The organism is Hydrogenovibrio sp. JE_KL2 (assembly GCF_009296185.1).
Taxonomy (GTDB): domain Bacteria; phylum Pseudomonadota; class Gammaproteobacteria; order Thiomicrospirales; family Thiomicrospiraceae; genus Hydrogenovibrio.
This window is the reverse complement of the sequence record NZ_WBJR01000002.1, coordinates 345,164-390,514: the sequence shown is the minus strand read 5'-3', so window position 1 is coordinate 390,514 and position 45,351 is coordinate 345,164. Positions and strand designations below refer to the sequence as shown.

Annotated in this window: 38 protein-coding genes (1 of these 38 running past the window's edge); 22 read left to right on the top strand and 16 right to left on the bottom strand. The window is 45.9% G+C overall.

What is annotated here, in order from left to right; translation table 11 throughout:
• The coding region (locus tag F8R13_RS06080) for a retention module-containing protein (protein WP_172967712.1) at positions 1-1,946 on the bottom strand (1,946 nt) is incomplete at its 3' end.
• 235 nt (positions 1,947-2,181) lie between these two features.
• Here F8R13_RS06080 and F8R13_RS06075 point away from each other — a divergent pair.
• The 4 genes from F8R13_RS06075 (at position 2,182) to F8R13_RS06060 (ending at position 4,089) form a co-directional block, all read left to right on the top strand.
• Positions 2,182-2,517 carry a hypothetical protein gene (locus F8R13_RS06075; RefSeq protein WP_152832610.1) on the top strand — a complete coding sequence of 112 codons (336 nt, stop codon included), beginning with the start codon at positions 2,182-2,184 and terminating at the stop codon, positions 2,515-2,517.
• A gap of 338 nt (positions 2,518-2,855) precedes the next feature.
• Positions 2,856-3,311 (top strand): hypothetical protein, encoded by a 456-nt coding sequence (locus F8R13_RS06070; protein ID WP_152832608.1) that lies wholly within the window; start codon positions 2,856-2,858, stop codon positions 3,309-3,311.
• An 88-nt stretch (positions 3,312-3,399) separates the two neighbouring features.
• Positions 3,400-3,822 carry a thioredoxin TrxC gene (gene trxC / locus F8R13_RS06065; RefSeq protein ID WP_152832606.1) on the top strand — a complete coding sequence of 141 codons (423 nt, stop codon included), beginning with the start codon at positions 3,400-3,402 and terminating at the stop codon, positions 3,820-3,822.
• A 27-nt stretch (positions 3,823-3,849) separates the two neighbouring features.
• On the top strand, positions 3,850-4,089 hold the full coding sequence (locus tag F8R13_RS06060) for a hypothetical protein (RefSeq protein WP_152832604.1): 240 nt from the start codon (positions 3,850-3,852) through the stop codon (positions 4,087-4,089).
• Between the two features lie 21 nt (positions 4,090-4,110).
• Here the strand turns inward: F8R13_RS06060 and F8R13_RS06055 are convergent, their stop codons facing one another.
• The 7 genes from F8R13_RS06055 to F8R13_RS06025 form a co-directional block, all read right to left on the bottom strand.
• The gene (locus F8R13_RS06055; protein ID WP_152832602.1) at positions 4,111-5,583 is read right to left on the bottom strand and encodes a BatD family protein; all 1,473 of its coding nucleotides are present in this window, start codon (positions 5,581-5,583) and stop codon (positions 4,111-4,113) included.
• Positions 5,577-7,709 (bottom strand): VWA domain-containing protein, encoded by a 2,133-nt coding sequence (locus F8R13_RS06050; RefSeq protein ID WP_152832600.1) that lies wholly within the window; start codon positions 7,707-7,709, stop codon positions 5,577-5,579. Before F8R13_RS06050 ends, F8R13_RS06055 begins: the two co-directional genes overlap by 7 nt.
• Entirely contained in the window at positions 7,709-8,839 is a 1,131-nt protein-coding gene (locus tag F8R13_RS06045) for a VWA domain-containing protein (RefSeq protein WP_152832598.1), read from the bottom strand. Before F8R13_RS06045 ends, F8R13_RS06050 begins: the two co-directional genes overlap by 1 nt.
• The gene (locus F8R13_RS06040; protein WP_152832596.1) at positions 8,829-9,509 is read right to left on the bottom strand and encodes a hypothetical protein; all 681 of its coding nucleotides are present in this window, start codon (positions 9,507-9,509) and stop codon (positions 8,829-8,831) included. Before F8R13_RS06040 ends, F8R13_RS06045 begins: the two co-directional genes overlap by 11 nt.
• Positions 9,509-10,507: a DUF58 domain-containing protein gene (locus F8R13_RS06035; RefSeq protein WP_152832594.1), complete on the bottom strand. Its 999-nt coding sequence runs from the start codon at positions 10,505-10,507 to the stop codon at positions 9,509-9,511. The genes F8R13_RS06040 and F8R13_RS06035 overlap by 1 nt, the downstream gene beginning before the upstream one ends.
• 21 nt (positions 10,508-10,528) lie before the next feature.
• Positions 10,529-11,521 (bottom strand): MoxR family ATPase, encoded by a 993-nt coding sequence (locus F8R13_RS06030; protein WP_152832592.1) that lies wholly within the window; start codon positions 11,519-11,521, stop codon positions 10,529-10,531.
• Positions 11,522-11,675: 154 nt separating this feature from the next.
• The gene (locus tag F8R13_RS06025) at positions 11,676-12,179 is read right to left on the bottom strand and encodes a hypothetical protein (RefSeq protein WP_152832590.1); all 504 of its coding nucleotides are present in this window, start codon (positions 12,177-12,179) and stop codon (positions 11,676-11,678) included.
• A gap of 155 nt (positions 12,180-12,334) precedes the next feature.
• Between F8R13_RS06025 and F8R13_RS06020 the strand changes: the two genes are divergently transcribed.
• Genes F8R13_RS06020 through F8R13_RS06010 form a run of 3 tightly spaced genes read left to right on the top strand, consistent with a single transcriptional unit; the run spans position 12,335 to position 15,236 of the window.
• Complete coding sequence (locus F8R13_RS06020; protein WP_152832588.1) at positions 12,335-13,099, top strand: methyltransferase domain-containing protein; 765 nt, start codon at positions 12,335-12,337, stop codon at positions 13,097-13,099.
• A 48-nt stretch (positions 13,100-13,147) separates the two neighbouring features.
• A complete protein-coding gene (locus F8R13_RS06015; RefSeq protein WP_152832586.1) occupies positions 13,148-14,047 on the top strand; it encodes a DNA/RNA non-specific endonuclease in 900 nt (299 codons plus the stop codon).
• A 7-nt stretch (positions 14,048-14,054) separates the two neighbouring features.
• On the top strand, positions 14,055-15,236 hold the full coding sequence (locus F8R13_RS06010; RefSeq protein ID WP_152832584.1) for a murein transglycosylase domain-containing protein: 1,182 nt from the start codon (positions 14,055-14,057) through the stop codon (positions 15,234-15,236).
• A gap of 284 nt (positions 15,237-15,520) precedes the next feature.
• Here F8R13_RS06010 and F8R13_RS06005 read toward each other — a convergent pair whose 3' ends face one another.
• Positions 15,521-16,069, bottom strand: coding sequence for a hypothetical protein (locus F8R13_RS06005; protein WP_152832582.1), 549 nt, complete (start codon positions 16,067-16,069; stop codon positions 15,521-15,523).
• Between the two features lie 160 nt (positions 16,070-16,229).
• Between F8R13_RS06005 and cmoA the strand changes: the two genes are divergently transcribed.
• The 10 genes from cmoA (at position 16,230) to F8R13_RS05955 (ending at position 28,665) form a co-directional block, all read left to right on the top strand.
• The gene (cmoA, locus tag F8R13_RS06000; RefSeq protein ID WP_371414911.1) at positions 16,230-16,955 is read left to right on the top strand and encodes a carboxy-S-adenosyl-L-methionine synthase CmoA; all 726 of its coding nucleotides are present in this window, start codon (positions 16,230-16,232) and stop codon (positions 16,953-16,955) included.
• Positions 16,956-16,962: 7 nt separating this feature from the next.
• Complete coding sequence (gene cmoB / locus F8R13_RS05995; RefSeq protein WP_371414910.1) at positions 16,963-17,955, top strand: tRNA 5-methoxyuridine(34)/uridine 5-oxyacetic acid(34) synthase CmoB; 993 nt, start codon at positions 16,963-16,965, stop codon at positions 17,953-17,955.
• Positions 17,956-18,066: 111 nt separating this feature from the next.
• Complete coding sequence (gene modA, locus F8R13_RS05990) at positions 18,067-18,921, top strand: molybdate ABC transporter substrate-binding protein (protein WP_152832580.1); 855 nt, start codon at positions 18,067-18,069, stop codon at positions 18,919-18,921.
• Positions 18,918-21,233: an ATP-binding protein gene (locus F8R13_RS05985; RefSeq protein WP_152832578.1), complete on the top strand. Its 2,316-nt coding sequence runs from the start codon at positions 18,918-18,920 to the stop codon at positions 21,231-21,233. Before modA ends, F8R13_RS05985 begins: the two co-directional genes overlap by 4 nt.
• Before the next feature lie 121 nt (positions 21,234-21,354).
• Positions 21,355-22,326, top strand: coding sequence for a MoxR family ATPase (locus tag F8R13_RS05980; RefSeq protein WP_152832576.1), 972 nt, complete (start codon positions 21,355-21,357; stop codon positions 22,324-22,326).
• Positions 22,327-22,337: 11 nt separating this feature from the next.
• A complete protein-coding gene (locus tag F8R13_RS05975; protein ID WP_253806362.1) occupies positions 22,338-23,291 on the top strand; it encodes a DUF58 domain-containing protein in 954 nt (317 codons plus the stop codon).
• Position 23,292: 1 nt separating this feature from the next.
• A complete protein-coding gene (locus tag F8R13_RS05970; protein ID WP_152832574.1) occupies positions 23,293-23,793 on the top strand; it encodes a DUF4381 domain-containing protein in 501 nt (166 codons plus the stop codon).
• Positions 23,790-24,848 (top strand): VWA domain-containing protein, encoded by a 1,059-nt coding sequence (locus F8R13_RS05965; protein WP_152832572.1) that lies wholly within the window; start codon positions 23,790-23,792, stop codon positions 24,846-24,848. Before F8R13_RS05970 ends, F8R13_RS05965 begins: the two co-directional genes overlap by 4 nt.
• Positions 24,845-26,935: a VWA domain-containing protein gene (locus F8R13_RS05960; protein ID WP_152832570.1), complete on the top strand. Its 2,091-nt coding sequence runs from the start codon at positions 24,845-24,847 to the stop codon at positions 26,933-26,935. The genes F8R13_RS05965 and F8R13_RS05960 overlap by 4 nt, the downstream gene beginning before the upstream one ends.
• A 29-nt stretch (positions 26,936-26,964) precedes the next feature.
• A complete protein-coding gene (locus tag F8R13_RS05955; protein ID WP_172967711.1) occupies positions 26,965-28,665 on the top strand; it encodes a BatD family protein in 1,701 nt (566 codons plus the stop codon).
• An 89-nt stretch (positions 28,666-28,754) separates the two neighbouring features.
• Here F8R13_RS05955 and F8R13_RS05950 read toward each other — a convergent pair whose 3' ends face one another.
• From F8R13_RS05950 to F8R13_RS05940, 3 genes are read right to left on the bottom strand one after another with little or no spacing between them, the layout of a single operon-like run.
• Positions 28,755-29,339 (bottom strand): CPBP family intramembrane glutamic endopeptidase, encoded by a 585-nt coding sequence (locus tag F8R13_RS05950; RefSeq protein ID WP_172967710.1) that lies wholly within the window; start codon positions 29,337-29,339, stop codon positions 28,755-28,757.
• Between the two features lie 33 nt (positions 29,340-29,372).
• Positions 29,373-31,538, bottom strand: coding sequence for an AMP-binding protein (locus tag F8R13_RS05945; RefSeq protein ID WP_152832563.1), 2,166 nt, complete (start codon positions 31,536-31,538; stop codon positions 29,373-29,375).
• Positions 31,539-31,593: 55 nt separating this feature from the next.
• A complete protein-coding gene (locus F8R13_RS05940) occupies positions 31,594-32,886 on the bottom strand; it encodes an MFS transporter (protein WP_172967709.1) in 1,293 nt (430 codons plus the stop codon).
• 321 nt (positions 32,887-33,207) lie between these two features.
• Here F8R13_RS05940 and F8R13_RS05935 point away from each other — a divergent pair, with 321 nt between their 5' ends.
• Positions 33,208-34,137, top strand: coding sequence for a lipid A-modifier LpxR family protein (locus F8R13_RS05935; RefSeq protein ID WP_172967708.1), 930 nt, complete (start codon positions 33,208-33,210; stop codon positions 34,135-34,137).
• Positions 34,138-34,148: 11 nt separating this feature from the next.
• On the opposite strand, the gene F8R13_RS05930 is transcribed toward F8R13_RS05935, so the two are convergent.
• On the bottom strand, positions 34,149-36,236 hold the full coding sequence (locus F8R13_RS05930; RefSeq protein WP_152832558.1) for a M3 family metallopeptidase: 2,088 nt from the start codon (positions 36,234-36,236) through the stop codon (positions 34,149-34,151).
• Positions 36,237-36,428: 192 nt separating this feature from the next.
• The gene (locus F8R13_RS05925; RefSeq protein ID WP_152832556.1) at positions 36,429-39,143 is read right to left on the bottom strand and encodes a methyl-accepting chemotaxis protein; all 2,715 of its coding nucleotides are present in this window, start codon (positions 39,141-39,143) and stop codon (positions 36,429-36,431) included.
• A 199-nt stretch (positions 39,144-39,342) separates the two neighbouring features.
• On the opposite strand from F8R13_RS05925, the gene F8R13_RS05920 reads away from it, so the two are divergent.
• Entirely contained in the window at positions 39,343-39,762 is a 420-nt protein-coding gene (locus F8R13_RS05920) for a secondary thiamine-phosphate synthase enzyme YjbQ (RefSeq protein ID WP_152832554.1), read from the top strand.
• 2 nt (positions 39,763-39,764) lie between these two features.
• Positions 39,765-40,004: a hypothetical protein gene (locus F8R13_RS05915; protein ID WP_152832552.1), complete on the top strand. Its 240-nt coding sequence runs from the start codon at positions 39,765-39,767 to the stop codon at positions 40,002-40,004.
• A 45-nt stretch (positions 40,005-40,049) separates the two neighbouring features.
• On the opposite strand, the gene nhaA is transcribed toward F8R13_RS05915, so the two are convergent.
• On the bottom strand, positions 40,050-41,423 hold the full coding sequence (nhaA, locus tag F8R13_RS05910; protein ID WP_152832550.1) for a Na+/H+ antiporter NhaA: 1,374 nt from the start codon (positions 41,421-41,423) through the stop codon (positions 40,050-40,052).
• 74 nt (positions 41,424-41,497) lie between these two features.
• Between nhaA and nhaD the strand changes: the two genes are divergently transcribed.
• On the top strand, positions 41,498-42,916 hold the full coding sequence (gene nhaD, locus F8R13_RS05905; protein WP_152832548.1) for a sodium:proton antiporter NhaD: 1,419 nt from the start codon (positions 41,498-41,500) through the stop codon (positions 42,914-42,916).
• A gap of 3 nt (positions 42,917-42,919) precedes the next feature.
• On the opposite strand, the gene F8R13_RS05900 is transcribed toward nhaD, so the two are convergent.
• The gene (locus F8R13_RS05900) at positions 42,920-44,185 is read right to left on the bottom strand and encodes a GGDEF domain-containing protein (RefSeq protein WP_152832546.1); all 1,266 of its coding nucleotides are present in this window, start codon (positions 44,183-44,185) and stop codon (positions 42,920-42,922) included.
• Between the two features lie 180 nt (positions 44,186-44,365).
• Here F8R13_RS05900 and F8R13_RS05895 point away from each other — a divergent pair, with 180 nt between their 5' ends.
• Positions 44,366-45,351 carry the 5' portion of a Na/Pi cotransporter family protein gene (locus tag F8R13_RS05895; protein WP_152832544.1) on the top strand. 799 nt of this gene lie beyond the right edge of the window, so the window shows 986 of its 1,785 coding nt (coding positions 1-986); it begins with the start codon at positions 44,366-44,368; the stop codon falls past the right edge of the window.

Genomic DNA, 45,351 nt, shown 5'->3' with positions numbered 1-45,351 from the left:
TTGAAGCTCACCGTTAGGGTGTCTCCTGTCTCTAGGTAGGCTTTACCACTGACTGACAAGGTCTGATCACTTGTCTTGAAGTCGCTTGTGTTGCTGCCGGTGTCTTGCGTGATGCTGTCTATGCTCACCGCATCGCTACCCGTATGGCCTGGTGTACCAATTTGAGTATCAACACTGTAGGTATGATCTGCATTACTAATAACTGTAGCGCCGGAAGAATCTTTTGAGGTAACGGTTGCCGTGAACGTTTTATCTGAATCTGCTTCCAAATCAGAACCTTTAACACTTGCACTCCATTTATTGTCAGTACCAACCGTGCCAGTATATGTCGTACCATTGATAACCATAGTAACCGTATCACCAGACTTGATTTCACCGCCCGATGCTGTACCTGTTACTGTGATATTGTTACCAGCTTCAGATGCGTTAACAACATTGTCCTGAGTAACAGGATCAATCGTGACCGTACCAACATGGACACTACCCGCCGGCTCAACTTTTATGTCAAGCTTACTGCTATCATCGGAGTTCGTGGTGTAAGTAATTTGAGGAACGGTGCCATCCCAATCATGCACAGGCGTAAAGGTATAACTACCATCTGCATTTAGGGTCATCTGCCCTACACCTGAAATGGTGACGGAATCACCCGCATTATGCGTTGTGGAATCTCCAGAAATAGTGAAACTAGCGACTTTCAACGTATTATTGGGGTTGCTGTCATTCGCCAATACATTTCCATTGGCAACGGTGTTTTCTTGAATAATGATAGAGTCATCTTGCGTCACGCGCGTTGTGAAGTCTTCTTCACCTTTAATGGCTGGGTTACCAGAAGAATCAACTGAATTGGCAATGACTTTGTAGTTTGCATCATCCGGCCAACTACTCATATCAACGCCAGTAATAGACCATTTACCATCAACCCCTACGGTTGGCTGTTGACTAGACGGCAAGGTTGTTGAGTCAAAAAGAACATTGCCACTTGAGTCTTGTACTTCAATCGTAACGGTTTGCCCGGCAGCAATGGAGCGTGTACTACCACTAATGGTGACACTCTTGTCTTCGTTACCGGCAACGATATTGTCTCCAGTAATCGGATCTATATAAACACGGCCCGCACTGGTATCAATCAAATAGAATTCTGTCGAAGTACTGGTTGCTTGCTCACCCTGCTGATTAAATCCGGTTGTCGTAGCCTGTACAATTTGGTCGGAATCATTGACAAAATCGGTTCCAGGAACGGCAATAGAATATTTCCCATCCGAACCGTAAGTTCCTGAATAATTTTTCCCATTAACTGTAAGCGTGACTGTACCGTGATCTAGATTCAACCCAGTAACCGTACCGGTAACATTAATCGTGCCATTGGCTTCTTGCGCATTAACCAAGCTATCTGAGGTAATTCTGTCAATATCAAGAGAAACCGAGAAAACAGCTTGCTGAGTCGTAAAAAAGCTGTTTTGACTGTTTCCGGTTTGATCATCAGGCTGTCCATTGCCTTGCCCATCAGGAGTTCCAGTATCAAATCCACTGGTGACGTTCCCTTGTGCTCTATCAGCTTGAACAGCATCTGGCGTCTGAGAAGAAGAAGATAGTGGCTGTCCGTTTTCACCGGCAGCGGTCGCACTCAAGTCGTCGGCATGACCAGAAAGAACCTTCTGAGCCAGGTCTTTAACGTCATCCTGGTTCTGAGCTTGCAATTCTTCAGCCGTTGCTCTTGGCATAACATCGTCGTCTAGACGGGCAACAGAATTTTGCCCCAGAGTGAAAACTGTACCATCAGCCAAATAGATTAAAATGGATCCACCATCAGCCGTCACAATAACGTCGTCAGCGTGGACAACCATCCCTTCTTTAAGTTGTACCAACTCCCCAGAAGGAAGTTTGATGTAAACTACCCCGGTAATTTCTCCAACTCGACCGATTACAACAGAATTACTTGCAGCCATTAGACTTCTCCAGCTCATGCTTTTTTACTCAGTAAAAGCACTATAAAATCTTCGTCAACCAAAATCTATTGTACTCAGGGACAATATTCCCCCTTTTTTCTGCCGTTTGCTTTCTAAAAACTACTAACTAATTGAAGCAACTAGACTTTTTTTATTTTTTTCTTATAATTGAAATTGATACTCAAAGGAAATGTGCGAGATATGCACAATTCTGATATGCAAAAGGAATGCTGTTATGAACAATGTTAATCCTGTTTTAGCAAGTGCGACCCAAGCCACTTATATGCAGTCTAATGGGTTATCTGATACGGCGGCAAAAGAACCTAAAGTCACAGAAAAATCGACTACAACTTCCTCTTCTGCAGGTAATTCAACCGTTACACTTTCGGATAAAAATCAGTCGTTGCAATCAGACTACCTCAATTTGGCGAAAAACCGTAGAGTGAACGAAAAAGATTCTGCCAGCACTGAAGCAGCAGAAAAAGGCGAGACAACCAATGGGTTGACCTATTCTGCTAATTTTCAGGCGCAAGCTAATTACAACGTACTAAATTCAACTAATCAAAAATAAAAACAACAATCCTCCTATTCCATCGCCTTGGCGCTGATTTATTCAGCGTTAGGCGAAGGCTTTTAGCATCTAGTCAGCTTTCTTCAATACAATTTCACACTCCCTCAAATCTCTTTTATTAAATTTAAGCGTAAACTTTATTTCAGGTTAACGAATATGGATTGTCGTTAACTGGGTTTCTCCGAAACCTAATTTCATTAACTCAAATAATATTCAATTAAGACCTCCTAAGCTTATTTGAATATGCTCCTCAGTTGAAAATCGCGCCGATTTATTCGGCGCTTTTTTTTGAAAAATCTCTTAAAATACTCCTTCATTTCGCAACACAAGGACTTTCTATGGAAACCGTTCATGGTAAACCTTATCGTCATGGTCATGGCACCGACGAACAACACAAACAAGACCAGGCACTTTTTTCAAAATTACTTGAACACCACAGTCAGCTAGAGCGCCACACGCAAAAAATCGACAATGGCATTATCGCCACGACCACTTCTCAAAATTCAGAGCTGGCAAAAGTACTGCAAGATCACGTAGTCGGTATGGAAAAGCGCTTTGGCATGGGCAGAGCCATTCGCTCTTGGGACCCATTGTTTGCAGCATTATTTGAATACAAAGACCAAATCAACATGCATTACGAAGCTATTGAAAACGGCGTGCAAGCAACACTCACCGCAGAAGACCCTAAACTCATTGAGTTGATTCATTGCCATGACCTTACGCTGCATGGTTTTGTCAACGAAGGGTTTGAAGCCGGCAGACGTGAAAGCCCCAAACCTGACTGGCTGGATTAAAACCTATCAGACCTTTTCCGTGACACTTGAATAATGAAAGCAACGCCCTTATAAATTTGCCAAACGAAGTCACTTGAAAGGAAAAAACATGATTATTATGTGCCCACATTGCGGTGGATTGAATCGCATTCCTGATGAAAAGTTGAGTCAATCCCCTTCTTGCGGAAAATGCAAACAACCTTTATTTACCGGAACACCCGTGGAAATGACGGGTGAACAATTAATGCGAGCCATCGACAAAACCGATCAGCCGATTGTGGTAGATTTCTGGGCGCCATGGTGTGGGCCTTGTAAGATGTTTGCCCCTACTTTTTCCCAGGCCGCACAACAGCTAGAACCTTATGCCAAGCTTGTCAAAATCAATACAGAAGTCGAGCAGCAAATTGCCGGGAAATTTAATATTCGATCAATCCCGACACTCGCCATTTTCAAAAACGGAAAAGAGATCGCTCGACAATCAGGTGCGATGCCTCTGCAAAACTTTGTACAATGGGTCAAACAGTCCATTTAATATTCACCGCCACCAAGGAAACGCTTTATGGAAATCGGCTCAACCGAACATAAAAGACTCTTAACGAAAAGCATCGTCAAAATTGCAGTAAAAACGATTTCGATAGGATTAGTGATTGGGTTATTTCTGATGTTTCCAAGCTTGATTCGTGAAAATGCATTTTCTAATGGCTTGGCCATTGCTGGACAAGTCATTATCATCGTTGCTTTGATTTATGCGCTTAGCATAGCCTTCTCAAAGTACTGGAAAACCTTAAGAAACCTATAAATAGGTATGATCTAAAGGTGTTTAAGCGCGCTTTAGCTTAAAAGCCAGAACTCGGTCACGAACGCGTTGCCACTTAAACACCGGCAACGACTTCGCCCATCCCAATGCCAGACTCCTTACATCTTCATCATCCAGACTAAAATGGTTTTTATCCAAAGCACGAACTAGCTCAAACAGCGATGATGCGTCTCCATAATGCGTACGAATTTTCTTCTCCCACTGCCCAAAGCTCAAGTTTTTCACTTCCGAGCCAAACTGCGACACCGTCCAGGTTACAAGAGCTTGCCAGATCTCATCTCGGTTTTTTGCCTGTTTAATGGCCACAACCAAACGCCATTTATGCCACGCATCCATAAACATCCACAGCAGCAACAATAATAGAAAAACAACAAGCCCATAGAACAACGCATTCATCAGCCAATAGACGACTCTAGGAACAGAAAACACCCATTGACCGGATATAAATTGATCAACGAGCTTACCAGAAGCAGGGTCGAAATAAGTGACTCTGATATCTGGTAATCGAATCAATCCTAATGAAACAAAGCGCAACGGCTGCTTAATCAATCTCTTCGATATCAATCCGCTTTCCGTCCACTGCTCATGTTTGTTCTGATCTGGCATCAACCATTCAACCGCATGATTATAGGCAAACTGACTGGTAGGATCCGGCAAGGTGTTTGGATCCAAATTTTCACCTTTTACCGTTAACTCCCAATCCAGCTGTTGGTTTTCTACCTGCCAGAAACTTAGCTTGCTAGGCATCAATGAGACCTTTCCTATCGGCATGGCAACCGGCAGATAACTTGGCAAAGGTTTCACGTGAATCCACTGGGTGTCATCAAAAAATAACCAAGGGCGTCCGTTACCCGTATTTTGCACCTCAACGATAGGTGTGCGTACCTTCACCTTACCAGGCTGCTCGCTTCCCACCAGCATTTGAAACATACGCTGATTTCCCAACCAACGTTGATTACCGCCAACCGGTTGTTCAGTGAAAATATGCGTCACCTTGTCATTGGCATGTGGATGCAAAAGCATACGCGCACCCAAACTCGGATCAGAAGTTTTGACTAGCGCTTTCCAGCTTTGCAACTGATTCATATAAGCTACGTTTTTAGGAGGCTGCCATTCAATGGTCACATCACTATTCGGGTCAACTCGAACCACTGCGCCATCGAACTGCAAGCTACCGATATGGATAGCAGGGAAATGCGCGTCCCCTGCTTGGCGTGGATAAAGCACCAACCGCATGTAATCCGAGTCCCCATCCACATCATAGATTTCAAACTGCTTGCGAATCCTTTCTTTATCGAATTTTGTAAAGTCACTTTCTATGTTGTGCCCTTTCAAAATAAGGGTTACCGGCTCGCCCAATGTAATTTGCAACGGCGACAGGTTCACACTGTCAGCGTTTGCTGACATCACCACTAGCGATAATGCTAACCCAAGCCATAAATGAGGTTTCAACACACTTGTCCATTTCATTACCATGGCTTCACTCCCGGCAGATCATGCGCCTGCTCTTGCTCAGCCTGAAAGCCTTCTTCACGCTCAAAAAGGTGTTGTAATAACAAAGACTGTTTATCTTGTACCTGTTGCATTTTTTGCTCGAATTTCTCAATGGTTCTTCTGCGTTTTTGCTGGTCCAAAATCGCATTCGCAGTCTCTTCAGCCTTATCAGTAGCCTGTAGCTTTTCAGATGGTTTTAAACGGAAATCAGTACGATCTTCTTCGTCCGGCAAAACAAAGTCTTTTGCCTGTTTTTCTCCCTTCTGTGAATCCCCTGAAACGCCTTTGCCTGGGTCATTATTTGGCTTTTGCCCGCCATAAAAGCTGCCTTCCGCATCACGGGACTGATCCCCTCTACCGCTTCCATTACCCTTTTCATCGTTTTGCTGCTTGCCTTTCCTTTGCTGGCGCTGCATCTTTTTCGCCAACTCAAGGTTGTGTTTGGCTTTATCGTAATCAGGTAGATAAACCAAGGCTTGTTCATAAGCTTCTATTGCCTGCGGAAATAAGTTGGACTTGAAAAAAGTATTCCCCAAATTAAACAATGCCTGAGCGCGTTCCTGATCATTTCGACCGCCAACAGCAGCCTGCGTAAAATACAGCACCGCCGATTCATAGTCTGCTGCCCTATAGGCGGCGTCTCCAGCACCAAACCACCCATCATATTGATTCAAGCCATCATAAAGCTGCTCGGACAAATCAAACTCATTCGATTGGAAGGCCTGGTATGCCCGCTGTTGTTTGGAGATTTGTTGGCTGGCACTTAAATCCGCTGATGGAGACGCCACATCATCTTGCGCCTGTGAAGGGGTTGGTAAACCCAATAAACTTACGGAAATCAACCCAACCGCCAGTACGCCAACCGAGCTGGAAACCTCTGACCTCAATTTGATCGGATAAAACGCCAGCACCAGTAAAATAAAGGCGGCCAACTCAAATGGCCAAGCATGATCTTGCCAAATCGGCGTTGAAGACACGATGGTACGTTTTTGCGCTTGCTCCGTTACCGCACCCAATAACTGCTGCAAAAAGGCACCTTGATTGGTTGCTTGCAGATACTCGCCACCCACTTGTCCGGCAAGTTTTTTCAAGAAGTCCGCTTCCAAACGAGACGTCACCAATTTGCCAAAAGCATGCAAATAGCCGGTTGGGTCGGTAAACTCAGGAATACGGCTGGCAGCGTTTTTACCAACGCCGACCAAAATCACTTTCGTGTCTGACGCGCCCTTGTCTGATGTCTTGTCACTTCTTTTCGCCAAATCTTCCGGTAGCGTTTGCGGCTCGTACTCGACAGGTTCACCATTGGTTAACATCACCAATACCTGTGCCTTGCCGGCGGTTTGCTTAAGATGTTTCAAACCAAAATCCAATGCCGGATAAATCTGCGACCCTCTGGTCGGTAGCATCCCCGGGCGCACTAAACTCAGATAATGTTTGAATAACGCTCTATCAAACGTTAGCGGCGACACCAAGTGCGGTTTTCCGGCATATACCATCAGGCCAACACGATCATTCGGTTCTAAACGGTTCAATAAAGATTCAATCAAAGCGCGGCTAAAAATAAAACGATTCCCGCCCATGTCCTGCACCAACATAGAACGGGAGACATCCAGACCTATCAAGATATCCACGCCCGCACGAGACGATTCATTTGGCGCAGGAATCGCACTTCTTGGCCCCGCCAGGGCAATAATCATGGCAATCCAGGCGAAGGATAGGAATGTCATTGGCGATACCAATCTACCAAAGCCGTGCTGGATAAAATGCCATAAACCAAGAACTCGCCGCCCGAAGGGGTAAGGCGAGAAAAATCTGCCAGGTTGGGGGGTAGCACTCTCACCCTCGCCATCACTCAAATTAGCAGAAGCGTTTAATCCATTGCGTGCCGCAGCGTCAGCTTTCACCCAGGGCAATAAATCGGCATCTGCGTAGTGCGCCGTTTGACGTTTTTTAATTACATAAGCAATCAACCACCAAACGACGGGTACCAGCATAAACCACAAGGTTTGTGCGTCGCGCCATTCCCACCCTTCCGGCCAGATCAACGCCCAAACATCATTGAATAACAACACCAGATGGTTTTCTGCGGAGGTTAACCAACTCAACATTAAGCCACCTCCTCAATCTGCAAGCGTTTCGCCAACAGTTGCACCAACGCAAAATAAAACACAAACACCATCAAAGCCAAAGCCACAAAATAAGGATAGAGTTCAATTTTCGCGGTTTTCTTCTGCGGGGTTTCCAGTTGTGCACCTTCGGTTTGGTCAATGGCCTGCAATACTTTCTGTAAGCTGGCTTCACCATTTACCTGATAGTAGCGCCCACCGGTTTCAGCCGCTAAATGTTTCAACATGCCACTTTTCAAGGGTTGATAAAGCAAGCCGGTAAACGCGCGTTTGTCGGCTTTTGCGCTGCCCGCACCGATTCCGATAGTGTAAATAGGCACATTCAAGCCCTGCGCATAAGTGATGGCGTCGTCCAGAGGAATCCGGCTGGCACGGGATTGCCCATCCGAGATAAAAATCACGACGCGTTTTTGTGTGGTTTTCGTCGAGTTTTCAGTTTGCTGAAGCCCTAACCCCAAAGCTTCACCAGCGCCTTCATCGGTGCGACCGGCAAGGTAAGGTCTCAGACGTTTGAGCATCAACCTCGCCGTGACGGCATCGGTGGTCAATGGCATTAAAGTGAATGCTTGCTCAGCATAAACGATGAAGCTGAAACGATTACCCTGCAATCCGGACACAAACTGATCCAATACTGATTTCACCACCGCCATGCGCGTGGTCGGTTGACCATTCATTTCATAGTCAGGCAACAGAAAGCTCGCGGAAGACTCAATCACAAACACCAAATCCCGCACCGTTTTGGTTTGCGGCTCGGGTGGCAAAGGCACTTCTTTCACGGGGCTTGCCAAAGCAATCGCCAATAGCGCTAAGATGACCCAGCGTAGCGCTTGCAGTGCCCAGCGCCAAAAACTCGACTTGGCTTGCGGTTGTACAATCCAATGCATACGGTCAATCAAAGGGTGACGGAAAGACATGGATTTCATTTCCGCGGCTTTATCCCAATCACTTTGTCCTGATAGGCACGCCTTGCCTTTTGAGGCAACCCAGAAAATCAATGTCAAAACCGGTGCCAGCCCAACCAAAACCAAGGCCATTGGGTGTTGAAAAATCCAACTCGACCACTGTGGAATCTCCTGCCAAAATGCCGCCCAAGTCATGCCATCACTGACCATGATGCTCTCCTTGGTTAGTCTCGATTTTCGCAGTTTTCCGCTGAACCCGTGACACTATGAACGTCACCACCGTACGCCCTTTGTATGCCACCACACTGGGCAAGGTTTTCAACTGATGTTTTTCATGCGCATTCAAAGCTTGTTTCAAAGCCTGCAAAGTAGCAACCAATGTTTCACGTGAAGCATGACTACGACTGAAACATAATGGCTCTAACGCTTGCTTTAAATTCAACACATCCTCCGCCAATAAAAGCTGATGGCGTCTGGCATCATCGAAAATTTGGAATAGTTTTAGGGCTTCTTCACGACCTTCATCTTGGTCATCAATCGTTGATTGTTTAACCCAATGACCGCTCAAATCTTTCAACTGCCAGCGAAGATGAAAGCGTCTCCAGTAACGATTACGCAGCCAGTAAAGCACGCCCAGCAAGACCAACGCCCCGAATGCAATCAAGCCGATTTCCAGCCACAACCACCAGTTCGTTCCCGGCTGGCTCGGCAACTCGATATCAATCAATTGTGCAGCCAAGCCCTGAGCCGGGCTGGCTAAATCCGTAGTTGCAGGCGCATCTTGCGCGGCAACGCTATTGGAAAAGAAAAATACCGGCAGGCTTGCTGCCGCAAAAGGGATTTGAGACCAAAGGCGTTTCACTGAGCGTTGAGTATGCATCACGCCGCCCCCGCAAAACCGACATGACGGTGTAGGTTCAACAAGTCATCTTGTGTCGAAATCTCAATCAATGTCACGCCCACGCGAGACAACTTTTGACGCAAGGTTTCAAAATATTGGCTTGCCCAGGCTTCATAGGCGACATAATCCTGATGCGTCAGACTATGCGCCTGAGTTTGGCCATTCAACCCTTGCAACTTAAGCCCGGAAATCGCCGGCAGTTGCTTTTCAACCGCATCATAGACCAACACCGCTTTAAGCATAACTTTCTGCTGTAACGCCGCCATCACATTGAGGGTAGCGTCATCCAAATCTTGAAAATCACTGATAATGATAAGGCGTGAACCGACTTGCAGGCGTTTCTGACACTCCAACAATTCATCATGCAGACGCGGTTCTTTTGTCACGGTCATCGGCGGCTGAGGCACCGATAAGAACTCCATCAACTGTTCATAGCTGCTACGTCCTTCAAAAATCGGCGTGGATTTCACCGTTTCCGCCAAACGAATGGCATCTACCGGCAACCCTGCCATTTGTGCTTGCCATGCATAATATCCGGCAACACGCACCGCTTGCGTCACCTTTAATCGCTGCTGGGTACCGAAGCGCATCGACTGACGTTGATCGACGAGCAACGTCCAACTCTCCTGGCGCTCTTCCTGAAAGAGTTTGGTATAGGCTTGCCCTGTGCGCGCCATCAAACGCCAGTTGATTCGGCGGACTTCATCACCCGGTTGATAGAGACGGCTTTCTTCATATTCCATGCCGGACCCTAGAAAACGACTGCCCTGCTCGCCCTGCTTCAGGGACTCACTGGCTTTTGGATTCGGTGTGGCTTTCGGCACCATTTGCGATAACATTTCACCCAGTTGATGAATGTCTTTTTGCGATAAAATCGGTTGCCTAACGGCCACCGTATCAGGCTGCACAGGCTTGAATAACTGACGCAACCAATCCGACAGACGATTAAAATTGAACAACACCGACTTTGATGACATGAGGAACCTAACGTAAACGGTTTATTGAGCAGCAGTTTGTGCGGTCTGAGCCATCGGCACGGGAACGCGTTTGATGATTTCGGCAATCACCGAATCTTCCGTCCATTGTTGTGCACGACCCGAAAAACTGACACGGATACGATGTCTTAGAATATCCGGTAACATCGCAATCGCATCGTCCGGCGTGACAAAATCACGACCTTGCAGCCAAGCATAAGCGCTGGCACTATGCAGCAATGACAGCGTCGCACGAGGCGAAGCACCGATTTCGACAATGCCCGCCAAAGAAGCATCATAGGTTTCAAGTTTACGCGTCGCGGCAGTCAAATCGACCATGTATCTTTCCACTTCAGGCGAGACATATTGCTCGGAAATTTTATGGCGTGCGGTCAAGACCATCTCCGGCGTCAAGAAAGCATTTAACTGTTCCTTATCTTCACCAAAGTGATGCGAACGGTCACGACGAAGGATTTCCAGCTCTTCTTCATCAGTCGGATAATCCAACACCACATGCAGCATAAAACGGTCAAGTTGTGCTTCCGGAAGCGGATAAGTGCCGCTCTGTTCAAGCGGGTTTTGCGTTGCCATAACAATAAATAAATCCGGTAGCATGCGCGTTTTACCACCTGCAGTTACCTGCTTCTCAGCCATGGCTTCGAGCAATGCAGACTGCACCTTTGGCGGCGCACGGTTGATTTCATCCGCTAATACGATTTCATTGAAAATAGGGCCTTTAACGAAATTGAGCTGCCCGGATTGCGGATCAAGAATATCCGATCCCATCACATCACCCGGCATCAAATCCGGGGTGAACTGAATACGTTGAAAGCTCGCCTTAACCGCTTCAGCCAAAGTTTTAACCGCAGTGGTTTTTGCCAAACCCGGCGGTCCTTCCAACAGCAAATGTCCCCCTGTCAGCATCGCAATCATCAAACGCTCCAACAGAGACTCCTGACCTACGATTACTTTTTGTAAATGGGTTTTAAGTTGTTTAAATTCCGCTTGGCTAGCCATAAATTTCCTATTCGTTAACTTAGGTATAAGTAACTTCTTATTTTCACACAAATATGAATGTTGCCGGATAAAATTATTTTGTGCAAACCGTTTGCTACTCTATCGTAAATGCACTAAAAATCTGCCAGGTTGGGGGGTTAAGGCGTCAGCAGAATCAGAAAAGCGATGCCGTCATTTGCTGGCTAGCATTGGATTTTTGATCGGCAACATCATCCATGGCCTTTTCTTCTTCCGACAAAAATTGGGAAAAAGGCTGGTCTGGAAAATCCTGTTCATACTCAGCGACTGCTTGCTCCGCCAACACTGAGACGGATTTGTGGGACGAGTGCAACGCGTTATGAATAAAATGAACCAGCGCGGCCTGTTGCTGCTTGGGGTAAGGATGCAAGAAAGGTAAACACGCCAACAGGTTTTCCTGGGTTTGCCAGCTTTGCGTCACGCACAGACTTTTTAAAATACTGATGGTTGAGCCTTCAGGTAGCTGACCTTGATTACCAAGGTAGATTTTCAACAGCTCACTCGCGCCCCGTTGCTGTTTTTGTTTCAACAAGGGCAACAGCTGCATGACAAAATCCGGCTGGATTTTAAATTGACGGTAAATGGACTTAAGATCGTCCGGATGACCATTCCAAGTGTTCAAAGTACTTTCTAAATTCATCGTTGCAGACTCATTTTGCTAAACTTTAAACTCCTGATAACACAAGAAAAAGGATAAGGCTTAATCTAACTTCACCTCTATTGAACCCATTTCAATTGCAGATTGCAAATTTGTTTTCTGTAAAATAGCGAGACCTAAAAATAACTGATTCAAAAATGAAAAAACCAGCCGACCGTAACTTCGACAACCTCGTCCACAAATTTGAAAAACGGGTTTATGACACCGTTAAGGGCGAATGGCGTCTGAAACTGCTCAAAGAAGACCTCGACCACCTATCTCAACAATCCCATCTGAACGTATGGGATGCAGGTTGTGGTTTTGCTCAGGTATCACAATGGCTGGCGGAAGCCGGGCATCAAGTCACGCTATGTGACCTCTCAAAAAAGATGCTGCACAAGGCAGAACAAAATTTTTCGGAAGCCAAGCTAAACGCTGACTTCTTACATGGGGCGGCGCAAGATTTGGCGCCCGAATTACCAGAGTTTGATTTGGTGTTGTTCCACGCCGTACTGGAATGGTTGGCTACGCCTCTAGAAACATTGAAAACCGTTGCTAACAAAGTCAAAACGGGCGGCACGCTATCGCTACTGTTTTATAACCGCAACGCTTTTGTGTACACCAATGTCCTGAAAGGCGAATGGCGCTGGCAGTTTATTCTTGAAGACGCTTATATTGGCAAAGGCAAAAACCTTACGCCGCCGAACCCACAATTTCCGCATGAAGTGATTGCCACTCTTGAAAGCTGGGGGTTTGAAATCGAGATGCAAACCGGTATCCGCGTATTTCATGATTACCTCAATCCCCAGGTACTGGAAAAATCTGATTCCGAAGAGCTCTTCGCCCTAGAATATCAATATTGCCGAATGCCGACTTATCGCGATATGGGGCGTTATATCCATTTGGTTGCTAAAAAAGACTAAAAAGTTAGTGCGGTAAATCCTTTTGCTTTTAATTTAGAAACTACAACCATGCAACATAAGTATCAGAAACAATTACTCAAAGAAGCTTTTAGACAACTCAAACTGCAACCGAAGATTTTGCAGATCAGTTTTTTCTGGTGGCCGACGATTTTAGGGTTCGCGCTGCTGATTGGTGGCTTGAAATATGTTTATGAAACCGAATATGCTCGCCCCCAAATGGCCTATATGGGCGTACCGAAAACACAGAACAATTGGCAAAACCTCACTCACACCTTGAGAAACGATGGCTACATGGTTGGTTACTCGGAAAAGTACGGCAATCCGCTTTGGGTCACCTACAAAGTCACGCAAAACCAGAAAAAGCTCGGCAAGCGCGGCGAGTTTCATGCTGACTGGCGCAGCCTGCGTCATGTCACCAGTGACGACTATCGCCGAACAGGTTATGACAGAGGTCACATGGCGCCCAACTATCTCATCGGCAGCCGTTATGGTCGTGAAGCTCAGCTACAGACCTTTCTCATGACCAATATCACGCCGCAAAAACATAACTTCAACGCCAAAATCTGGCAACGACTGGAAGAAGTCAGTGCGGATGTCTTTTCCAAACAATTCCCGTCATTTTGGGTGGTGACCGGGCCTATTTTCAGTCAAAACCCGAAAATGCTGAAAGGCACGGACATCGCCATTCCAACCGCGTTCTACAAAATTTTCGTGCGTCCTTCAGTAGATGGAAACCCCCCGATCGCCTTGGCGTTTATCATGCCTCAGACAGCAAAACCGGATGATTCTTTGATGAAATATGTGGTAACAATTGACGAGGTTGAGCAACGGACAGGTATCGACTTTTTCTGGAAACTGAACGATACTGTTGAAAACAAGCTGGAAGCTCACTCAAACATCAATGCTTGGGGATTACCAGCCGTAGCGAACCGACCTAGCCGTTATTGAAATGGAAATGCCTGAAAAACAGACCGACAATCCACTTGCACTCAACCGCAGACAATTCCTTAAAAATGGCGTGGCTTTAGGCGTGCTCGGCGCACTTGCCGGCTGTACGCCAACACAAGTCCGCAGAAGCTTCACCTCCGCAGAACAGCTGTACAACGGTGATGTGCCTAGTGCATTGACCTCTCAGATTCCGGTCACGGGCATTCCGCAAATCGACTCCCTGGTTCGCAAACAAATCAACAAAATGGTGAAAGAGCTGGCAAAAACTTGGGGCGACAAAAAAATCGCGTCGCAAAAGGAATATGTCAAGTACACCGATAAATACCAAAGCCGAGCCATCATCAATTTCACCACCGGGCATATCCGCGTGGAAACGGTTGTCGATAAAAACGAAAAGGCGGCACTTAAAGCCGCCATCATCAGCACCTTGTTAACACCTGATGACCCGAGTACCGTTGATTTACTATCCGCCAAATCGGTGAAAACCGGCAAAAAGCCCTTTTTATATGGCTTGGTTGTCGACCAGGATCAAAAGTCCGTCACCACGCAGTGGCGAGCTAATCGCTATGCCGATTACCTGATGGCGCACGCTTACCAAAGTGATACTTATAACGGCAAACCACGCCATTACGTCACTTTCGAAATGGTTAAAGACCATGACGCCAATCAGCAGAAAAAATATGCCACTCAAGTCGGTCGTCAAAGCAAACGCTTCGACATCGAGCCGGCTTTGGTGTATGCGATTATCGAAACCGAAAGTGCTTTCAACCCTTACGCTATGAGCCATATCCCAGCTTATGGCTTGATGCAAATCGTGCCGCAAACCGCCGGTCGTGACGCTTACCGATTGATTCACAACAAAGACATCGCTCCGAGCAAAAACTATCTGTTCAAGCCGGATAACAATATCGAAATGGGTACGGCGTATTTGCATATTCTCGACACCAAATATTTAGGTGCGGTCAAACAAGAAAAATCTCGTGAATACTGCGTAATTGCCGCCTATAACACCGGGAGCGGAAATGTACTGGCGGCCTTCGACCGTGATCGTGGGCGCGCGGTGGAGAAAATCAACCAACTCTCCAGCCAACAGGTTTACCGGCACTTGGTGAAAAACCTCAAGTACGAAGAAGCCAGACGCTACATACAAAAAGTCACGCGCAACAAAAGCAAATACCTAAAAGCATAATTTTCTGGTAAATGCATAAAATCTATCAGTTTGTGTTGTACACATCCCATTGAAAATTCGTCGCGCTACTTCTTAATGAAGTGAGCGCGTTAAAAATGGCGCTGTTTGAGCGCAGCGAGTTCGCCATTTTGCGTGAATGAGTTTAGAAGTATCGGGGGAATTTTCAGGGTTGCCTTCTTTGGTTACTTTCTTGGCAACGCAAGAAAGTAACAAGACGCCCAAGATGAAAAAAACATACTATAAGGTTATTGTAAGGCGTCTTAACTCTCACAACATTAATGTGTTTAACAGCTTAAAATAGCCTGTTTTAATGGTTGAGTTTCTAAAAGATTATCTGAAAGAAAGACCACCTTTCCACCTAAATCCGTTACATTTTTAATTGGCCCTTTCTTCCTATCACAAGTGAGTACTACGCTATTTAAAGAACTTACTGCTACCGATGCATCGGCTAAATTCGCAGTCAATCCAGAACCCTTTTTCGGTTTATTTACTATCTGTTTTTTTGTTTCTTCTAATCCGTAAAACTCGCGCTCATCATCTGATTGAAATGTACCATGACCAAAGCCTGCACCAGTTTTTAAAGAATTTGCTTCTGCAAAGCAAAAGATTGCCTTTTTTCTTACATTACGGCTTGCTATAGTGTTTTTTATATATCGAATTAGGAGCTGCTTATCACTAGCATCCTTCGCATCTTCTATTGCACCTATTTCAATTTCAACTTCACGTGTTATGAAAAGTGAAAATTCTTGCGGAGGCAATTCTTTATAAAGATCTATTTGGTGGTCAAATAGGAAATTCCAAGCATTACTGTCAATAGTCACTGAGATAGTCAAAGTTTCTCCCTTCAATTAACTTTATACATAAAAATGATACTCCCAACCTGACAGATTTTTCATCACCAATCGTCAAAATTGCGAATCCGTTTTGCCGAACAGACGAATCCTTTATAATAAGCGGCAATATTGATTTCGTTTAACTTCAGAAGAAAGACTAGTGAAAGACACCATTTACGCTCAACCACATGAAGCCCTCGCCGCATTTCAGTTCGACGAATCGGTGGTTGCCGTTTTTCCGGATATGATTCAACGCTCGGTACCAGGTTATCAAACAATTTTGACCGGTATTGGCGAGCTGACGGATGCTTTTTGCCAGCCGAATACCAAACTCTATGATTTGGGCTGTTCGCTGGGCGCGGCAACCATCACCATGCGCCGTAAGGCAAAGCACGGTTGCGAGATTATTGCCGTAGATAACTCCAAGGCGATGATTGAACGTGCGAAAGAACATATCCTAGGCTTTCATTCGGATGTTGCGGTGAATCTGGTTTGTGACGATATGCAGGCCATTGATATTGAAAATGCGTCGGTCGTGGTCATCAACTTCACGCTGCAGTTCATCGCCCCCGAAGATCGCCAAGCGTTGATTAACGAGATTTACCAAGGCTTGAAGCCGGGCGGCATTTTGATTTTGTCGGAAAAAATCCACTTTGACCAAGCGGAAATCCAAGCGACCATTGAACACCTGCATTTACAATTCAAGAGAGCCAATGGTTATTCGGAACTGGAAATCGGGCAAAAGCGCGCCTCTCTGGAAAACGTGTTGATTAGCGATACCGAAGCAACCCACCTTGAACGCTTGAAAGCCGCGGGTTTCAGCTCGGCTTCCATTTGGTTTCAAGCCTATAACTTTGTCTCCTTTTTAGCGATCAAATCTAAATAAGTGCCACGTGAAACATTACTTTGAACATTACGAGCCTCTTTGGCAAGAACTGACCGGTTCCAGACTGGAAGAGTGGAAAAATGTCCTGCCACCGCTTCTGGAAGAAGCACTGACGCCAGAAAACAACGGTAATCTGCCTCGTTGGCAACCCGCGTTAGAAGCCATATTTAAATTGCCGAAATCTGATGCCTACACCCTGAATACCTCGGCGATATCTGTGCACTCGGACAGCACCGACGAGCGTATACGTGAACAACTCAAGACGCACCTCAAAGATTTGATGCCTTGGCGCAAAGGACCTTTTGACATCGAAGGCGTGTTTATCGACACCGAATGGCACTCGGACTGGAAATGGGATCGTGTACAACCACACCTAAGCAGCCTGGAAGGTAAAAAAGTACTGGATATCGGCTGTGGTAGTGGTTATCACATCTGGCGAATGATGGGAGAGGGTGCGCGCTTCGCGGTGGGCGTTGATCCGAGTTTGCTTTTCATGAGCCAGTTCTTGGTGTTAAAGCATTTTATCGGCGACTCGGTTCCCGCTTATTTTCTGCCGTTGACGCTGGAGCAACTGCCCGTTATCAATAAAGCGGAAGAATTCGATACCGTCTTTTCCATGGGCGTTTTATATCACCGTCGTTCCCCTATCGACCATCTTCTGGATTTACGCAAACATATGAAACCCGGTGGCGAGCTGGTGCTAGAAACCTTGGTGGTACCTGAACCCTACGGGCAGTTGTTGGTACCGGCTGAACGCTATGCACAAATGAACAATGTCTGGTTCCTACCCTCAGTGCCGGAATTGATGCGTTGGATGGAAAAATGCGGTTATAAAAATGTACGCTGCGTCGATTTGGACCAAACCTCCATTGAGGAGCAGCGCGCTACCGAGTGGATGGAATGGAAATCATTGGAAGACTTTTTAGATCCGAATGATCCCTCCCTTACCGTCGAAGGCTACCCCGCACCTTTAAGGGCTGTTGTTTTAGCGAACAAATAAGCTAAAATACAAAAGACTTCTTTGGCTGAGGGACCATACCTCGGTTATATGCGGTTTGTTATCACCCTATAATGCCAATACAAGTCATAACCGCCTTGAGGATAACAAAGCATGAATCGTCGCAATGTTGCCATCGTCAGTATTTCCACCTTAGTGCTGCTTATCCTGTCTATTTTCGAGATGGTCACCCATCAAGCCCCCCATGCCTCAACCCACAATAAATCACCGGATTTAGTGATTTATGCCGGCATCACCATGGTCAAGCCGCTTAAGGTCTTAGTAGATGCTTTCGAAAAACAGCACCACGTCAATATTGAAATCAATCAGGGCGCATCCGGTTTCCTCTACCAAACCATTCAAAAAGAAAAGAAAGGCGACATCTATTTTCCGGGAAGCGATTCCTATCGCAAAATCGGTGAAAAAGAAGGGCTAATCCTTGATCATGTATTAGTAGGCTATAACCGCGTCGCACTGGTCGTTGCAAAAGGCAATCCAAAGCATTTGACTAACGACCTCAATCAACTGACAAATTCCAAACTCTCGGTTGTCTTGTCTTCACCAACGTCCGGTGCTATCGGTAAGGCAGGAGATGCCATGTTAAAAAAAGCGGGCATCGCCGAAAAGGTCTACAAAAACGTCACTTACTTCACCACAGATTCACATCGCCTGTTCCATGCCATTAAATCCGGAGATGCCGATATTGTCATCAACTGGTATGCCGTCACCAAATGGCCGCAAACCAAAGATTACCTCACCGTCATTCCCATTGATCCCAAGTGGTCGAAACCAAAAAAGCTGGAGTTGGATTTATTGAGCTACTCCAAGAACCCGACACTTGCCAAAGCATTCATGGCTTATGCCGCCTCCAAAACAGGTGTCCAAGTGTTCTATGACTATGGCTTTTTCACCCAACAAGAGTATGAACAGCGCATGAAAGAACTCGATGCTGGAGATCAGGCAAAATGAATCCTTTTGCACTCTTCTCACACACGGCTAAGAACCGACTCTTAGCGTTGCTGATATTGTTTGTGGTTGGGTTTTCTGCTCAGGCCATCATCAATTACAGTATCGAAAACTTCATCAACGCGCTGGATAAAGACATCCAAAATGCTGAAGTACAACGTGTTGTCACCTCTGATATCAGCTTGGAAATCCGCAATATCGAATCCTTGTTCTACCAGATGGCGGCCTTTCCGAACAAACATATGCGCAACATTATCTTGCGTAAAATCGGTGAAAAAGAAGCCAAGGTTTACGAGTCTTTTCACATACTGAATAATGGCGGCAACTTTTATCACAGCTATGACTTAAACCTACCGGATGCCGATAAGTTGGAAAGCTTTCAAACTTACCAACCTGAGCGTTTCAATCACTTTTCATTTGCGGCGGCAGACATTTTGCCTAAGTTTCGTCTCATCAACGAAAAACTGGTCGAGTTAAACGCCGAACTAAACGAAATCGACAAACTTCAACAGCAAAAATCACCACTTCTCTCACATAAAATCACAGAATTTCAACTCAACATGAAGTTCTTCACACCGATCTTTCACCGCCTGAAAGAAAGTGCAAACCGCGTCTTTTTGACCAATGCCTTGGACTACAAAAAGCTAAAACAACGTGTAGAGAGAGATAAAGAAAGGTATCGAAACTATCAGCTACTGCTGACCATCAGCTTAATCGTTATTGGACTTTGGATTTTTTGGCATCTCAGCCGAAGCATCAACCAATCCATTTCTGAACTCACAGAGTCCCGCGATTACTCACGCAATATTCTGGAATCCCAATCGAACATCATCGTCATTAACGATGGCGAAAAGCTAATCGATGCCAGTGGCGGTTTCTTTGCCTTCTTTGAAGATTACGGCTCTTTGGACGCCTTTCAGCATGAGCACAATTGTGTGTGCGACTTTTTTGTGAAAGAAGAGGGCTTCATCTACAAGTTTGACGATAAAAACTGGATTGAATACCTCGTCAATCACCCGCATAAAATCCATAAGGCAAAAGTACTGCATAAGGGTGAAATATCACTTTTCCAGATTTCCGCTATAAAATCGAAGCTCTATGACCGTTTCGTTATCTCCATGTTCGACATTTCTGAAAATGAGCGCATCAATGAGCGCTTAATGATTGAAAAAGACCGTGCTTTGGCAGCCACTAAAGCCAAAGGGGAGTTCCTCGCAAATATGTCGCATGAAATCCGCACACCGCTCAACGCGATTCTCGGTTTCATCGCGCTATTAAAAGAAAAAAATCAGGATAAAGAATCCAGAGAGTATCTGGATATCATCGATACTTCCAGCCAGGCGCTGACAAGCATTATCAACGACATCCTTGACTTAAGCAAAATCGAAAGTGGCAAACTGGAAATTGACCCCGTGGTCTTTGACCCGCAAAAATCCATTAGCCAAGTTGCCGACCTGTTCCTAGCAAGATGCAGTGAAAAAAATATCGACTTGATTATCAATATTGATCGTATGCCGCCAAGACTTGAAGCCGATGTAATGCGAATCAATCAAATATTGAGCAACTTCCTATCCAATGCCGTTAAATTCTCCGACCCAGGGCAATCCATCACACTTTCTGCAAGCTATGACTGGGAAAAAGAACAGCTTCTCTGCAAAGTCATGGACGAAGGCATTGGTATTCCTCTGGAAAAGCAAGCTGATATTTTTGAGTCCTTTTCCCAAGCAGAAAGCTCCACCACCCGTAAATACGGCGGTACAGGTCTTGGTTTGACCATTAGCGCAAAATTGATCCAACTACTAAGTGGAGAACTCCAGCTTAAGAGCGAAGAGTCCAGAGGAAGCTGTTTTGGGTTCACGGTACCGGCAAAAATAGTGAAAATGGCAACGGAAATTGAGCGTAAACAAACCCTACAAGACAACTTCGTAGGGCATATTTTGCTGGTTGAGGACAATGTCACCAACCAAATGCTAATGTCCGCTATTCTGAAAAAGCTTGGATTGACCTTCGATATTGCACAAGATGGTCTGGAAGCCGTCGACAAGGTTCAAGAACAACACTATGACCTGATTCTGATGGATGAAAATATGCCAAAACTCAATGGCATCAAAGCCACCAAGCAGATTCGAATGCTGGAAAAAAGCAATCTGATTCAACCTCAAGTGATTGTTGCACTTACCGCTAATGCCATGAAAGGAGACAAAGAACGCTTTCTGATGGCGGGTATGGATAACTACTTGCCAAAACCGATTAATATTGACGACCTGAAGTCAGTATTAATGGAATATCTTCCTGCCAATCGCAGCGAAGTATGACGCCATAACCCAATAAATACGCACAAAATCCAAATTCTTTTAAGTATCTTGAAAGACTTGCTGCAATTGAAGTCGATATAATGACCCCCTTGTCATTGGCGAACTAATAAAAGGCGTATTTATGTCCGCAACCACTTTGTCCGAAAAATTTTCTGCATTATTGACGAGACTGAATCAACACATTCTCGGTCAACCCCACTTAACAGAACGCATGCTGGTCGCCTTACTGGCAGATGGTCATTTGTTGGTGGAGGGCCCTCCAGGTTTGGCAAAAACCAAAGCCATCAAAACCCTGTCTGAGTTGATTGAGGGGGATTACCATCGCATCCAATTCACGCCAGATTTATTACCGTCCGACATCACCGGGACAGAAGTTTTACAACCCAATGGTGAGTTTGGACTGCAAAAGGGGCCTATTTTCCATAACCTGATTTTGGCTGATGAAATCAACCGTGCTCCAGCCAAAGTGCAATCGGCATTGTTGGAAGCCATGGCGGAAGAACAAGTCACCGTTGGTAAACACACTTTACCGCTTGAACGTTTGTTCATGGTGATGGCAACGCAAAACCCGATTGAACAGGAAGGCACTTACCCTTTGCCGGAAGCGCAGCTTGACCGTTTCATGCTGCATGTCCGAATTGATTACCCGAATGCGGAAACGGAAAGACACATTCTTGATTTAGTCGAAGATGAAGCAAGAGAGAATGCCGCAGGTTTCCCTTACTTCGAGCCGCTAAGCCAAGCAGATCTATTCGAGGCGCGTAACGAAATTCTGAACCTCTATCTGTCGGAAGAAACCAAAACCTATATTGTCGAATTGGTGATGGCGACCCGCCAGCTTGAAAAATACGACCCAACTCTTGCCAAATATATCGACTTTGGCGTCAGCCCACGTGCCACCCTAGCACTGTCTCGTGGCGCGCGCGCCTTAGCTTGGCTGAAGGGTCAGGATTATGTCAGCCCGGAGGAAGTTCAGGCAGTAGTGCATGATGTATTTCGTCACCGTATCCTGCTGAGTTTTGAAGGGGAAGCCTCGGGTATGACCGCAGATAAACTGGTTGACCAATTGATTCAACTGGTTCCTGTTATCTAACTCAGGCATTCATGTCAGACGCAACCATGTCAGAGACTAATAGCTCACCTACTTCATTTTTCGATAATCCGGCGATCTATTCACAGCTGGATGATCTGCTGCAACTTCGGTTTCATGTGAAACGTCTGCGGCTGAACAGTCAGCAGAGACTGATTTCCGAAAAAGCCGGCTACCGCCAAGCCATCCGTAAAGGGCGGGGCATGGAGTTCAATGAAGTACGCGAGTATTCACCAGGCGACGATATCCGCCATATCGACTGGAAAGTCAGCGCCCGCACCCGAAAATACCACACCAAACTTTTTACCGAAGAGTTGGAACGCCCGGTTTTATGCATTCTGGAACAAAGCCCGAAATTGTTTTTTGGTAGCCAAACCCGTTTCAAATCGGTTCAAGCACTGAACATCGCCGCAACGCTTGGCTGGGTGACTTTGCAGGAGGGTGATCGTTTCGGCGGTTATGTTTTCAACCACCTGGGCCATAAATGGATAGAACCGAAACATCAGGCAAAGAATGTTCTTCAATTTTTGAATGCCGCGACCACACTGCAACAACAAGTCCTTAGACCCGGCACCAGAGATAACTGGCAGCACCACCTCACCCAAGTTTTGCCCTATTTGAAGTCCGGCACGCGTGTGTATTTGATTGGTGATTTCCTCGATATGGAGCGAACCTTTTTCGATACCCTCTCGCACTTCAAACGCCAGTGTGAGATTGTGTTGATTCATGTATTTGACCCCGTTGAAGCCGACCTGCCTAGCCAAGGTATTCTCAAGCTGACCGACGGCGAAAATCAAACGGATTTCGACACTTTTTCCTCACGACAACTGGCGGATTACCATACGCAATACGCCTCAAAGTTTGATGCTTTGCAACAACTGAGCTATAGCCTGCAAATCCCAATGCTGTCGATCTCCACACAGGAGAATGTGTTGGAAAGTCTACGTGCGCAGAAGGTGGTGAGCTGATATGGCAAACGTCACACCAGAACTTTCCCCGCAACTACAAGCCGCTTTGTCACGGCTAAACGATATTGTGGTTCCGCCACCCGTCGGTTGGTGGCCGATTTCCGATTCGCTCATCGCGTTATTTATCGGGATAGGCGGCATTTTGATCGGTTCCACTTGGTACTTTCTAAACCAGCGCAAACAAAACCAATATCGTCGTCAGGCGCAATCCTTATTCGACAATGCCATCGCGCAATCTGATGACCCGAGGCGCCAACTGCAAATCGCCAACCAGCTGTTGAAACAAGTGGCTATCACCAGCTATGGTCGTAAACAAGTGGCTGCACTGACAGGTGAGGATTGGGTTCATTTCCTCAAACAAAATGCTTCCTACGTGCAGCAACCGGATGGTTTAGAGGCGTGCTTTGCTTCACTCTACAACCCGAATCAGCCGCTTGAACCTCGAGATATTCAGCAAACCCTGAACTATGTAAAACACTGGATCAAGGGGCATCACAAATGAATCTGGATTGGCTAGACTTTTTCGATAGCTTCAGTTTCCTGTGGGCGTGGATGCTGGCCTTCCTGCCCCTGCCTTGGATTATCCGCTTGATTCTACCGCCGGCTTCTCAAAAGCAGTTGCCACTATTCGCCCCACATTTGATGGCAAGACTCTCAAAATCTGCCAGGTTGCCCTCCTTGGAGGCCAATGGGCAGCAACGTCGAATTCCATGGTTACTGATATTGCTGTGGCTGCTGTTGATTCTCGCCGCTATGCGCCCGGTTTGGTTTTTGACCCCGGCTGCTTTCACCCAATCCGGTAAGGACATAATGCTGGCGGTCGATTTGTCCGGCAGTATGGAAAAAAATGATATGACCTTGAATGGTCGCCCTGTCGATCGTCTTACATCGGTAAAAACCGTGGTGTCGCAATTCATCAAAAAACGTCAGGGCGACCGCATGGGCTTGGTGGTTTTCGGTACGCAAGCTTTCCTACAAAGCCCGCTGACATATGACCTGAAGACAGTCGAAACCCTATTAAACGAAACCGAAATCGGTATGGCAGGCAACAACACCGCCATCGGCGATGCTATCGGCATCACTCTAAAACATTTACGTCAGGCGCATCAAAAGAACGCAGTGATGATTCTATTGACCGACGGCTCCAATACCGCTGGTACGGTACAACCGATTGATGCCGCCAAACAAGCGAAAAAAATGGGACTGAAAATCTATACCATCGGTATCGGTCAATCACAGGAAAGCGCGATGAATGTCTTTTTCGGCGGTAGTGATATGGATTTGGCCACTCTGAAAAACATTGCCAAAATCACCGGCGGTAAGTTCTTCTACGCCGCCGATACCGACAAACTGAATCAGGTTTACGCCAGCATCGACAAACTGGAGTCGACCCCTCATTTACTACACCAATACCGTATGCGTGAAGAGCTATTTGTTTGGCCTTTAGGACTGGCACTCTTGTTAAGTCTGTTAATGGTTGCCCATCGAATCTATCGCTCACCCATGCATTCAGCCACGACTAACCTCCCCGAAAACACGCGAGGAGGTCAATCGTGAATGCCACGCATATGACCTTCCATTTCCTCCGCCCTGAATGGCTACTGGTATTGCTCCCTGCCGCTTGGCTTGGCTGGAAACTTTGGCAACGCCGAAGCGAGCAAAGCAGCTGGCAGGAAATCATCAACCCGAGCTTCAAACCCATATTGCTTGGCAAGTCAGCAGAAAACGCCGATAAGCCTTGGGAAGTGGTTGGCTTGATGGCGATTTGGTTTAGCGCCATCATCGCATTATCTGGCCCAACCTGGGAACAGGTTAAGGTACCCGCGGAAAAATCGACTGAAGGTACCGTTATTTTGCAGGATCTGTCACTTTCCATGTTGGCAGACGACCTGAAACCAAATCGTATAACACGCACCCAGTACAAGCTCATCGACCTGCTCAAACAACATCCAGAAATGGCAAGCGGCATGGTCGTATATGCCGGCACAGCGCACACTCTGGCACCGATTTCCGACGACAATGAAACCTTGCTCTCACTGATTCCGCATTTGAACCCGACCATGATGCCAAAATACGGTTCTAACGCTGTTGAAGGTGTGAAACAGGCACTCAGCCTCTTCAAAGGGGCGCATGTGAAACATGGTCACTTGATTTGGGTGATGGACGATATCGAAGCCAAAGAAGTACCTGAAGTGATTTCCTTAATCAAACATGCCAATGTCAGCGTCAGTATTCTCATCAGCGGTACACCGCATGGCGGCCCAATTCCGGTGCCGAATTATGGCTTGTTAAAAGATGACTCCGGCAAAATCATCATGGCAAAAATCCCAGTTGAACGCATCCAGAAATTGGCACAATCGCTGGGTGCTCGCGTAACGCTGATGCAAAACTCGGATGACGACCTCTCTGTGCTGCTACCGCCCTTCCTGAATCAATTACCGACTCAGCAAGCAAAAGATAAACAAACACCACCAAAATCTTTCGTTGCTTGGTTGGATAAAGGTGTATATCTGCTTTATCTGTTGATTCCGTTAGCGGCGTTGGCTTACCGCCGTGGTTGGTTATTCAGCGTTTCCGTCAGTGGCTTGCTGACGGTTTGGCTACTGGCTGCCGGCAGTGCTTACTCTCCTTCAAGCTATGCCGCCCAGCCAATCGATAAAAACAAACATGAAGATGCCAGTGTGCATTTCACTGATGTTTTTAAATCACCCAACCAGCAAGGCTATGAAAAATGGCAACAGAAGGATTATGAAACCGCAGCAGACCGCTTTGAAAGCCCTGCATGGAAAGGCGCGAGCTACTACAAAGCTGGCGATTACCAAGAGGCGCTCAAACAGTTCAAACTTGATCCGTCTCCACAAGGTCACTACAACCTGGGTAACACTTATGCACACCTTGGTGAATTGGAAAAAGCCAAGGAACAGTATGAATCTGCACTGAAAACACGCCCAAACTGGCAACAAGCCAAGCAAAACCTGCAACTGGTTGATAGCCTGCTAAAACAAAAAAATAAACAACAAAACGATGCCTCGTCGCAATCACAGGCTCAGGATAATCAACAGAGCAACCAGCAAAGCAAACAAAAGGGTTCCGGTGGCAATCAACCGCAAAAACAAGGGCAGGAAAATGCCAATGCGAATCAGTCCGGTAACTCCGATGCCAAAAACGACTTGAATCAGCCGGTACAACCTAAATCACAGCAAGCGGCTTCAGATCAAAAGGATCAACAAAACAAGCAAGCTAACGCACAAAAATCTGCCGAAAAAGAAAAACAGCACAGCGCACAAGACAACCAACAGGCAAATGAACAAGGCAAACAACAACAAAATAAACCGTCTGGTGCCGGCAAGAAAAATGGACAAACTGGACAACAGGCCACCGAAATGTCTCAGGTGAACGCTGATAAGAACCAACAGAATTTGGCGCAGAAAAAGACCTCGCCAACACGACTTTCTGATCAAATGGACGGCAAAAAGTCTGCGCAATCCGGCAAAAAACTGACCGAAGAAGAGCAGGCGGAAAAAGCCTGGTTGAACCAGATTCCCGACCAGCCGGGGCTTTTCCTGAAACGAAAATTTGAATACCAATATCAGTTACAACACCAAAATGCCGATGAGGCACAAGAGCCCGACAAATCATGGTGAAAATCAATAATGAGACAAATGGTGAAACGATGACAATGAGATTTGTGCAACCTTACTCGAACATGACTGCCAGAATGTTACTGGTGGTCGCGGTTTTAATGACACTGTTCACGCTGAATGCCTATGCGGCGGACAAAACGCTTTCCGTCTCGACTGACCGCCAAAAGGTGGAAATGGGTGATGTGATTAATTTGGTGGTGCAAACCAATTTTCAGACCTTTGATGATCTGGATTTATCGCCGCTAAAAGATCAGTTCAAGGTGTTAGGCACCCAACGCTCGACGAATGTGAGTATCGTCAACGGCAACTATCAGGCGCTGACACGCTGGGATATCAGTATCACACCGAAACAAATCGGTGAACTGATGGTTCCGCCTTTGACAGTGGATGGCATTGATAGCCAGCCTTATAAACTTTTCGTTTCGCCCATGACACAAGCTGGCAAACAAGGCGTGAGTTTTCTGGAGTCTTCCATCAGCACCCACAAGGCTTATGTCCAACAACAGGTCATCTACACCCTGAAATATTACCATCTGGGGCGTTTTATCGACGGTAGCATTCGTCCCCCTATTTTCAAAGACGCGATCAATAAACAACTCAAAAATCAGGTCAATTATCAAAAAGACATCAATGGCCAACGCTATGAAGTCTATGAATGGAGCTGGGCGTTTTATCCTCAAAAAAGCGGCACTTTGACCATCCCGCCCGAGCAGTTCGACGGCAGACTGCAATATCGCGGCATCATCAAGATGATTCGTAACAACAGCAAAGCGATTACGCTAACGGTCATGCCGCAAAATGCCAATTACCCTAAAGACAAAACCTGGTTACCCACGCCAAACCTGACATTGACACAAGACTGGCAGATGCCTAACTCACTTCGTGTCGGCGACTCCATCACGCGAACCATCCATTTGCAGGCACAAAACCTCATGTCATCTCAGTTACCGGACATCAGTCTGGACGACCAGGCCAGTTTCCATGTGTATCCGGATGACCCAAAACTGTCGGATCAGGAAGTTGACTCAGGCATCAACTCCGCCAAAACCGTCAAGATGGCGATTGTACCTTTAGAATCGGGCAAAATTACCCTGCCGCCGATTACCATCAACTGGTGGAACACCCAAACCCAGAAAATGGAAACAGCGACCCTGCCGGCAAAAACACTGGATGTCTTGCCAGCATTGAAACCACAGACCAATCTAACGCCGTTGGACCAGCCAAACAAACCAATCAATCAGCAAGTTTCACATGAAACCAGCAGCAAAGTTTCAGGTATTGCTTGGCTATGGCCGGCGCTTACCGCTGCGTTTGCTTTGCTATGGTTATTGACTGCCATGCTTTACTGGCGTGAACGTCAGAAGAAAACTTTTACCACAAATGCCATGACGCCTACAGATAGCACAGGACAATCCGCCAGCTCTTTTGAACGCTTTCATCCAAGTCTGGAACGTATCTGTGCACTCTGTGCGGAAAGCAATGCAAAGGGAACCTACCAAGCCTTCAATCAATGGTCTCAGGCGTTTCCGGCCAACGCGCAAGCCTTTCTTGCCATAAATGGAAACATGGCGCTGGTTAACCGTTTAAAAGCGCATTTATTCCATCAGGAAGCTTTGGATGACGCCCTTTTGCCAAGCTTCTGTCAGGCATTGAAAGCATCAGAGAAACAAAAAACGAAAGTGGTGAAGCAGCAGGAAGGTCGACAGCTTGACCCGATTTACCCTGAATAACAGATGCGGGCAATCGATAAAATCTACCAGGTTGGGGTCAAGGACAAATTAACCCTCCCCCAACCTGGCAGATTTTCAGAGATAAATATTCAAAGATAAATATCCAACAACAAAGCGCCAAGGTGCAACCAGGAAACCAGCGCAATCCCTTTGATCGTCTGGTCTTTTTGCTTGAACTGGGCATAAATGGCACCCAATACCAATCCAAAAAGGAAGACCGACAATGATGACTCGAATTGTGTGTAGATATTGGTGTGGATACCCATAAATAACAGCGCACTCAGCAACACAATCATCGCAGGCTTAAAACGCGGCCACAGTAACTCAAAGAATGCGTATCGTACAATCAACTCTTCCGCCACAGCGGTGGATAGCATCAACATGAAAATGCCGATACCCAACCCCGGTTGATACCATTCCAAAACAATGGAAACCAGAATCAAGCCGACAAAATTCAACGCGATAAACCAGCAATCATTGGAACCTCTGCGCACAAAAATCGCTCCGGCGGCAATCACGAAAACCGTCAGAATCAACGGCCAGTTGATGATAATCGGGTGACCGATAAAGTGACTGTCTAGCTTGATGGCTTCAAACGCGTGTAGCTTGGTAATGATTAAAACGATAAACAACAACGCAAAAATGTTCTTCGCATTCAGTGTTTTTTGAATCATGTTCTTTCCTTCCATAGACCTACTGATGATAAGTTACTCGTTAGTGTCGGCATTGTCGAAATGGCCGTCGGCAATTTTCTGCACTTCAGGATAGTTGGTTTTTCCAGTGCCCATCACCGGAATTTCTTCCACCAAAATAACCGTTTTCGGAATCATGATCTCAGCCACTTCCGCCGCGCGAGCCGCTTCTTTTACGGTATGACGACTTAAACTTTCGTCGTTGGTGACCAAAATCAACTGCTCGCCTTTTCTTAAATCCGCCACGGCGACCACTACATGATGCCCCTCCGGGCTGGCACGGTTGATATAGTTTTCCACCGCTGCCAGTGAGATCATCTCGCCACCAATTTTCGCAAAACGTTTGGCTCGACCTTTGATGGAGACAAAACCGTCTTCATCAATGTCGGCGATGTCTCCGGTATCGTGCCAGCCATCTTTGGGTTCAATCAGTTTCCCGGGTTGATCCGGCAACAGGTAGCCTTTCATGATATTGGGGCCTTTCACCACCAAACGCCCACCATGCTCGATCCCCTCAACCGGATCCAAGCGATACTCGATGCCCGGCACCAGCTGCCCGATAGTGCCATGTTTGAATTTTTGCGGGACGTTGACCGCTACTACCGGCGCGGTTTCCGTTACACCATAACCTTCGAAAATGGGGATATGGAATTTATCCAGATACAGCTGAAGCGTTTCCGGACGCAATTTCTCGGCACCAGCAACCAAAGCACGAATGCTGTAAAAATCATACGGATCGGCTTTTTTCGCATATCCATTGAAGAAGGTATCGGTCGCAAACAGGAACTTGGCGTTCAACTGATAGACCATTTCCGGAATCACCGCGTAATGCAACGGCGACGGGTACATAAAGACACTGGCGCCCTTTAGTACCGGCCAAATCGTGCCTGCCGTCAACCCAAAACTATGAAAGGTCGGCAAAGCGTTGAAGATTTTCTCACCCGGCAATAGCGTCAGTACCGCGGAAATCTGCTCGACATTGCTGATGATGTTCTTATGCGACAACACCACACCCTTCGGCGCACCTTCCGAACCGGAAGTGAACAACACCGCCGCTTCTTCTTCGTGATCCAGCGCATAGCCCGGCAAGGATTTCGCATTACTCCATAACAGGCTCAATTTGTCGGCTAAGCCGATTTCACCACGAATATCTTCCAGGTAAAGGAAGGTGATTTGATCTGAAAGACTCTCAACCAAAGGGGCTAATTGAAAGACTTCGACAAACTTGTGGGAAGTGATGACCGTCTTTAACTCCGCCGTTTCGCAAGCCGACTTGATGGGGCCGAGCCCAGAGGTAAAATTCAACATCGCCGGAACATGTGCATAGGCCTGCAAGGCAAAAAAGGTGGTCGGCAACCCGACAACATTCGGCAACAGTATTCCGACACGTTTTTGTTCGCCTAAATGCTCGTGTAATTTCTTCCCGAGCACTCTGCTAGCGGCGAGCAGTTTCTTCAGCGTCAGGGTGCTCTGGTTAAAATCCTCTAGGCAGATTTCGGAGGCATCGTAAGTATTTCGGGCGTTCACCAATGCCTTAAAGAGGGACTGCGGTTCAAATTGTCCGTGGAAACTGGCATCTTTCAAAATATTGAAAATGCGGTCTTTGAAATATTCGTGTTTCCGGGAGCCTTTGTAGCCTTTTGGAAGCTCCAGCTTGACGCCGGGCTGGATTGCCAGCTGAATTTTCGGAAACCACTGACGTTTCACATAGGCAAAATGCCGACCGTCCAAATAGGACAGCTTACTTTTATCTGCACCGGAAATATGAATCGGCAAGATCGTTGCATTGGCCTTGGTAGCGACCATTGCGGTACCTTCATAGACCTTCATCAAGCTACCGGTAGTGGTGATACGTCCTTCCGGGAAAATCATGCAGTGTGTGCCGTTTTTCAACTCATGAATAACGCGTTTGGTGGCATAGGGATTATGAAATTCGACTTTAAAGTGGTCGACGAAGCTCAACAGAAATCGCTCGTACCATTTTTTGGTGTGTTCTTCGGCAATCATGAAGGCCGTTTTTCCCGGCAGGAAACTGGCTATCAATAAGCCATCCAACAAAGAGGTATGGTTGGCGATAATCAGCATCGGTTCACCACTCTTATCCAGAGTCTGATAATTCTCTAGCCCCTTTACCTTGACGCGAAAGAACACCAAAAGAAGCAATTTAACCAGCAACTTCATTTATATTTTCCTATTTCCGTTTACACCAATTTTTTATTTTTATTAAAGTCATCCATCAGGATGCTTCTACAATCAATTTTTTTGAACGCCATGACACCCAAGCTGCGGCAACCAAATTTAACGCCGCTATGGTCATCAGAATTGACACCAAAGACCAGTCATAAGCATAGAGCAACATGATCCACAAGGAGGATGCCACCATAAAAATCGCATTGAGAATATTATTGGCGGCCACCATTCGCGAACGCTTGCCTTCCGGCGTTTGAATCTGTAACAACGTATAAAGCGGAACGATATAGGTACCGCCCAACATGGCAATCAAACCCATCAGCCCAAGAATAACATCATGGCGCGGATTGCTTAAGAATTGCGGTAACGTCAGTAAATCGTTCTGATGTGGTGAGGATTGCATCAGGACATTGGACAACAGCATCACCAGCGTGATGCCCAGCAAGGGTAGCACCAACCAACGCAGTTGACGAATGCTATGGACTGCCAACTTCAGCTGATTCACCAACCAGGCACCCAGCCCGATGCCAACCGAAAATAGCGTCAAAAATAACAACACCACCGAATCGTTGGCACCAAGGATTTCTTTCACCAACACCGGCATCTGACTTAAATAGGTTGCGCCCAGAAACCAAAACCAGGAAATCGCCAATACGGCAAAAAAGGCCTGCGGGTACTGACGAGCATGGCCAATTTCTTGCCCGATGGCCTTAAAAAAGTTCCACTCCAAACGCACTGCTTCGGGTTGTTCATCAAGTGACGGCACCTTCAAACTAACAAGATAACCTGCCAACGCAATCAAAATAACGGCAAGCGAGACCCACTCGAGCCCACTATCAGTCAAAACCATCCAACCACCGAATAATGTTCCCAACAGGATAGCGATAAACGTTGAACCACTAAACCAGCCATTTCCTTTCAACAGCTCTGATTCCGACAAATATTCAGGCAGGATGGCATATTTTATCGGCCCGAAAAATGCGGATTGCGCACCCATAAAAAACAGAACGCCCAATAATAGGTGAACGTCTTGAGTCCAGAAGGCGAAGGCGGCGGTGAGCATGATCAGGACTTCAGCCAGTTTGATTTTTCGAATCAAAACTACCTTGTCATGACTGTCGGCCAACTGACCGGCAAATGCGGAAAACAGAAAAAACGGTAAGATGAATAAACCCGCTGCAAGCGTGATGAGCAAGCCTGCTTCATTCGGCGTTTTTGCTAACTTGAAAGTGATAAGCATCACCAAGGCATTCTTGAAGACATTATCATTGAAGGCGCCAAAAAATTGGACACAAAAGAGTGGGAAAAATCGTTTTTCGAAAAAGAATGACCGTGTCACAACATCTAACCTTGGTAAAACCAGTGTGTAAATTTCATCAGAAACCGTAAGTTTAATCGACTTTTAACAAAACCCCTAGTGAATTGCCTAGGCCGACGGCGGATTATAACAAGTTGATTTATCAGCAGGTTCATTCTTATTTATGGGGCAAATCATTTTGATAATGGTAGGCCATAAGTAAAATTAGGTGATTTTTAAACACAAAAAATATAATATTCATTACACTTTATAGAAAACAATTTATTTTGCATGGTTATTCGCATTCGGCATCGCGTTGTATTTTCCCTCATGGCTAAGAGCTTACTGGCACTAGGGTTAAGCATGTCTAGCGCAACAAGCTATGCCGGGCCACTCGCCAACGACCAATCCAGTCAATTCATCTTCAATTTAGATAACGATATTCTTTTCGGAACAGATAGCGAATATACCGCCGGTTCCCATCTTATCTGGACAGAACAAAAAATGGATTTCAACGAGTGGTTGTTCAATCCATTGTTCAAACCCTTGCACAGTAGTCTCTCCCCTAAAACAGATCAAATGGATCAGTTCATGCTCGCAACGGAGATCTATACTTTAAGAATTGACAATGACTCACAAGTCAAACCCCTTGCCAATACGGGTTGGAGCTATATTAACTTTCGTCATATAGAAGCCTATCAAGGTCAACAATTAGGCATGGAACTGAACTTGGGCTGGATCGGGCCAGGTAGTGGTGGTGAAGAAATCCAGAATGGTGTGCATAAACTCATTGGTAACCGCAATGAAAAAGGCTGGGACCATCAATACCCAAACCAACCAACTATCAACTTACATGTCAGTTTGCAGAATGACATTGATAATCTCACCGGGAAAGGCTTTCAAAGTTTTTATACCGTGAGTGGTCAACTAGGGAATTTTAGCACCAATGTAGGGGCTGGTTTAGGCATCAACTACGCTGATAATTGCGCTCCGAATTTTTTCGACAACCAACTCAACACCATCAAATTCAACAAAGGATGGGGTTGGTTCGTTTACTCCACCGTCAATATTGATTACGAAATCTATAATCTCTTAACCGATGGTCGTTTATTCACTGACGATAGGCCCATCGTCCGAAGACGAAATTTTTGGCCACTATTCGATGTGGGCATCGGCTTTACCTATAACCAATTCAGCATGAACTACAGCACCAAATCGACACCGCAGTATTATGACGATCAGCCGGAAAAACGTTTCCGTTATTCCAGCTTAAACTTCCATTGGGGATTCTAATTCCCCATCACCTAAGCAGCGTTATCCGTATCTATTCCTGAATGTCTTAGCAAAGCTTCAACACTCGGCTCACGGCCGCGGAAGTTCTTGAATAACGTCATTGGATGAACTGAACCGCCGGCTGCCAAAATCGTGTTCTTGAACTTAGCACCGGTATTAGGATTAAGAATGCCTTGCTCCTCAAACAGACCAAATGCATCGGAGGACAACACCTCTGCCCACTTGTAACTGAAGTAACCCGCTGCATAGCCGCCTGCAAAAATATGACTGAAACTCTGAGCAAAACGGTTATATTCCGGCGGTTGAATCACGGCGATTTCATCACGGATTTCCTGCGCCAGTTGTAGGATTTCCTTCGGTTCACTCGGATCATAATCGGTGTGTGCGATGAAATCGAACAGGCTGAATTCCAACTGACGTAACATCATCATCGCCGATTGGAACCCTCGGCTTTTCTGCAAGGCATGCAATAAATCATCCGGCAAATGCGCCCCCGTTTCCACATGGGAAGTCATCAGATCTAAACTTTCACGATGCCAGCAGAAGTTCTCCATAAACTGAGACGGCAACTCAACCGCATCCCATGGCACACCGTTAATGCCGGAAATATCAAAGTGGCTCATTTCCGTCAACATGTGATGCAAACCATGGCCGAATTCATGGAAGAGCGTTGTGACTTCGTCATGCGTCAGACAAGCAGGTTTATCACCGACTGGCGGCGTAAAATTACACACCAAATAAGCGACCGGTGTTTGAATCGCCCCTGAAGGGGTTTTCCAACGGCTAATTGCCGAATCCATCCAGGCGCCGCCACGTTTATTTTCACGCGCATACAAGTCTAAATAGAAAGCTGCTACCGGCTTATCGCCTTCCATCACCTCATAGAAACGAACATCTGGGTGCCAAGTTTTTACGCCTTCCTTCAGCTGGACTTTTACCCCGAATAACGTCTCGGTGATTTCAAACAAGCCTTTCAATACCGTTTCCACCGGGAAATAAGGTCTGAGTGCTTCTTGCGATAAAGACAGGGTTTCGTTCTTATATTTCTCGGAATAATAGCTAACATCCCAAGGCTGAAAATCTGCCAGGTTGGGGTCAAGCTCTTCTGCGAAAATCTTCAACTTCGCCAGCTCAACTTCTGCTTGTTGTTTGGACTGTTTTGCCAAATCACGGATAAAGCCCGTCACCTGCTCACTCAACTCCGCCATTTTGGTCGCCAGCGACAATTCGCCAAAATGCTCAAAACCAAGCAACTGAGATTTTTGGTGTCTTAACGCTAGAATCTCACGGATCAAAGCGGAATTATCATATTGAGGATCATCCGCCAATTCTGAAGCACGCGTTGCAAAAGCACGATAAACCTCTTCTCTCAAAGAGCGATTATCGGCATAGGTCATCACCGCCAAATAGGAAGGAAAATCCAATGTCACCATCCAACCGGAATAGTCCTTACCGTCTTTCTCACTGCGTTGTTGCGCCAACTGCTTCAATAACCCCATGGATGTTTCAGGCAAACCGGACAAATCGGATTCATCGCTAATATGCTTTGACCAAGCTTGGGTACTTTTCAAGACATTATTGCTGAACTGGCTACTCAACTGAGAAAGCTTCTGCGAAATGGTTTTGTATTCCTGTTGCTTTTCCGGCGGTAAATCAATGCCGGACAACCGGAAATCACGCAATGCGTTTTCCACTACCTTTTTCTGCGCCAAGGAATAGTCTTTGTACTCTTCAGATTGAGCAAGTGTCTCGAATTTATCAAATAATCCTTTGTTTTGCCCCATTTGCGCATAGTAGTCGGTGATGGGTGCCAGACATTCGTTATAGGCTTCATGCCAGGCGTCGTTGTTCTTCACCGCATCCAAGTGGCTCACCGGCCCCCAAACGCGTTCCAGACGATTACTCAATGCCTCCAAAGGCTCGACAAAATTCTGCCAGGTTGGGGTCTCGGTCATATTCACCAACGCGTCAACGGTTGCCAAGTTCTCCTTTAGAAGCGTGTCTACCGCCGGCTTGATGTGTTCCACATGAAACGCGTTGAATTGAGGTAACCCTTCGATCGATAACAGAGGATTGGTTAAAACTCCAGAATGTTGCATCTTGCTCGCCTTTAATTAGAATCTGTATTGCTTGGCTCAAATTATAGTGCATCCCTGTCCTGTTGAAAATTTTTGACAGAACATCACAGGGTAAACAACATAAGCTTTCCCAAAAACGACTCTAGGAATGATAAAAACGGACAAATAAAAAAGGGGGAAATCTCCCCCTTTTAACTTGGCTAAGACCGCTGGCTAAAAGTTTTCTAATCGGTTGGAAAGCTGAAATTGCGAAATGGACTGTTCCAATTTCTCCGCCATTTCTTTCAAGCCATCCGCAGCACTGGCGGTTTGTTCGGACAGCGCCGCGTTTTGCTGGTTGTCAGCATCGATTGACATCATAGAGGTATTCACCTGTTTGATGCCCATGCTTTGCTCTGCCGTTGCATGGCTGATGTCCGCCACCACACTGTTCACTTCCTTAATGCTCATATGGATTTTGTCTAAAAACTCCATAGAAGAATGCGTCAATTTTGTACCGGAATCAACTTTGGAAACCGAATCTTCAATCAAGACTTTAATATCGTGAGCCGCCGAGGTCGATTTCCCCGCCAGGGTTCTCACTTCAGACGCCACCACGGCAAAGCCTCGACCCTGTTCTCCTGCCCTTGCTGCCTCTACTGCGGCATTCAGTGCCAATAAGTTGGTTTGGAACGCAATACTTTCAATCAGCTCAATAATGGCTGGAATACGTTGGCTGGATTCCGCAATCTCCATCATGGCACTTTGAAGCTGCTGCATGACAACACGTCCCTCTTCGGTCGTTTTAGCCGTCATCTCCGCTTTTTGCGCGGCACTATGCGCGTTCTCGGCATTTTGCGCTACTGCGGAATTCATCTGCTCCATGGTTGCCACGGTTTGTTCCAGCGCTGCCGCCTGATTCTGCGTTCGATACGACACATCTTCACTTCCCCGCGCAATTTCTTGCGCGCTGTCGTAAACCGACTGAACGTTCAAACTCACTTGATGCAAAGCAATTTGACTGGCTTGCGTTGCATCATTCAAATCCTTCGCCAGAATCCCAAGATCTCCCGGATAATCGCCTTGGATCATCTGGGTTAAGTCGCCCTTCGCTTGGGCTTCTACCACCTGTCTAATTTCGGAGAAGGCACTTTGCAGCGCATCGAGCGACACATTGATATTGTTTTGTAGATACTTCAACTCCCCTTTGGCTTCCGACTCGGAACGGTGGTTAAAGTTACCGTGTTTGACTTCACGCATGACTTGGTTGATTTCATTGATAATCAAGTTCAATCCCGACATCGCGGATGCAAGATTGGAAAGAATCTTTTGGAAACCGCCTTGAATATCGCCATCCACCAGAATCTTGGTCTCGAAATCTCCTTTCTCAAGATTTTCCAACGCCGTACGAATGACGTTCATGGTTTTTTCAATCATTTCCACAGAGGTGTTCACACCGGTTTTCAGTGTCGCCAAATCACCGGAAAACTCCCCGGAAATCTTATGCTGGAATTGCCCTTTGGAAATCTGATCGACCACAAAGTTGATTTCTTTGAAAATCGCCGATAAGTCGCCCGTCATTTCATTGAAGGCTTTTGCCATTTCACCGATTTCATCTTTTGACTTCAATTCTGCTTTCAGTGAAAAATCGCCGGTTTTACCGACCGTGCGGATAAACTCGGAAATTTTCAAAATCGGCTTGGTAATACTATGACTCAAGGCAACACCAACCAAAATCAAAGCGATTAAAATGATGCCGGTAACAATCATAATCAACTTCATGTATTGCGTCAGAGAGGCAAAGTCTTCTTTCGTATTGACATCGACAATCATTTCCCAATGCTTACCGAGAATGTCGATGGGTGCATAAGCAGACAATACCGATTCATGTAGGTAATTGGTGGTTTCCATTACCCCTTTTTGACCTTTAATCGCTTGCTCGACCTGAGGGGTTTTGATGGTGTATTTGCTCGGATCACGGAACGCATTCACAACATTGAAGTGAGAAGTATCAAGGTGTGTATCCGAGCGCAATAAGCCATCCGGCCCGACCAAATAGGATTCTCCGGTTTTCCCCATGCCTGAGCGCACGCTCATCACCTGAGTGATTTTGTCCAATGGCAACTGGAAGACCAGCGTGCCTTGGCGTCCATCATCATCAAAAATCGGAGTGGCGATAAAACTGCTCGGCGCATCATAAAAAGGCGTATAAAGTGCAAAATCCTCTAAATAGACTTCGCCCTTTTTCAGCTTCTTGGCCATGCGATATGCCTGTGCCAAACCTGAGTTTTTCCAAGGCCCTTTATTCAAGTCCGTTCCGAACTCCAGATTTTTGTAAACGCTGTACCCCACTCGCCCGTCATTACTGATAACAAAAATATCAAACAAACCGAAATTTTTGAGGTAACGGTTGAAGTAAGCATGATTCAACGAATGAAAGTCCGAATAAGGCGATTCATCTTTCTTGGCGGTCAGCATCTTGTTTTTTTGACCCACAGGGTAAGGGTTGGATGCCAAATATAAATATTGGGCGCTGATGGCGGAGGAATCCATTTCGGAAAACAATTTATCCAAATCAATATCATTGTTTGGGTTGTGTTTGCGATACTCCTTGGCAAAATCCGTTTCCCAGAAATGCTTAACGGCGGCCTTCTGCTCATCTTTTTTCACCGCAAGGAAATCCACCATATAAGCAAAATTGGGCGCAATATACCCCGCCATACGTTGCACACGGCTGGTTGAAGACAAATTGAGCAGTTGCGCTTTCACTTGTTGGAAATAGTCGGCTAAGGCATGTTCTTTCAGATCTCTGACCGCTTCCAAATGACTGTAGGTGGTTTTAGAGATTTCCTCTTTGGTCAAAAACCAAGAAATGGAAACCACCACCATAAGTGGTAAAATTCCTACAAGCATTAAGTTCAGAATAATCTTATTCTTTAATTTCAACATCCTATTTTCCTTATCCAGATTTTTGGCAAACAATAGCAAAAAGCGGATAAGAGAATTTTTAACCTTTTATGAAAAAAGCCTTTTAAAACGGCGATATTTCAAATAAATTAGAGTTTTTACGTAACCTAAACGTTCCATGTGGAACCGTTTGGGTTATTTAGGATGTCATTTCCCTCTTGGGAGCAAAATGAGAAACGATATGAAAACATTTCAAACCTTATTGAAGGTGACCACCCCCAAACGCGGCACTTATTCGATAACGGATAAAATTGAGCAGTGCGTTAAGGAATCTGGGATTCAAACCGGCTTATGCCATGTTTTCTGCCAACATACTTCCGCATCACTGATTATCACCGAAAATGCCGACCCGACTGTCAGAGAAGACATTGAATATTGGATGCAAAAAATGATATTGGACGGGGACCCTGCGTATCGGCATAATTATGAAGGTGATGATGATATGAGCGGTCATATCCGCAGTATGATTACCCAGTCCAGCCAAACCATCCCCGTTTCGAGTAACAGGCTCAATCTAGGAACCTGGCAAGGACTTTTTCTTTATGAACACCGCACAGGAAGATTTGAGCGTCATTTGGTTGTCACGGTACAGGGAGAATAAAAATGAGCGACACAGACAACTCCGAACTCATCGGAACAGAACACTTTGTTTTAAAAGTCTATGGTAAACATAACCTAATGTTTAAAACCAAACATAAAGACCCGGATTATTTAAAAAAGGTCGGCGAAGAGCTGATTTCCCAAAAAGATACGGATTACACCCATTATGAAATCCATTTCAACTCTGAAGCCAATGAGGAAATGACCCATCCAGAAATGTTTTTGCATTTAACCCTGGATTAACCCTTTCCCCATCAGCCATGACTGGGTTTGCTAAACAGGCAATGCCTAGCCCAGCACCCTATCTTTCAGATGTGTCGGTTTTGCAACGAAGCGTAACCAGATAAAGCCAAACAATCCTGCAAATAACGAAGCCAATAGAATTCCGACTTTGGCTTGGAGCAAGAAAGCTTCATTGCCCGGCCAAGCCAAGCCAGCGATAAAGATCGACATGGTGAAACCTATCCCGCCTAAGAAGGAAACCCCCAATAACTGGGAATAGGTCGAGTCGGTTGGCAACCTGGCGATACCCAGTTTAATCGCCAATACCGAAATCCCGGCAATACCGATGACTTTACCGGCAACCAAACCAACAATAACGCCAAGGGTGACCGGCTCGAAAACCATTTTTTCGATTTCAGAAAAGTTAATCGCAATCCCGGCATTCGCCAGCGCAAACAGCGGTATGACAATTAAACTCACTGGCAAATGGAAGTCGTGCTCCAAGCGGTTCAATGGCGCTTGCACGCCATGAACCGTATGGGTGATTTCATGCAAAACCGGCTCCTGCTCCTCGTGCAGTTGGAAGTTGTCTTGCACATTGTAAGACTTGAATTTTTCGGTCAGATCCTTCATTTGAGTATCGAAAACCTGAGGGTCAAATGAAGGCTTAGCCGGGATAGCCATTGCCGTCAGAATCCCTGCAATCGTCGCATGTACGCCTGATTCCAACATGGCAATCCACATGAAGCCACCGATAATGAAATAGGGCAAAGGCTTACGAATCCCGAAACGGTTAAACAGAATCAATACCAAGAAAAATCCTAGTGCCGCCATCAAAGGTATCATATGAATCTGCTCGGTGTAGAACAGTGCGATCACAATCACCGCCATCAAGTCATCTACAATCGCCAGTGCGACCAAAAACGTGACCAAAGCCGTCGGCACTCTTCTGCCCAATAACACCAAAGCACTGATGGCAAAGGCAATATCCGTCGCCATCGGAATTCCCCAGCCATTTTCACTAGGCAACCCTTGGTTGATGCTGTAATAAAAGACTGCAGGCATAATGACACCACCCAATGCAGCAACAATCGGCAGTATGGCATTACGGACATCGGAAAGCTCGCCTACCAGAATTTCTCGCTTGATTTCCAAGCCAATGACAAAGAAGAATAGTGCCATCAGGCCATCGTTAATCCAATGATGCAAGGAATGATCTATCTTGTAATCACCGATACCAACGACAATATGCGTATGAAAAATATGTGCATAAGCATCCGCTAAAGGCGAATTTGCCAAAACCAGCGCAACCACGGTCATAAACATCAACACCAAACCCGTCGTGGTTTGTTGATGTAAAAAACGCTCAAACGGTGTTGCTAAACGATTGAATACCTTTTCCCAAGGGGCGTACAACTTGTATTCTTTTAAACTCTGCATCTACTTTGATTAATCCCATTTATGACATCAATTCCTTATAATACACATAATTACAGCTTTTTAAAGGAATATAGATGAAGACCCTGTTCTCCGCATTTTTCGCACTGATGCTGGTTTTTGTTCCGGGAATGGTGCTTGCCGCCGAAACACCCAACGACTTGGATTTAACGGCTCACTGGGCAGGTTATCTGTCTTTGGGAATTTTCGTTGTTGCCTACATTCTGGTAATGACAGAAGAATTCACCCAACTGCGAAAATCAAAACCCGTGATTCTCGCTGCCGGCCTCATCTGGATGCTAATTGCCTATGTGATGCATACTCATGGCTTTCCCAATGCGGCGGAAGAAGCCGTACGCCATAACATTCTCGAATATGCAGAGCTGTTCTTATTCCTGCTGGCAGCCATGACCTATATTAACGCAATGGAAGAACGCCATGTTTTTGATGCATTAAGAGGTTGGTTGGTGTCTAAAGGCTTCTCTTATCGCCAATTGTTCTGGATTACCGGTTTCCTAGCCTTCTTCATCTCTCCCGTTGCCGATAACCTAACCACAGCATTATTGATGGGTGCGGTCATCTTGGCGGTAGGCGTTAATTCAACGAAATTCGTCACACTTGGTTTCATTAACGTGGTTATCGCAGCCAATGCTGGCGGAGCATTCAGCCCGTTTGGTGATATCACCACCCTGATGGTTTGGCAAAAAGGGCTATTACAATTCCACGAATTCTTTGATTTGTTTATTCCTGCTTTGGTGAACTTCGTGGTACCGGCAATTTTCATGTCGCTTGCCTTGCCGAAAGAAAAACCTGAGGCATTAGAAGAGGTGGTTAAGATGAAACGAGGCGCTAAGCGCATCATCTTCTTGTTCTTCGCAACCATCGCCACTGCCGTGTCATTACACAACTTCCTGGAATTACCGCCTGTACTGGGAATGATGACCGGTTTAGCTTACTTACAGTTCTTTGCTTACTATCTGAAGAAAACCGGTGAATTGTCTTATGAGATGAACACTGGCAGCGATGGTTCCATCAAACATATCTCTCAGCCTGTCAGCTTTGATATCTTCAACAAAATCGCTCGTGCCGAGTGGGATACGCTGTTGTTTTTCTTCGGCGTCATTCTTGCCGTTGGCGGCTTAGGAACCATCGGTTATCTAACCGTGGCTTCTAATGTAATGTACAACCAATGGGGTGCTACCGAAGCGAATATTGCAGTCGGCTTCCTATCGGCGATTGTCGATAACATTCCCGTCATGTACGCGGTACTGACAATGAATCCGAGTATGGCGGATGGTCAATGGCTATTGGTAACGCTGACCGCTGGTGTGGGAGGCTCTTTGCTCTCTATCGGCTCTGCTGCCGGGGTGGCTCTGATGGGACAATCAAAAGGCAAATATACCTTTATGGGGCATTTAAAGTGGATGCCGGCAATTCTTTTAGGTTATTTCGCCAGCGTGTGGGTACACAGTATCATTAACGCTAACTTGTTCTAAAGCTTAGCAATACTCGATGCGGTTCTTTCCGCTGTGTTTTGCTTTCAATAACATTCGATCGCAAATATCTATAAAGTGCCTTGCTGAAGGCACTTTTTCCATTGTTGCAGGATGGTAAGCTGCGATACCGATACTCGCGGTAATTTTCGTTGTTCGATGCATCCCCAAATCAAAGGGATGGTTTTCTATCAGTTTGCGCAATCTCTCGGCAATACCGGATGCCACGTCAATCCCCGCACCGTCCAACAAGATCAAGAACTCTTCCCCTCCATAACGGAAAATCTTGTCTGATTCTCGCACAACTTGCGAGAAGAGTTCACTGACTTCTTTCAACACATGGTCGCCCGCTAAATGCCCATGACTGTCATTGATGAATTTAAAATCATCTAAATCCAGCATAACAATTGCAACATTGCGTTTATTGGCAATTGACAGGCTCAGAGCGCTGTCTATCAAGGCTTCCATATCATGTCGAAGATAGAAATGGGTCAAAGGATCTTTTTGTAACTCTTGAATAAAAGACATTTGAAACGCTAAACCGATACGGTTCGACAAATCCAGTGCCATGCCATAAAACCGGGACAACAGGAAAACCGCCAAAGCATATTCCTTACTTTTTACAAAGAACAGGAAGTTTTGGCTCATGATATGCTGCAAGGAATGTAGCTTTTCCAACTCTGTTCTTTCGTCATCATCTAAGCAAGTGTGGTTAGCCAACTGCTCGGTCAACGGACAAGCCCCATAAGCCATCTCGGGTAAAGGCGAGTTCCCATCCAGCAAATGAGTAAGAATCTCTTTCAAACATATGAGTGGTTGGTTCGCGAGCTCAGCATAACTGCGGCGTAGCAACAGGTTGCGTTTTTCGAGAGTTATCGCTATTTCATGTGCCATTTGCTGAATATAACTCTGAAAATAGCCCTCAGCCGCCGCCATTTTCTGCAAACTCAGTCTTCTGAAAAGCTGATGATCCACCAACCAATGTTCATTGAAATAGATAGGAATAAGCTGTTGAAGTTTGTGATAACCGGCATATAAATCTTCAAAAGGAAGACCTATATTGATATGCACTTTGCCGATTTTCAATCCGTTTTCATGAATATCTTCGTCGGACAACTCAAGTAATTCTAGGAAAGATTGTCCTTGTTTTTGACGAATCAAATCCACGTCATGACTTTCAAAAAACACGGCGTAGTGAGGTTCAGAAAGCAACTCCCGATAAAAATGTCGGAAAAGCTCATCGATGATTTTTTGCGTTGATTTTTCAGTCATAAAATACGTTTAAGACCTCCTGAGCAACAGCGCTAAACTCCATAATACCGAAAATGCCGTATCGTGACGTAAAATTACTTTATGGAAAATCAAAAAAATTTATCAAAATTACTCCTTTCCATCCCCAAACAGGTTCAAAATATACCTGTATTCACTCTGTATTAGACTTGAAAGCGCTTTATGCAAATCCAAATTCGTCCATTCAAAACCCTTTTACTACTGCTACTTTGGTCAAGCATAGCTTTTGCTGTCGTACCAGCAGAGACAATACCCTCCACAGGAAAAACCGCTTTGAATTGGTACGAGATGATTTTGCAGCTGCTTGGTGGTTTGGCAATCTTCTTATTCGGTCTAGACCTCATGGTGAAAGGACTGTTGTCCATCGCAGGCGGTCGCATGAAAACCCTACTCGCTACCCTGACAACGAATCGTGTGATGGGGGCTCTGTCCGGAACTTTAGTCACTGCGGTTATCCAATCTTCATCCGTTACCAGCGTGTTGGTGATCGGGTTCGTTGCCTCCGGCATGATGACTTTGATGCAAGCGGGAAGCATCATCATGGGTGCCAACCTCGGTACCACCATCACCGCACAAATCGTTGCTTTCAAGATTTACAACTTAGCGCTCATCATGGTCTTTGTCGGTTTTCTGATTCAATTTGTCAGTGAAACTCATATCCGCAAAAATATCGGGCAACTGCTGTTGGGATTGGGGCTCTTGTTTATCGGGATGAATTTGATGGGCGAAGGCATGTCCCCACTCAAACACTACGAACCTTTTCTAGAAACCCTAAAAGAACTCGACCACCCTCTTTACGGCATACTCATCGGCCTTGCTTTTACCGCGTTGGTTCAATCTTCATCTGCCACCATCGGGATTGTCATCGTCATGGCTAATCAAGGGTTTTTGACGCTTCCAACCGGTATTGCGCTGTCCATGGGCGCGGACATCGGTACCTGTATCACGGCAATTCTCGCAACGATTGGACAATCTCGCGATGCAATTAGGGCTGCCCTGATTCATGTGATGTTCAACGTTTTCGGCGTCTTGTTATGGTTACCCTTTATCGGCACTTTGGCGACATTGGCCGTCTATATTTCTCCAGAAGGTGGTAGCCACCTCAACGAGATGATGAACTTGGCAGCAGATACCCCACGTGAAATCGC

Excerpts from the sequence above, each read along its gene's own strand:
- F8R13_RS06050 (WP_152832600.1), bottom strand. The coding sequence starts at position 7,709 with ATGTTGAGTTGGTTAACCTCCGCAGAAAACCATCTGGTGTTGTTATTC.
- F8R13_RS06055 (WP_152832602.1), bottom strand. The coding sequence starts at position 5,583 with ATGGTAATGAAATGGACAAGTGTGTTGAAACCTCATTTATGGCTTGGG.
- F8R13_RS05945 (WP_152832563.1), bottom strand. The coding sequence starts at position 31,538 with ATGAAGTTGCTGGTTAAATTGCTTCTTTTGGTGTTCTTTCGCGTCAAG.
- modA (WP_152832580.1), top strand. The coding sequence starts at position 18,067 with ATGAATCGTCGCAATGTTGCCATCGTCAGTATTTCCACCTTAGTGCTG.
- F8R13_RS05900 (WP_152832546.1), bottom strand. The coding sequence starts at position 44,185 with ATGACTGAAAAATCAACGCAAAAAATCATCGATGAGCTTTTCCGACAT.
- F8R13_RS06025 (WP_152832590.1), bottom strand. The coding sequence starts at position 12,179 with ATGAATTTAGAAAGTACTTTGAACACTTGGAATGGTCATCCGGACGAT.
- F8R13_RS05970 (WP_152832574.1), top strand. The coding sequence starts at position 23,293 with ATGGCAAACGTCACACCAGAACTTTCCCCGCAACTACAAGCCGCTTTG.
- F8R13_RS05950 (WP_172967710.1), bottom strand. The coding sequence starts at position 29,339 with ATGATTCAAAAAACACTGAATGCGAAGAACATTTTTGCGTTGTTGTTT.
- F8R13_RS05985 (WP_152832578.1), top strand. The coding sequence starts at position 18,918 with ATGAATCCTTTTGCACTCTTCTCACACACGGCTAAGAACCGACTCTTA.
- F8R13_RS05975 (WP_253806362.1), top strand. The coding sequence starts at position 22,338 with ATGTCAGACGCAACCATGTCAGAGACTAATAGCTCACCTACTTCATTT.
- F8R13_RS06015 (WP_152832586.1), top strand. The coding sequence starts at position 13,148 with ATGCAACATAAGTATCAGAAACAATTACTCAAAGAAGCTTTTAGACAA.
- F8R13_RS06030 (WP_152832592.1), bottom strand. The coding sequence starts at position 11,521 with ATGGCTAGCCAAGCGGAATTTAAACAACTTAAAACCCATTTACAAAAA.
- F8R13_RS06045 (WP_152832598.1), bottom strand. The coding sequence starts at position 8,839 with ATGGTCAGTGATGGCATGACTTGGGCGGCATTTTGGCAGGAGATTCCA.
- F8R13_RS05935 (WP_172967708.1), top strand. The coding sequence starts at position 33,208 with ATGTCTAGCGCAACAAGCTATGCCGGGCCACTCGCCAACGACCAATCC.
- F8R13_RS05965 (WP_152832572.1), top strand. The coding sequence starts at position 23,790 with ATGAATCTGGATTGGCTAGACTTTTTCGATAGCTTCAGTTTCCTGTGG.
- F8R13_RS05920 (WP_152832554.1), top strand. The coding sequence starts at position 39,343 with ATGAAAACATTTCAAACCTTATTGAAGGTGACCACCCCCAAACGCGGC.
- trxC (WP_152832606.1), top strand. The coding sequence starts at position 3,400 with ATGATTATTATGTGCCCACATTGCGGTGGATTGAATCGCATTCCTGAT.
- F8R13_RS05925 (WP_152832556.1), bottom strand. The coding sequence starts at position 39,143 with ATGTTGAAATTAAAGAATAAGATTATTCTGAACTTAATGCTTGTAGGA.
- F8R13_RS06020 (WP_152832588.1), top strand. The coding sequence starts at position 12,335 with ATGAAAAAACCAGCCGACCGTAACTTCGACAACCTCGTCCACAAATTT.
- F8R13_RS06035 (WP_152832594.1), bottom strand. The coding sequence starts at position 10,507 with ATGTCATCAAAGTCGGTGTTGTTCAATTTTAATCGTCTGTCGGATTGG.
- F8R13_RS06010 (WP_152832584.1), top strand. The coding sequence starts at position 14,055 with ATGCCTGAAAAACAGACCGACAATCCACTTGCACTCAACCGCAGACAA.
- F8R13_RS06060 (WP_152832604.1), top strand. The coding sequence starts at position 3,850 with ATGGAAATCGGCTCAACCGAACATAAAAGACTCTTAACGAAAAGCATC.
- F8R13_RS06040 (WP_152832596.1), bottom strand. The coding sequence starts at position 9,509 with ATGCATACTCAACGCTCAGTGAAACGCCTTTGGTCTCAAATCCCTTTT.
- F8R13_RS05915 (WP_152832552.1), top strand. The coding sequence starts at position 39,765 with ATGAGCGACACAGACAACTCCGAACTCATCGGAACAGAACACTTTGTT.
- nhaD (WP_152832548.1), top strand. The coding sequence starts at position 41,498 with ATGAAGACCCTGTTCTCCGCATTTTTCGCACTGATGCTGGTTTTTGTT.
- F8R13_RS05980 (WP_152832576.1), top strand. The coding sequence starts at position 21,355 with ATGTCCGCAACCACTTTGTCCGAAAAATTTTCTGCATTATTGACGAGA.
- nhaA (WP_152832550.1), bottom strand. The coding sequence starts at position 41,423 with ATGCAGAGTTTAAAAGAATACAAGTTGTACGCCCCTTGGGAAAAGGTA.
- F8R13_RS05955 (WP_172967711.1), top strand. The coding sequence starts at position 26,965 with ATGACAATGAGATTTGTGCAACCTTACTCGAACATGACTGCCAGAATG.
- F8R13_RS06070 (WP_152832608.1), top strand. The coding sequence starts at position 2,856 with ATGGAAACCGTTCATGGTAAACCTTATCGTCATGGTCATGGCACCGAC.
- F8R13_RS06075 (WP_152832610.1), top strand. The coding sequence starts at position 2,182 with ATGAACAATGTTAATCCTGTTTTAGCAAGTGCGACCCAAGCCACTTAT.
- F8R13_RS05930 (WP_152832558.1), bottom strand. The coding sequence starts at position 36,236 with ATGCAACATTCTGGAGTTTTAACCAATCCTCTGTTATCGATCGAAGGG.